Source organism: Mycobacterium sp. MAC_080597_8934 (genome assembly GCF_000523975.1).
In the GTDB taxonomy this organism is placed as follows: Bacteria; Actinomycetota; Actinomycetes; order Mycobacteriales; family Mycobacteriaceae; genus Mycobacterium; species Mycobacterium avium.
In genome coordinates, this window is the sequence record NZ_JAOS01000042.1 from 1 (window position 1) to 57,671 (window position 57,671).

Annotated in this window: 36 protein-coding genes and 6 pseudogenes (1 of these 42 running past the window's edge); 23 read left to right on the top strand and 19 right to left on the bottom strand. The window is 68.4% G+C overall.

Features of this window, described 5'->3' with window-relative positions:
* From NF20_RS20120 to NF20_RS20135, 5 genes and pseudogenes are all read left to right on the top strand, one after another.
* Positions 1–613 (top strand): annotated as a pseudogene (locus NF20_RS20120) (IS256-like element IS1245 family transposase); the annotation flags it as partial.
* Between the two features lie 69 nt (positions 614–682).
* Complete coding sequence (locus tag NF20_RS28435; RefSeq protein WP_255343484.1) at positions 683–1,015, top strand: hypothetical protein; 333 nt, start codon at positions 683–685, stop codon at positions 1,013–1,015.
* Positions 1,016–1,435: 420 nt separating this feature from the next.
* On the top strand, positions 1,436–1,759 hold the full coding sequence (locus tag NF20_RS28440; protein WP_255343485.1) for a site-specific integrase: 324 nt from the start codon (positions 1,436–1,438) through the stop codon (positions 1,757–1,759).
* Positions 1,756–3,699, top strand: a complete 1,944-nt coding sequence (locus NF20_RS20130) for a tyrosine-type recombinase/integrase (RefSeq protein ID WP_007172497.1) — start codon at positions 1,756–1,758, stop codon at positions 3,697–3,699. Before NF20_RS28440 ends, NF20_RS20130 begins: the two co-directional genes overlap by 4 nt.
* Positions 3,700–3,742: 43 nt before the next feature.
* Positions 3,743–3,964, top strand: a pseudogene (locus NF20_RS20135) (transposase); the annotation flags it as partial.
* A 147-nt stretch (positions 3,965–4,111) separates the two neighbouring features.
* Here the strand turns inward: NF20_RS20135 and NF20_RS20140 are convergent.
* Positions 4,112–5,128, bottom strand: a complete 1,017-nt coding sequence (locus tag NF20_RS20140) for an acyl-ACP desaturase (RefSeq protein ID WP_011724336.1) — start codon at positions 5,126–5,128, stop codon at positions 4,112–4,114.
* Between the two features lie 160 nt (positions 5,129–5,288).
* Complete coding sequence (locus tag NF20_RS20145; protein ID WP_011724335.1) at positions 5,289–6,641, bottom strand: salicylate synthase; 1,353 nt, start codon at positions 6,639–6,641, stop codon at positions 5,289–5,291.
* Positions 6,642–7,131: 490 nt separating this feature from the next.
* On the opposite strand from NF20_RS20145, the gene NF20_RS20150 reads away from it, so the two are divergent.
* Positions 7,132–8,373, top strand: a complete 1,242-nt coding sequence (locus NF20_RS20150; RefSeq protein WP_009976063.1) for a sodium-dependent bicarbonate transport family permease — start codon at positions 7,132–7,134, stop codon at positions 8,371–8,373.
* A gap of 6 nt (positions 8,374–8,379) precedes the next feature.
* On the opposite strand, the gene hemW is transcribed toward NF20_RS20150, so the two are convergent.
* Complete coding sequence (gene hemW, locus NF20_RS20155) at positions 8,380–9,552, bottom strand: radical SAM family heme chaperone HemW (protein WP_009976062.1); 1,173 nt, start codon at positions 9,550–9,552, stop codon at positions 8,380–8,382.
* A 339-nt stretch (positions 9,553–9,891) separates the two neighbouring features.
* Here hemW and NF20_RS20160 point away from each other — a divergent pair.
* Positions 9,892–11,558, top strand: a pseudogene (locus tag NF20_RS20160) (nitrite/sulfite reductase).
* Positions 11,555–12,298, top strand: coding sequence for a phosphoadenylyl-sulfate reductase (locus NF20_RS20165; RefSeq protein WP_003875922.1), 744 nt, complete (start codon positions 11,555–11,557; stop codon positions 12,296–12,298). The pseudogene NF20_RS20160 and the gene NF20_RS20165 overlap by 4 nt, the downstream one beginning before the upstream one ends.
* 46 nt (positions 12,299–12,344) lie before the next feature.
* Here the strand turns inward: NF20_RS20165 and NF20_RS20170 are convergent, their stop codons facing one another.
* From NF20_RS20170 to NF20_RS20190, 5 genes are all read right to left on the bottom strand, one after another.
* Positions 12,345–13,433 carry a sulfate/molybdate ABC transporter ATP-binding protein gene (locus tag NF20_RS20170; protein WP_009976059.1) on the bottom strand — a complete coding sequence of 363 codons (1,089 nt, stop codon included), beginning with the start codon at positions 13,431–13,433 and terminating at the stop codon, positions 12,345–12,347.
* Between the two features lie 14 nt (positions 13,434–13,447).
* A complete protein-coding gene (cysW, locus tag NF20_RS20175; protein ID WP_003875920.1) occupies positions 13,448–14,266 on the bottom strand; it encodes a sulfate ABC transporter permease subunit CysW in 819 nt (272 codons plus the stop codon).
* Positions 14,263–15,135, bottom strand: a complete 873-nt coding sequence (cysT, locus tag NF20_RS20180; RefSeq protein WP_019732319.1) for a sulfate ABC transporter permease subunit CysT — start codon at positions 15,133–15,135, stop codon at positions 14,263–14,265. The genes cysW and cysT overlap by 4 nt, the downstream gene beginning before the upstream one ends.
* Positions 15,132–16,163, bottom strand: a complete 1,032-nt coding sequence (locus NF20_RS20185; RefSeq protein ID WP_003875918.1) for a sulfate ABC transporter substrate-binding protein — start codon at positions 16,161–16,163, stop codon at positions 15,132–15,134. The genes cysT and NF20_RS20185 overlap by 4 nt, the downstream gene beginning before the upstream one ends.
* A 350-nt stretch (positions 16,164–16,513) precedes the next feature.
* Positions 16,514–16,708, bottom strand: coding sequence for a hypothetical protein (locus tag NF20_RS20190; protein WP_003875916.1), 195 nt, complete (start codon positions 16,706–16,708; stop codon positions 16,514–16,516).
* Positions 16,709–16,944: 236 nt separating this feature from the next.
* On the opposite strand from NF20_RS20190, the gene NF20_RS20195 reads away from it, so the two are divergent.
* Positions 16,945–18,909, top strand: a complete 1,965-nt coding sequence (locus NF20_RS20195) for a glycoside hydrolase family 15 protein (protein WP_255304140.1) — start codon at positions 16,945–16,947, stop codon at positions 18,907–18,909.
* 12 nt (positions 18,910–18,921) lie between these two features.
* Here the strand turns inward: NF20_RS20195 and NF20_RS20200 are convergent, their stop codons facing one another.
* Both NF20_RS20200 and lepA read right to left on the bottom strand, forming a co-directional pair.
* Positions 18,922–19,680: a sensor domain-containing protein gene (locus tag NF20_RS20200; RefSeq protein WP_019732321.1), complete on the bottom strand. Its 759-nt coding sequence runs from the start codon at positions 19,678–19,680 to the stop codon at positions 18,922–18,924.
* Between the two features lie 14 nt (positions 19,681–19,694).
* Positions 19,695–21,629: a translation elongation factor 4 gene (lepA, locus tag NF20_RS20205; RefSeq protein WP_009976046.1), complete on the bottom strand. Its 1,935-nt coding sequence runs from the start codon at positions 21,627–21,629 to the stop codon at positions 19,695–19,697.
* Between the two features lie 24 nt (positions 21,630–21,653).
* Between lepA and NF20_RS20210 the strand changes: the two genes are divergently transcribed.
* Positions 21,654–22,256 carry a type II toxin-antitoxin system PemK/MazF family toxin gene (locus NF20_RS20210; RefSeq protein WP_009976045.1) on the top strand — a complete coding sequence of 201 codons (603 nt, stop codon included), beginning with the start codon at positions 21,654–21,656 and terminating at the stop codon, positions 22,254–22,256.
* Positions 22,257–22,284: 28 nt separating this feature from the next.
* On the opposite strand, the gene NF20_RS20215 is transcribed toward NF20_RS20210, so the two are convergent.
* Positions 22,285–22,713, bottom strand: a complete 429-nt coding sequence (locus tag NF20_RS20215; protein ID WP_033711345.1) for a CBS domain-containing protein — start codon at positions 22,711–22,713, stop codon at positions 22,285–22,287.
* Between the two features lie 127 nt (positions 22,714–22,840).
* On the opposite strand from NF20_RS20215, the gene NF20_RS20220 reads away from it, so the two are divergent.
* Positions 22,841–23,683 carry a ribonuclease Z gene (locus tag NF20_RS20220; RefSeq protein ID WP_033711346.1) on the top strand — a complete coding sequence of 281 codons (843 nt, stop codon included), beginning with the start codon at positions 22,841–22,843 and terminating at the stop codon, positions 23,681–23,683.
* A 15-nt stretch (positions 23,684–23,698) separates the two neighbouring features.
* On the opposite strand, the gene NF20_RS20225 is transcribed toward NF20_RS20220, so the two are convergent.
* The 4 genes from NF20_RS20225 to NF20_RS20240 are packed head-to-tail and all read right to left on the bottom strand — an operon-like array spanning position 23,699 to position 27,886.
* Positions 23,699–24,358 carry a hypothetical protein gene (locus tag NF20_RS20225; protein WP_225345411.1) on the bottom strand — a complete coding sequence of 220 codons (660 nt, stop codon included), beginning with the start codon at positions 24,356–24,358 and terminating at the stop codon, positions 23,699–23,701.
* Between the two features lie 35 nt (positions 24,359–24,393).
* A complete protein-coding gene (locus NF20_RS20230; protein WP_031345064.1) occupies positions 24,394–25,233 on the bottom strand; it encodes a transglutaminase family protein in 840 nt (279 codons plus the stop codon).
* Positions 25,233–26,210 carry an alpha-E domain-containing protein gene (locus NF20_RS20235; RefSeq protein ID WP_003875907.1) on the bottom strand — a complete coding sequence of 326 codons (978 nt, stop codon included), beginning with the start codon at positions 26,208–26,210 and terminating at the stop codon, positions 25,233–25,235. The genes NF20_RS20230 and NF20_RS20235 overlap by 1 nt, the downstream gene beginning before the upstream one ends.
* Positions 26,210–27,886 carry a circularly permuted type 2 ATP-grasp protein gene (locus NF20_RS20240; protein WP_003878386.1) on the bottom strand — a complete coding sequence of 559 codons (1,677 nt, stop codon included), beginning with the start codon at positions 27,884–27,886 and terminating at the stop codon, positions 26,210–26,212. Before NF20_RS20240 ends, NF20_RS20235 begins: the two co-directional genes overlap by 1 nt.
* A 144-nt stretch (positions 27,887–28,030) precedes the next feature.
* Here NF20_RS20240 and rpsT point away from each other — a divergent pair, with 144 nt between their 5' ends.
* Positions 28,031–28,291 carry a 30S ribosomal protein S20 gene (gene rpsT / locus NF20_RS20245; protein ID WP_033711347.1) on the top strand — a complete coding sequence of 87 codons (261 nt, stop codon included), beginning with the start codon at positions 28,031–28,033 and terminating at the stop codon, positions 28,289–28,291.
* Between the two features lie 10 nt (positions 28,292–28,301).
* Here rpsT and holA read toward each other — a convergent pair whose 3' ends face one another.
* From holA to NF20_RS20260, 3 genes and pseudogenes are all read right to left on the bottom strand, one after another.
* Positions 28,302–29,279, bottom strand: a complete 978-nt coding sequence (gene holA / locus NF20_RS20250; protein ID WP_019732324.1) for a DNA polymerase III subunit delta — start codon at positions 29,277–29,279, stop codon at positions 28,302–28,304.
* A 59-nt stretch (positions 29,280–29,338) separates the two neighbouring features.
* A pseudogene (locus tag NF20_RS20255) lies at positions 29,339–30,840 on the bottom strand (ComEC/Rec2 family competence protein).
* Between the two features lie 44 nt (positions 30,841–30,884).
* Positions 30,885–31,745, bottom strand: coding sequence for a ComEA family DNA-binding protein (locus NF20_RS20260; protein WP_033711351.1), 861 nt, complete (start codon positions 31,743–31,745; stop codon positions 30,885–30,887).
* A gap of 179 nt (positions 31,746–31,924) precedes the next feature.
* Between NF20_RS20260 and NF20_RS20265 the strand changes: the two genes are divergently transcribed.
* From NF20_RS20265 to NF20_RS20275, 3 genes are read left to right on the top strand one after another with little or no spacing between them, the layout of a single operon-like run.
* Positions 31,925–33,085: an acyl-CoA dehydrogenase family protein gene (locus NF20_RS20265; RefSeq protein WP_023863625.1), complete on the top strand. Its 1,161-nt coding sequence runs from the start codon at positions 31,925–31,927 to the stop codon at positions 33,083–33,085.
* 7 nt (positions 33,086–33,092) lie between these two features.
* Positions 33,093–34,199 carry an acyl-CoA dehydrogenase family protein gene (locus NF20_RS20270; RefSeq protein ID WP_033711352.1) on the top strand — a complete coding sequence of 369 codons (1,107 nt, stop codon included), beginning with the start codon at positions 33,093–33,095 and terminating at the stop codon, positions 34,197–34,199.
* Between the two features lie 4 nt (positions 34,200–34,203).
* Entirely contained in the window at positions 34,204–34,626 is a 423-nt protein-coding gene (locus tag NF20_RS20275) for a PPOX class F420-dependent oxidoreductase (RefSeq protein ID WP_003875899.1), read from the top strand.
* A gap of 13 nt (positions 34,627–34,639) precedes the next feature.
* Here the strand turns inward: NF20_RS20275 and NF20_RS20280 are convergent, their stop codons facing one another.
* Entirely contained in the window at positions 34,640–45,679 is an 11,040-nt protein-coding gene (locus NF20_RS20280; RefSeq protein WP_033711353.1) for a type I polyketide synthase, read from the bottom strand.
* 905 nt (positions 45,680–46,584) lie between these two features.
* Here NF20_RS20280 and NF20_RS20285 point away from each other — a divergent pair.
* The 8 genes and pseudogenes from NF20_RS20285 to NF20_RS20320 form a co-directional block, all read left to right on the top strand.
* Positions 46,585–48,006, top strand: coding sequence for a condensation domain-containing protein (locus NF20_RS20285; RefSeq protein WP_009976019.1), 1,422 nt, complete (start codon positions 46,585–46,587; stop codon positions 48,004–48,006).
* Positions 48,007–48,124: 118 nt separating this feature from the next.
* On the top strand, positions 48,125–51,133 hold the full coding sequence (locus tag NF20_RS20290) for an RND family transporter (protein WP_080691840.1): 3,009 nt from the start codon (positions 48,125–48,127) through the stop codon (positions 51,131–51,133).
* 40 nt (positions 51,134–51,173) lie between these two features.
* The gene (gene pe, locus NF20_RS20295; RefSeq protein ID WP_011724324.1) at positions 51,174–52,304 is read left to right on the top strand and encodes an acyltransferase PE; all 1,131 of its coding nucleotides are present in this window, start codon (positions 51,174–51,176) and stop codon (positions 52,302–52,304) included.
* A gap of 48 nt (positions 52,305–52,352) precedes the next feature.
* Positions 52,353–54,089, top strand: coding sequence for an AMP-binding protein (locus tag NF20_RS20300; protein WP_081759549.1), 1,737 nt, complete (start codon positions 52,353–52,355; stop codon positions 54,087–54,089).
* A 112-nt stretch (positions 54,090–54,201) separates the two neighbouring features.
* Positions 54,202–54,779 (top strand): annotated as a pseudogene (locus NF20_RS20305) (GAP family protein).
* A 66-nt stretch (positions 54,780–54,845) separates the two neighbouring features.
* Positions 54,846–55,901 (top strand): dihydrodipicolinate reductase, encoded by a 1,056-nt coding sequence (locus tag NF20_RS20310; RefSeq protein WP_033711358.1) that lies wholly within the window; start codon positions 54,846–54,848, stop codon positions 55,899–55,901.
* 140 nt (positions 55,902–56,041) lie between these two features.
* The gene (locus NF20_RS20315; protein WP_003875890.1) at positions 56,042–56,509 is read left to right on the top strand and encodes an MmpS family transport accessory protein; all 468 of its coding nucleotides are present in this window, start codon (positions 56,042–56,044) and stop codon (positions 56,507–56,509) included.
* Positions 56,506–57,671 (top strand): annotated as a pseudogene (locus NF20_RS20320) (RND family transporter); it runs 1,740 nt beyond the window's last position. Before NF20_RS20315 ends, NF20_RS20320 begins: the two are co-directional and overlap by 4 nt.

The following is a 57,671-nucleotide window of genomic DNA, read 5'->3' on the forward strand; positions in this document are numbered from 1 at the left end:
GCGAGGTCAGCCGGATCTGCAAAGACCTCGACACCGAGGTCGCGGCCTTCCGGGACCGGCCGTTGGGTGATCAGCGCTTTCCGTATGTCTTCCTCGACGCCACCTACTGCAAGGCCCGGGTGAATCATCGGGTGGTGTCGCAGGCGGTGGTCATCGCCACCGGGGTGGCCGCTGACGGGCGCCGCGAGGTACTGGGCTTTGAGGTCGGAGACTCCGAGGACGGGGCGTTCTGGACCGCGTTTTTGCGGTCGTTGAAATCCCGCGGTCTGGCCGGAGTCCAACTGGTCATCTCCGATGCCCATGCCGGACTGCGCAGTGCCATTGACGCCGTGCTGATCGGGGCCGCCTGGCAGCGGTGTCGAGTGCACTTCCTGCGCAACGTGCTCGCCCAAGTGCCCAAGGGCTCCGCAGAGATGGTCGCCGCCGCGATCCGCACCGTCTTCGCCCAGCCAGACGCCGAGCACGTGCGCGAACAACTCGACACCATCGCCGGCATGCTCGGCCGCCAGTTCCCCAAGGTCGAAACCATGTTGCGCGAGGGCGCCGCCGACATCACCGCCTTCGCCGACTTCCCGGTGGCCCACTGGAAAAGATCTGGTCAACCAACCCACTATCCGTTAACCGCTCTCCGGGACACGGTTCGGGCTGCAGCGTGAGGTTCACGCACAAGCGCTGAGCACGGATGGATGCTGTCTGCATCTCGGTGGGGGAAGGCGGAGCGGCGATGCGGGTACTCAAGAGCGACAGCGGATATGTCCTGGAGGGCGACTGGGACGGGCAGGACGCGGTGAACGCGTTTCTCAACCATTTGGCGGGACGGGGTTCAGCGCGGCCACGGTGCGGCCTACGCATTCGACGTCGCCAATTTGAGCGGTTCCTCGTCCAGCAAGCGGTCGGGCTCGCCGCGGTCGATGCGCCGTTGGTGTTCGACTGGATCGACTGGCAAGGCGTCCGCCGAACGGACCAGCCACACGGCGGTCACCGCTCGTCGACCCGCCGGCAGCTTCGACGGTGAACCGCCGGGTCGCGGCAGTGCGCGCGTTATTCGAGTATCTGGTGATGACCGGTGTCTGCACCGACAATCCGGTGCCGTCGCCGCGGCGGGACAGGGCTGCGCCAGTCGCAGCGGGGTTGCTCGGTCATCTGGGTCCCGGCGTGCACGCAGTGGCGGTAGGTTGGTGCGTCAGCCGCAGCGTCTTCCGGAATCGTTGTCCACCAACGATGTCGACGCGTTCCTGGCGACACTGGCAACGCACGGACACCGGCGATGGTGCTGGTGATGCTACTCGGAGGCTGCGTTCGGCCGAGGCGCGTGGCCTGCTGCTCGCCGACGTCGATATGGCCCGGCGCCGGCTTCGGGTGATCGGCAAGGCGGCAAGGAACGTCATGTCCCGGTCGATGCGGCGTTCTTCACCGAGCTCGCCGCCTACCTGCGATGGAGCGGCCGCCGTTGGCGACGCCGCAGTGCTTCGTAGTGCTGCGCGGCCCGACGACCGGTGCACCGGTCAGCGAGGCCGGGCTGCGCAGCCTGTTCCGTCGGCACCGGGAGACCTCTGGCGCCACAAGAGTCCGCCCGCACCGTTTACGGCATACCTACGGCACCGAATTGTCGGCGGCCGGAATCGATCTGCTGGCGTTGCGGGCGTTGATGGGGCATGTCTCGCCGGAGACCACGGCCCGCTACGTGCATTTGTCGATCGAGCAGCTCGCCGCCGAATACGGTGCTGCTCGTGCGACGTTGGCCGGAGCCCGGCAGTGACCACGGTGTTGGTCGGCCAACCCGTAGGCGCCGACGAGGTGGTGGCGGATTATCTCGACCACGTCGCCACCCTGGGTTTGAGCGGGCGGGCGGTACGCGACCGGATTCGGATCGCTCGCGACTTCACCGCACGCCACCGCGACCTGCACGCCTGGATGACGCTGCCGGCAGCCGAGCGGATCGCCGAGATACGGGACACCGGGGCGTGGCCGCTGATCTGTCACACGATCGGCACCGGCCGGTTACGGCTGGACGTCGAGCTGGCCGCGGTCAAACAGTTGACCGGGCTGGGCCGCGCAGTGGAGGACCGGGATCCGAGCGGATTCGCCGCGTTGCGGAATGCGGGAATTCGGTTGGGCTGGAGGAGTTCCTGGGTCGAGACGGTCCTCGGCGAATGTCTGGCGGTAGTGCTGGCACACCACGGCGGAATGGTCGCCGACCTGACCGGCGACGCGCTCGACGACTTCGACGCCGCGCTGTCACGTACCGTGGTGCCGCCATCGTCGCGGCGGGCATACAGGGGGCGGCTGGCCAGCCTGCGGCAGCTGTTGTTCGAGACCGCGGTCATCGACACCGCGCCGAAACGCCGGCGGTGGGCCCGTAGCCTCGAGCAGCGCTTCACCGAGGTGGAGATGCCCGACCCGATCCGTCAGACGTTGCTGCGCTACATCGGCGTGCGCGCGGCGGTGCTGCGGCCCAAATCGGTCGAGTCGCTGATCAACGACCTGCTGCCCTTCGCCGAATACCTCACCGCTCACCATCCCGACGTCATCAGCCTGCGTGAACTCGACCGGAGCTGCATCGAGGGCTACCTGAAATGGAATCGCACCCGGGGCTGGCGTGGTCAGCGCGCCGCCGCGGGCGCCGGGCGCACCGTCTCGGCCGCGGTGGCCCAGTCGGCAGTGCTCAGTCTGCGCAACCTGCTCGACGACATCACCGCCTGGGGCTGGGCGCAGGCCCCACCACGGCGGTTGGTATTCGCCGCCGACGTCCCCAAACTCGACCAGCCGTTGCCACGCGCGCTAGCACCCGATGTGGACGCGGCAGTGATGAACGCCGTTGCCCACCTGCAGGATCCGTTCGCCCGCATCGGCCTGACCGTGCTGCGTGGTGCCGGCCTGCGGGCGGGGGAACTGCTCGACCTCGAACTGGGCAGCATCATCGACTACGGACCGGCCGGAACCTGGCTGAAGGTGCCACTGGGCAAGCTCGCCACCGAACGCATGGTCCCGCTCTCCGCCGCGACCCTCGCCGCGCTCGACGAGTGGGTCGCCCTCCGCGGCACGCACCGGCCGCTGCCGCACCCACGCACCGGCGTGCTCACCGACTTTCTGTTCACCCGGCACGGACGCCGCCTGGGCTACACCCGGCTGCGCAACGGGCTGCTCACCGCCGCTGAATCCGCCGGGTTGCACCGTCCCGACGGCGGCGTCCTGATGGTCACTCCACATCAGTTGCGCCACACCTGGGCCACCGAACTCGCCAACGCCGGGATGAGTCTGCAGGCCTTGATGTCCTTACTCGGGCACGTCACTCCACAAATGACGATCCGCTACGCCACCCTGGCCTCGCCCACCCTGCGCGCGGCCTACGACGAAGCGATGGGCAAGATGCGCCGCCAGTTCACCCTCACCCCGGTCGGCAAACCGATCCTGCCCGACAAGGTCGGCTGGCTGCACAGTGAAATGCTGAAAACCCGCGTTGCACACGGATACTGCGCTCGCCACGAATCCGCGGGCGCGTGCCCTTATGCCAACATCTGCGAAACCTGCGACAACTACGTCACCGCCCCCGAATTCCGCGACACGCTCACCGACCAACTCGCCGACGTCCAGGCCCTCAGAACCGACGCCGAGTGCCGCGGCTGGACCGACGAAGCCGCCCGCCACGACCGCGTCGCCCACGCCCTTACCGACCACCTCCAGCGCCTCGATCGATGAACATCCCACCCCGACGGGTTGACCCGCCCCCGAGGGCCGGATAATGGAGCGATTGAACAAGGAAATCAAACGCCGCACCGACGTCGTCGGCGTGTTCCCCAACCCCGCCGCGCTGTTACGGCTGGCCGGCTCGGTACTCGTTGAGGCCCACGACGAATGGCAGGTCGCCGACAAGCGCTACCTCTCCGAGACCAGCCTCGCTCTGCTCGACGTCAGTGACCAAAGTGCCGAAACCATTGCCCCCACAGCCGCTCTCACGGCATAGTGGCTACCACAGAGCCACACGCGGACACGCGACCGCTCTTACACCACTCCACGGGACGTGACCGATTTTCGCGGCAAACCCGCAGCAGGCGTGCAGGGTTGCGCGTGACATCGGCCCGGCGGCGACAATCATCGGCGAACACTCGGCTCAATGCCGGCTCAGCGTCAGCGTTCCTTTCGTTTGCAACACTTTGCTGGCGGTGATTTTCTCGGTCCTGCGTGCCTCACGTTCGAGGTAGCGCTGCTTGGATTCCTCGAATTTCTCCGACGCATCCTGCAGCTCCTTGACCAGCAGGCCGAGATCGTCGCGCATTCGGGCGGCCTCGCCGGTAAAGTCTTCGCGTTCGAAGATGCGCCATTTCTTGAGCACCGGCATGACCACCTCGTCGAGATGGATCCGTGGGTCATACACACCGCCGACGGCGATGATCACCGCCTTGCGCCGAAACTCCGGCACCGTGAATCCGGGCATCTTGAAATTGCGCAGAATCCGGTGCACCGACTTCATCGCTTGATTCGGTGCGATATCCAGGCCCGCGGCGCTGACGTCCCGGTAGAAGATCATGTGCAGGTTTTCGTCGTGCGACACCCTGGCCATCAACTGCTCGGCGATCGCGTCGTTGCACACTTTGCCGGTGTTGCGGTGCGAGACGCGGGTGGCCAATTCCTGGAATGAGACATACATGACCGAGTCGAACAGGCTCTCGGCGAACATGTCGCCCTGCTGATTCTGGCCGGGGCTGAAGCCCCGGGTCATTTGCTCGAGCCGCAGCAACTCCAATTCCACCGGGTCCACCGATCGAGTGACCACGAGGTAATCGCGCAGCGCGGTGCTGTGCCTGGCCTCCTCCGCGGTCCAGCGGTTCACCCACTGGCCCCACGGGCCGTCCATGCCGAAATTCATGGCGATTTCGCGGTGATACGACGGCAGATTGTCTTCGGTCAGCAGGTTTTGGACGATGGCCACCTGCGCGACGTCGGGCAGCCGGGTCTGGCCGGGCTCCCAATCCTGCCCGCCGCGGGTGTGGAAATTCTTGCCGTCCGACCAGGGCACGTAGTCGTGCGGGTTCCACTCCTTGAACTTCGCCAGGTGCCGGTTGAGCAGCCCCTCCACCACCGGCTCGAGTTCATGCAGCAGCTGCAGGTTAGTCAGGTCCTTGGGCACGGAACCCTCCCGGTTGTCCATCGCGGTCGGCAGCCCGCATGTATCTGTGTCATGCGGTTACATGAAGATGACACGCGGCGGAGGCGACCACCTAGGGCCGAAAGTCCCTTAGCGCCGAACCGTGACCCGGCACACGCCAGGCAGCGGCAGCCCCGGGAAGCTATTGGCGCGCAATGAGATACGGCGCGAGGGTGGACAGCTTCTCGCAGGTCTCCTCGAATTCGCGCTCGGGCGTCGACTCTTCGATGATGCCGGCGCCGGCCCGCAGCCAGGTCTTGCCGTCATGCTCGTAGGCCGCGCGCAACGTCAACGCCGCGTCCAGCGCGCCGTCGGCCGAAACCATCACCACCGCACCCGAATACAGCCCGCGTGGTCCCTCGTCGAGACGCAGGATCGCCTCCACTCCGCCCGCTTTCGGGATGCCCGAGGCGGTGACGGCGGGGAACAGCGCTTCCAGCGCGTCCATCCGGTCGTTGGACGTGCCCAGCCGCCCGCTGACCGTGGAGCCGAGATGCTGGACGCTGCCCCGTTCCCGGACCGTCATGAAGTCGGTGACCACGGCGGTGCCGGGCTCGGCGATCTCGGCCATCTCCTGCAGCGAGCTTCGCACCGAAATCGCGTGCTCGACAATCTCTTTGGAGTTCGACTCCAGGTCGTCACGGGCCTGGCGGTCGTGCAGGGCGCCGCGGCCGAACGCGCGGGTGCCCGCCAGCGGTTCGGTCACCACGACGCCGTCGTGACGCACGGCCGCAACCAGTTCCGGGCTGTAGCCCACCGCGCGAATCCCGCCAAGCCGCAGCAGAAACGACCGCACCGGGGTGTTGTGCCGACGGGCCAGCCGGTAGGTGGAGGGGAAGTCCAGCGCGAAAGGCACTTGGAGACAACGGGAAAGAATCACCTTGTGATAGCGGCCGGCAGCGATCTCCGCGACGGCCGAGGCCACCCGATCGCGATAGTTCGACGGGTCGGTGACGACGTCGACCGCCGAGGCGTCGCGCAGCCCCGGCACCCCGTCGCCGAGCACGCCCAGCACGTCGTCGCGCCGGCCGGTCGACGTCCCGAACAGCTGGATCGCCTCGCGGGTCACCACGACGCGTCCGTTCGGCCAGAACACCCGGGCCAGCGCGGTGCCCGGCGCCAGTCGCTGCTGCAGCCCGTAGCGATAGACGCCGAACTCGAAGGCGATCCAGCCGAAAAGCTGGTCGGTCTCCAGCAGCAGCCGATCGATGGCCTCACCGAGCACCGGCCCCGGCCGGCCCGACCAGTGTTGGCGCTGGGTCACGCCGTCGCGGATCACCCGCAGCTCGTCGCTGTCCAGCTCGATCATGGCGCGCACCCCGGTGGCCAGCACCCATTCACCGCCGCGCTCGTAGAGCAAATACTCTTCCCCGGCACGCTCGGAGAGCACCACGGCCAGCTCGGCGGCCAGGTCCGCCGGGTCGATGTGCACCGGAAGGGGAATCGACGGCGACTCAGAGCCGGCGGAAGTTGTCTCGACGCTGACCTCGGTCACGGTTAGTAAATGTAGCCTAACCTATGTAGCTTTGCGCAACCGATCTCGTCAGCCCGATTCCCGGAAGGGCGGTGATCGTCGTCGCAACGTTTTCCCGCCGTTTACGTGGCGGCCACACACGGTGCGCATCCGGCGGCCACACTCATCCCGGGGTGGTCACCGCCCGTCGGTTCGGAGCAGCCACCGGCCGTGGCCTACAGTCCGGACCTGGCTTCTATTGACTGCACAGTAAATCCACAGCACCTTCACACCAAATGCACGGCGGCGGCGAACCGGCCAATCCGCCCCGATTCCGCCCGGAAATCCGGCCCTGAGCAGCGCTTATGCCGCCCGAAAGGATTCCGTTAAATCTTCCTCACCCGCCGTGTCGTCGAGTGGCGAGGCCAGGGCGGCGGGGATAGGTTCGTCACGGTCGTCGGGACGTTTCGTGGCTGCTCGGCTCGCGGACGGTGCTTCCCCACGATCACGGCTCTGATCAACGGAGGCATCGATGCTGCAAGAGTTCTGGCACAACTTCACCCACAACCTCTTCAAGCCGCTACTGCTGTTCTTCTACTTCGGTTTCCTGATCCCGATTCTCAAGGTGCGGTTCGAATTCCCCTACGTGATCTATCAGGGGTTGACGATGTATCTGCTGCTGGCCATCGGCTGGCACGGCGGCGAGGAACTCGCCCAGGTCAGCGCGTCGAGCGTCGGGGCGATCGTGGGCTTCATGGTGCTCGGGTTCGTGCTGAACTGCGCCATCGGCGGGCTGGCCTACCTGGGGCTGAGCCGGCTGAAATCGCTGCGCAAGGTGGACCGCGCCACCATCGCCGGCTACTACGGGTCGGACTCGGCGGGCACCTTCGCCACCTGCGTGGCGGTCCTGGCGGCGGTGAACATCGCCTTCAACGCCTACATGCCGGTGATGCTGGCCGTGATGGAGATTCCCGGCTGCCTGGTGGCGCTGTACTTCGTGGCGCGACTGCGCCACCGGGGCATGGACTCCGCCGGGTACATGCCCGACGAGGCGGGCTACACGCCGCCGGTCCGGGTCGGGGTCGGTCCCGGCACCGCCGCGCGTCCGCCGCACGGCCAGAGCCTGCAGACCCAGGAGGAGGCGGCCATCGAGCAGGAGCTGGAACTGTCGCTGGAAAAGCTGGAGCATCCGGAGTGGCAGACCGACCCGGGCCCGCTGCGCGGCAAGGGCACAAGGGCGCCGATCTTCTCCCGGGAGCTGTTCCAGGAGGTCTTCCTCAACCCCGGCCTGGTCCTGCTGATGGGCGGCATCATCATCGGCCTGGTCAGCGGGCTGCAAGGCCAGAAGGTCGTCGCCGACGACGACAAGTTCTTCGTGATCGCCTTCCAGGGCGTGCTGTGTCTGTTCCTGCTCGAGATGGGGATGACGGCGTCGCGCAAGTTGAAGGACCTTCGCTCCGCCGGCTGGGGTTTCATCGTCTTCGGCCTGGTGGCCCCGAATGTCTTTGCGACACTGGGCATTTTCGTCGCCTGCAGCTACGCCTCGCTGACCCACACCGACTTCAAGACCGGGACCTACGTGCTGTTCGCGGTGCTTTGCGGTGCGGCGTCCTACATCGCCGTGCCCGCGGTGCAACGCCTGGCGATCCCCGAGGCGAGCCCGACGCTGCCGCTGGCCGCCTCGCTGGGCCTGACGTTCTCCTACAACGTCACGGTGGGGATCCCGCTCTACATCGAGATCGCCCGCCTCGTCGAGCGCTGGTACGGGGTCTGACCGGCGTCACCCCAACAGCGTGCGCACCACGCCGTCGGCCAGCAGCCGCCCGCGCGGCGTGAGCACCAGCCGGTCGCCGTCGCGCACCAACAACCCGTCGGCCACCACGCCCTGGACGCGTTCGCGTTCCGCGGGATTCAACAGATCCACCGGAAGCCCTTGGCGCAGGCGGATTTTCAGTAGCACGTCTTCGGTGTGCAAGGCCTCGGAGCCGAGCTGCTCGAATCCGGCCACCGGCAGCGCCGCGGCGTTGAGCCGTTCGGCATAGGCGTTGGGGTGCTTGACATTCCACCAGCGCGTCGTGCCGACGTAGCCGTGGGCACCGGGACCCGCGCCCCACCACTGACCGCCGTCCCAGTAGCCGAGGTTGTGCCGGCACTGCCCGCCCGGGCGCGACCAGTTGGAGACTTCGTACCAGGACAGACCCGCCTGCGACAGCCGCGCGTCGACCAATTCGTAACGGTGCGCCAGCACGTCGTCGTCGGGCGCCGCCAGCTCACCGCGGCGCACCCTCCGGGCCAGCGCCGTGCCTTCCTCGACCACCAGCGCATAGGCGGACACGTGGTCCACACCGGTTTCGATCGCGGTGTCGAGCGACCACAGCAGGTCCTCGTCGGACTCCCCCGGCGTCCCGTAGATGAGATCGAGGCTGACGTGCTCGAACCCGGCGGCCAGCGCCTCGCGGGCGGCGTCCGCCGACCGGTTCGGCGTGTGAATGCGGTCCAGCACACCCAGCACCCGCGGCGCCACCGACTGCATCCCCAGCGACACCCGGGTGTAACCGGCCGCCCGGATGGCGTCGAAGAACTCCGGCCACGTCGACTCGGGGTTGGCCTCGGTGGTGATCTCCGCGTCGGGCGCCAGGGCGAAGTGCTCGCGCACCATGTCCAGCAGCAGCGCCAGCCGCGCGCCCCCCAGCAGCGAGGGCGTCCCGCCCCCGACGAACACGGTGTTCACCGGTGGTGGCCGCAGCCGCGCGGCGGCCAGTTCCAGTTCCGTGCGCAGCGCCCCCAGCCACGCGTCGGGATTGACCCCGCCCAGCTCGGCGGGTGTGTAGGTGTTGAAATCGCAGTAGCCGCAACGGGTTACGCAAAACGGCACGTGCACATAGAGGCCGAACGGGCGCCCGTCGACCACCCGCACGTCGGGCAGCTCGACCGTTTGCTCGCGAATGGCCATGCCACATGATCCCACGGCGAACGGGCGGCCCGGGCGGTACGGCGAGCCCGCTGCGGCCCGGGTTTTAAATCACCGTGAGCCAAGATTTGACCTGCTCGCACGGCCCGTCGGCGTCCGTGGCACAATGGTTGGCGTGACTGTCGCCCAACCCAGCCCGCACGTGGTGCTCGTGGCGCGACGGCACATCGATCTCAAGCGCGTCTGCAGCTGTATCTGTCTGCCTTGACGTGGTAGACCCAGCCCCCCGCGTCTCCAGCCGGCTGACGGTTCCATGCCGCCCAACAGTGTCGGTGAACTGTGCTGGCCGCGCTGGCGATCTTTTTCCGAGGAGAACGTCCGATGACCACCGCCCGACCCGCGAAGGCCCGTAACGAGGGCCAGTGGGCACTGGGGAATCGTGAGCCGCTGAACCCGAACGAGGAAATGAAACAGGCCGGCGCGCCGCTGGCAGTTCGGGAGCGGATCGAGACCATCTACGCCAAAAACGGCTTCGACAGCATCGACAAGAGCGACCTGCGCGGCCGTTTCCGCTGGTGGGGCCTGTACACCCAGCGCGAGCAGGGCTACGACGGCAGCTGGACCGGCGACGAGAACATCGAAAAGCTCGAGGCCAGGTACTTCATGATGCGGGTGCGCTGCGACGGCGGCGCCATCTCCGCGGCCGCGCTGCGCACGCTGGGCCAGATTTCGGTGGACTTCGCCCGCGACACCGCCGACATCACCGACCGCGAGAACATCCAGTACCACTGGATCGAGGTGGAAAACGTCCCGAGATCTGGCGTCGGCTTGACGCGGTGGGGTTGCGCACCACCGAGGCCTGCGGCGACTGCCCGCGGGTGATCCTGGGGTCGCCGCTGGCGGGTGAGTCGCTCGAGGAGGTCATCGACCCGAGCTGGGCGATCGCCGAGATCGCCCGCCGCTACATCGGTCAGCCCGAATTCGCCGACCTGCCCCGCAAGTACAAGACCGCGATCTCGGGGTTGCAGGACGTCGCCCACGAGGTCAACGACGTCGCGTTCATCGGCGTCAACCATCCCGAGCACGGTCCCGGCCTGGACCTGTGGGTCGGCGGCGGGCTGTCGACCAACCCGATGCTGGCCCAACGGGTCGGCGCCTGGGTTCCGCTGCACGAGGTGCCCGAGGTGTGGGCGGCGGTCACCTCGGTGTTCCGCGACTACGGGTACCGCCGGCTGCGCTCCAAGGCGCGGCTGAAGTTCCTGGTCAAGGACTGGGGCATCGAGAAGTTCCGCGAAGTTCTCGAAACCGAATATCTCAAGCGTCCGCTGATCGACGGTCCGGCCCCCGAGCCGGTCGCGCATCCGATCGATCACGTGGGGGTGCAACGGCTCAAGAACGGGCTCAACGCGGTGGGAGTCGCCCCGATCGCCGGGCGGGTGTCGGGCACCATCCTGCTGGCGGTGGCCGACCTGGCGCAGCAAGCGGGTTGCGACCGGATCCGGTTCACTCCCTATCAGAAGCTGGTGCTGCTCGACATCCCCGACGACAAGCTCGACGAGGTGGTGGCCGGGCTGGAAGCCCTCGGCCTGCAATCGCAACCGTCGCATTGGCGTCGTAACCTGATGGCCTGCAGCGGAATTGAGTTCTGCAAGCTGTCTTTCGCCGAAACACGGGTGCGGGCACAGGGTTTGGTGCCCGAGCTGGAGCGCCGCCTCGCCGATGTCAACCGGCAGCTCGACGTGCCGATCACCATCAACCTCAACGGCTGCCCCAACTCGTGTGCCCGCATCCAGGTCGCCGACATCGGCCTCAAAGGCCAGATGGTCGACGACGGAGAGGGCGGCTCGGTCGAGGGATTCCAGGTGCACCTGGGCGGCAGCTTGGGCCAGGACAGCGGCTTCGGCCGAAAACTGCGCCAGCACAAGGTCACCAGCGACGAGCTCGGCGACTACATCGAGCGGGTGGCACGCAACTTCTTGAAATATCGCGGCGAAGGTGAACGTTTCGCCCAGTGGGCCATGAGGGCAGACGAGGACGATTTGCGATGACCGAACGAACGACCAAACTTCCAGAGGCCGAACTGCGTGAACTAGCCGCCCGCGGCGCCGCCGAGCTCGAAGGCGCCAGCGCCAGCGACGTGTTGCGTTGGACCGACGAAACATTCGGCGGCGTCAACGGGCCACGCGGATGGGCCACCTGCAACTACGTGGTGGCCTCGAGCATGCAGGAAGCGGTGTTGATCGACCTGGCCGCCAAGGTCCGCCCCGGTGTGCCGGTGGTCTTCCTGGACACCGGCTACCACTTCGCCGAGACCATCGGGACCCGGGATGCGATCGAATCCGTCTACGACATCCGGGTGCTCAACGTCACTCCCGAGCACAGCGTCGCCGAGCAGGACAAACTGCTGGGCAAGGACCTGTTCGCGCGCGACCCCGGCGAATGCTGCCGGCTGCGCAAGGTCGCCCCGCTGGGCAAGACGCTGCGCGGATACTCGGCCTGGGTGACCGGCCTGCGCCGCTCGGAGGCCGCGACACGGGCCAACGCGCCGGTGATCGGCTTCGACGAGGGCTTCAAGCTGGTCAAGGTCAACCCCATGGCCACCTGGACCGACGAGGACGTGCAGAACTACATCGACGAGCACAACGTGCTGGTCAATCCGCTTATCTACGAAGGCTATTCGTCGATCGGCTGCGCCCCCTGCACGGCCAAGCCGCTGGCCGGCGCCGACCCGCGCAGCGGGCGCTGGCAGGGCCTGGCCAAGACGGAATGCGGGCTGCACGCCTCGTAAAGCCTTCGGCGCCAACCTGTTTGGCTGTCGCGCTGAAGAGCGTTCCTTACGCCGACGTCAGGGTGGCCTCGTCGGCGCCGTCGCGGGAGACCGCGGGCACCGTCGTCGCACCGGCAGTGATCGGCGGAACCCGGGTGGCCCGCACGTAGACGGTGTCGCCCTCGCGCAGGGCCAGCGCCTCGGCGTCACCGCGGGTGATCTGCGCCGTGAAGGGCCCGCCGGTGGCCGCGCTGGTCAACTCGACCCGCACCTCGAAACCCAGCTTGACCACCCGGTCGACGATGGCCCGGGCCACACCCGTCGACTCGGCTGTGCCGTCCTCGGCCGCCACCGCCATCTCGGGAGTGCGGCCCACCCGGATGTCGTGCGGTCGCACCAAAGTGCCGTTGAGCGTGGACACCGCACCCAGAAACGACATCACGAACGCGTTCGTCGGCGCGTCGTACACCTCGGTCGGGGATCCGATCTGCTCGATGCGGCCCTGGTTGAGCACCGCGATCCGATCGGCGACATCCAGCGCCTCGGCCTGGTCGTGGGTGACCAGCACCGTGGTCACGTGCACCTCGTCGTGCAACCGGCGCAGCCAGGCGCGCAGGTCCTCGCGCACCTTGGCGTCCAGCGCGCCGAACGGCTCGTCGAGCAGCAGCACCTGCGGGTCGACGGCCAGCGCCCGCGCCAGCGCCATCCGCTGCCGTTGCCCACCGGACAACTGGTTGGGGTAGCGGCCCTGAAAACCGCTCAGCCCCACCACTTCCAGCAGATTGTCCACCTTGGCCTTGATCTCGGCCTTGGGCCGCTTGCGCACCTTGAGGCCGTAGGCCACGTTGTCGCGGACCGTCAGGTGCTTGAACGCCGCGTAATGCTGGAACACGAAGCCGATGCCGCGGCGCTGCGGCGGCACCCGGGTCACGTCCCGGCCGTAGATGGTCACCGTCCCGGTGTCGGGCTGGTCCAGGCCGGCGATGGTGCGCAGCAGCGTCGATTTGCCCGATCCGCTGGGACCCAACAAGGCCGTCAGCGAACCGGTCGGCACCACGAAGTCCACGTGGTCCAGTGCGACGAAGTCGCCGTAGCGTTTGTAGGCGTCGCGCACAGTGATGGCGATGTCGCCGCGGTCGGTACCGGCGTCGGTCACGTCATGCCTCCTCGTCAGGCCTGCCGGGCCGCGCGGCCGCGGCGGGCATCGAGAACCACCTGGAAAACCAGCACCAGCACGGCAACCCCCATCAGCAGCGTCGACAACGCGTAGGCGCCGTACTCGGCGCCCCGGTTGTAGCGGTCGGAGACCAGCAGGGTCAGCGTCTGCGACTTCCCCGGCAGGTTCGACGACACCATCAGCACCGCGCCGTATTCCCCCAGGGTACGTGCGATGGTCAACACGATGCCGTAGGTCAGGCCCCACCGGATGGACGGCAGCGTGATCCGCCAAAACGTCTGCCACCAGCCCGAACCCAGGGTGGCCGCCGCCTCCTCCTGGTCGGTCCCCAGCTCGTGCAGCACCGGTTCCACCTCGCGCACCACGAACGGCAGGGTGACGAAGATGCTGGCGAGCACGATGCCGGGCAGACCGAAGATGATCTTGAAGCCGAGGTCCTTTTCGACGAACCCGAGCGCACCGGCCGAACCCCAGAGCACGATCAGCGCCACGCCCACGATGACGGGCGACACCGCGAACGGCAGGTCGATGATCGCCTGCAGCACGCCCTTGCCCCGAAACCTGTTGCGCGCCAGCACCAGTGCGGTGGGGATGCCGAAGAAGACGTTGAGCGGCACCACGATGGCCACCACCAGCAGCGTCAGGTTCAGTGCCGAGATCGCCGCGGGGGTGCTGACCCAGGCATAGAACTGGCCGAACCCGGGCCGGAACGTCCGCCACAGGATCAGGCTCACCGGAATGACGAGCAGCACGAAAATGTAGGCCAGCGCCACGAATCGCAGGCCATAGCGGACCCCGGGCGACGACGTCATGCGGCCAGCTCCTCACGCTTGGCCGCGCGCCCACCGACCACCCGCAGGATCAGCAGCACCACAAAGGAAATCGCCAACAGCACAATCGATATCGCGGCGGCACCGGTCCGGTCGTCGTTCTCGATCAGGGTCCGGATCCACTGCGAGGACACTTCGGTCTTGCCCGGCACCGCACCCCCGATCAGCACCACCGAGCCGAACTCGCCGATCGCGCGTGAAAACGCCAGGCCCGCACCGGACAACACCGCGGGCAGCAACGCGGGCAGCACCACGGAGGTGAAGATCTTCGGGCCGCTGGCGCCCAGCGACGCCGCCGCCTCCTCGGTTTCGCGATCCAGCTCCAGCAGCACCGGCTGGACCGCACGCACCACGAACGGCAGCGTGACGAAGGCCAACGCCACCGCCACACCCGCCGCGGTGTGCTGCAGGTGAAGACCCACCGGGCTGTTGTTGCCGTACAGCGCCAACATCACCAGGCTGGCCACGATGGTGGGCAGCGCGAACGGCAGGTCGATGATCGCGTCGACCAGCCGCTTGCCGGGGAACTCGTCGCGCACCAGCACCCAGGCGATCACCAGGCCGAAGACCAGGTTGAGCACGGTCACCCCGGCCGAGATCGTCAGCGTCACCCGGAACGATTCCAGCGCGGCGTTCGACGTAACCGCCAGCCAGAACACGTGCCATCCGCCGCCGGCGGACTGCCAGGCGATGGCGGCCAGCGGCAACAGCACGATCACCGACAGCCACACCGTGGCCACCCCCACCCGCAGCGCGGTGGTGCCGCGGCCGCGTCCGGGCACCGGCTGGTGTCCGGGGTCGCCGCCGAGTTCGGGCCGGATGGCCAGCGGGTCGGGCGTGATGGCCGTCATCCGGTGGCCTGCGTGTAGATCTTGGTGATGCTGCCGGTGTTCTTGTCGAACAGCTGCGGGTCCGCGGCGCTCCAGCCGCCCAGATCGGCGATGGTCCACAGCTTCGCCGGCACCGGATACTGGTCGCGGAAGTCGGCGGCGACGGCCGGGTCGACCGGCCGGAAACCGGCTTGCGCCCACACCTTTTGGGCCGCCGCGGTGTACTGGAAGTTCTTGAACGCGACGGCGGCCTGCAGGTGCGGGCTGGTGTTGACCACCGCGACCGGGTTGTCGATCTTGAAGGTCTGCGCCAGATTGAGGTGCTCGACCGGCTTTCCCGCCCGCTCGGTGGCGATGGCCTCGTTCTCGTAGCTGATCAACACGTCACCGCTGCCCTGCACGAAGACGTCGGTGGCCTCGCGCCCCGATCCCGGACGCAACTTGACGTGTTCGGTCACCAACTTCCGGATGAAGTCCACGCCGGCGTCGCCGTGCGCGCCGCCCTCGCTCTTGACGGCGTACGGCGCCAGCAGATTCCACTTGGCCGACCCGGAACTGAGCGGGCTGGGCGTGATCACCTCGACGCCGGGCCGCAACAGGTCGTCCCAATCCTTGATGTGCTTCGGATTGCCCTTGCGCACCACCAGCGTGACCACCGAGCCGAACGGGATCCCCTTGGTGGCGTCGGTGTTCCAGTCCTTGGCGACCTTGCCCGCCTTGACCAGGCGAGCGATGTCGGGTTCGACGGAGAAGTTCACCACGTCGGCGGGTTTGCCGTCCACCACACCGCGGGACTGGTCACCGGAGGCCCCGTAGGAGGTGACCACCTGGATGCCCTTGCCCTCGTCGGAGGCGTTGAACGCCGGAATTATCTTGCTCCATCCGGGTTCTGGGACCGAGTAGGCGACCAGCGTGATGCTGGTGCGCGCGTCGGCCGGCCCGGTGCCGCCGACGGCATCGCTGGCGCCGCCGTGGCATCCGGCCACCACACCGGCGGTGAGAACAAGGGCGAGAACAGGCCGCCAGCGCGCTGCGGTCCTGATGTCCATCGATGGCCTTCCGGTGGGAGAACTTAGCGGATCTCGGTGTCCCGTCTCGGCGGAAAGGCAACTAGAACGTCAGGAGAATTCGAGAACTCCGGAACCAGACCGCACACGGGCTTGGGAGTCAGCGACAACAGTGCATGAAGGCATAGCACCCCGGAATGCCGAACGCCGCACGCATGGCCGGAAGCCTAACAGGAATTGACGGGGCCGCCACCGGACCGCCGCACGGCTGGCCGTTGCGGGGATCGCGTCGGCGCCCTACCGGTGCATCAGATGGGTGACCAGCCAGGTGATGATCACCAGCGCCACCAGGATGGCGAGCACCAGCGTCACGTGCGAGCGAGGCATCCGGGTTATCCGGAGGTCCCGCCGGCCTGGCGGGCGCGGCGCATCAGGGCGATGCCCTTGCCGAGCAGGCCGTCCAGCAACGCCGCCGTCACGTAGGCCACCGCCAGCACGATCGGCATCACCACCATGGCCTGAAGCACGAAGGCCAGCCCGGAAAGCCACAGCTCGTTGCCGTCCCACCAGTTGAGGAACGCGTTCACGGAGCTCACCCTATTGCGCCCGGCGGCCGAAGACCAATGTGTGAAGACGGGCGTGCCGGCCCGCTCCGGCGTCAAAGTCACGGTGAGGGAAAAAGCACGCCGACTTTGCCGCGCGGCCGAAACGTTGGACGAAGGGCCGCCGCGCAGTCGATGATGTCCAGATGGTTCTGCACGCTCAACCCGACGACCAACCGGCCGACACCATGCCCGAGGAACCCTTCCGCGCAGCCCCCGCGATGTCGATGGAGTCGTCGATCGACCTGCGCACACCCGGGCCGCTTGCTCCCAACGCAGCCCTGCGGAACCCGTTTCCCCCGATCGCCGACTACGCATTCCTGTCCGACTGGGAAACCACCTGCCTGATCTCTCCGGCCGGGTCGGTGGAATGGATGTGTGTGCCCCGACCGGACTCCCCGAGCGTGTTCGGGGCGATCCTGGACCGCAGCGCCGGCCATTTCCGGCTGGGACCCTACGGCGTGTCCGTCCCGTCGGCCCGCCGATACCTGCCCGGCAGCCTGATCATGGAAACCACCTGGCAGACCCACACGGGATGGCTGATCGTACGGGACGCGCTGGTCATGGGCCCCTGGCACGACCTGGAGCGACGCTCGCGCACCCACCGCCGCACCCCGATGGACTGGGACGCCGAGCACATCCTGCTGCGCACGGTGCGCTGCGTCAGCGGCACCGTCGAGCTGATGATGAGCTGCGAGCCGGCGTTCGACTACCACCGCGTCGGCGCCACCTGGGAGTACTCCGCCAACGCCTACGGCGAGGCCATCGCCCGCGCCACCAAGCAGCCCGACGCCCACCCGACGCTGCGGCTCACCACCAACCTGCGCATCGGGCTGGAAGGCCGGGAAGCCCGGGCCCGCACCCGGATGAAAGAGGGCGACGACGTGTTCGTCGCGCTGAGCTGGACCAAGCATCCGCCGCCGCAGACCTACCAGGAAGCCGCCGACAAGATGTGGCAGACCACCGAGTGCTGGCGGCAGTGGATCAACATCGGCAACTTCCCCGACCACCCGTGGCGGGCATACCTGCAGCGCAGCGCGCTCACCCTGAAGGGGTTGACCTACTCCCCCACCGGGGCGCTGCTGGCCGCCAGTACCACCTCGCTACCGGAAACCCCTCAGGGCGAACGCAATTGGGACTACCGCTACGCCTGGGTGCGCGACTCGACCTTCGCGTTGTGGGGCCTGTACACGCTGGGGCTGGACCGCGAGGCCGACGACTTCTTCGCCTTCATCGCCGACGTCTCCGGCGCCAACAACAACGAGCGGCATCCGCTGCAGGTCATGTACGGGGTGGGCGGCGAGCGCAGCCTGGTCGAAGAGGAGCTGCACCACCTGTCCGGCTACGACCACGCCCGGCCGGTGCGCATCGGCAACGGCGCCTACGACCAGGTCCAGCACGACATCTGGGGCTCCATCCTGGACTCGTTCTACCTGCACGCCAAGTCGCGCGAACAGGTTCCCGAGACGTTGTGGCCGGTGCTGAAGAAGCAGGTGGAAGAGGCGATCAAGCACTGGCGGGAGCCGGACCGCGGCATCTGGGAGGTGCGCGGGGAACCGCAGCACTTCACCTCGTCGAAGGTGATGTGCTGGGTGGCGCTGGACCGCGGCGCCAAGCTGGCCGAGCGGCAGGGCGAGAAGAGCTACGCCCAGCAGTGGCGCAACATCGCCGAGGAGATCAAGGCCGACATTTTGGCGCACGGCGTGGACTCCCGCGGAGTGTTCACCCAGCGCTACGGCAGCGACGCGCTGGACGCCTCGCTGCTGTTGGTGGTGCTGACCCGGTTCCTGCCGCCCGACGACCCGCGGGTGCGCAACACCGTGCTGGCGATCGCCGACGAACTCACCCAGGAGGGCCTGGTGCTGCGCTACCGGGTCGAGGAGACCGACGACGGGCTGTCCGGCGAGGAGGGCACCTTTACCATCTGTTCGTTCTGGCTGGTCTCGGCGCTGGTCGAGATCGGTGAGGTGCGGCGCGCCAAGCGGCTGTGTGAGCGGCTGTTGTCCTACGCCAGCCCGCTGCACCTCTACGCCGAGGAGATCGAACCGCGGACCGGTCGCCAGTTGGGCAACTTCCCGCAGGCATTCACCCACCTGGCGCTGATCAACGCGGTGGTGCACGTGATCCGCGCCGAGGAGGAAGCGGACGGCTCCGGGATGTTCCAGCCGGCCAACGCGCCCATGTGAGCCGCACCGGGGTCAGCCCAGCGCGCTGACCCGGTCCATCATCGCGTGCGCGATGTCGAGCGCGCTGGTGTTGAGGTCGGCCGAGCCGGGGTCGGAGGACCGTCGCCCGCCGAAGAACACCACCTCGACCTCGACCAGGCAGTTCGATCGGACACCGAGGGCACGCCCCTGAGGGGTGGGCCGCAGGGCCGGCATGTTGGGCAGCACCGCGGTGGCGGTCTTGGTCGCCGCGACGGTGGTGTCGGTGGCCCGCACGTCGCTGATGACGTTGGTGGTGCTGATCGGGCCGCTCTGTTCGGAGGTCGTCATGCCGTTGCACTGCTGCCATTGCCGGGAGAACTGCGCGAACAGCGCCTGGGCCTGCGCGGCCGACGGCAACGTCACCACGCCCTCCATCACGGTGATCACCTGCGCGGGTTCGCCGTTGTTCCACCAGGATTCGGCCGCGACGTCGCGGACGTCGGCGGCGGGGTAGACGCTCTTCTGCAGCATCGCCGTCACGCCCAGGCAGCCGGTCTGCGACGCCGACCGGCTGCCCCGGTAGAGCTTTTCCGGGCCGCCGACCTGGGCCGGATCCCGGGCGACGAAGGGCTGGTTGAGCATTCGCGACAGGGTCGGGCCGTCGAGCAGCACCTGCTGGACGGTGGCGCCGCTGAGCGGTCGCGGTTTGAGGTTGGGCGCGGGTTTGGCCGTGCCCGACACCACCCCGCCGCAGCCCGCCGCCAGCGCGGCGACCGCCGTGAGCAGCGTCGCCGCCGTGAAAATCCGCATCGCTATTCGTTGCCTTACTTCTTGGATTTGTCGCCCGCGGCGTCGGCGGACAGCGCCGCGACGAACGCCTCCTGCGGCACGTCGACCCGGCCGATGGTCTTCATCCGCTTCTTGCCCTCCTTCTGCTTTTCCAGAAGTTTGCGCTTACGGGTGATGTCACCGCCGTAACACTTGGACAGCACGTCCTTGCGGATGGCCCGAATGTTCTCGCGGGCAATGATTTTCGAGCCGATCGCGGCCTGGACGGGCACCTCGAACTGCTGGCGCGGGATCAGCTCCTTGAGCTTGGTGGTCATCTTGTTGCCGTACGCGAACGCCGCATCCTTGTGCACGATCGCGCTGAACGCGTCGACGGCCTCCCCCTGCAACAGGATGTCCACCTTGACCAGCTGGGCCTCCTGCTCGCCGGCCTCCTCGTAGTCCAGGCTGGCGTAGCCGCGGGTCCGCGACTTCAGCGAGTCGAAGAAGTCGAAGATGATCTCGCCCAACGGCATGGTGTAGCGCAGCTCGACCCGTTCCGGCGACAGGTAATCCATGCCGCCCAGCTCGCCGCGGCGGGACTGGCACAGCTCCATGATGGTGCCGATGAATTCGCTAGGCGCGATGATGGTGGTCTTGACCACCGGCTCGTACACCGTGCGCACCTTGCCCTCGGGCCAGTCCGACGGGTTGGTCACCACGATCTCGGTGCCGTCCTCTTTGATCACCCGGTACACCACGTTGGGCGACGTCGAGATCAGGTCGAGGTCGAACTCGCGCTCCAGGCGCTCGCGGGTGATCTCCATGTGCAGCAAACCCAAAAAGCCGCAGCGGAATCCGAAGCCCAGCGCCACCGACGTCTCCGGTTCGTAGGTGAGCGCGGCGTCGTTGAGCCGCAGCCGGTCCAGCGCGTCGCGCAGATCCGGATAGTCCGAGCCGTCCACCGGATACAGACCCGAATAGACCATCGGCTTGGGTTCGCGGTATCCGGTCAGCGCCTCTTGCGCGCCGTGGCGCGCGCTGGTGACGGTGTCGCCCACTTTGGACTGGCGGACGTCCTTCACCCCGGTGATCAGGTAGCCCACCTCGCCGACGCCCAGGCCGTCGCTGGCCTTCGGCTCGGGTGAGACGATGCCGACTTCGAGCAGTTCGTGGGTGGCGCCGGTGGACATCATCGCAATGCGTTCGCGCGGGGTGATCTTGCCGTCGACCACCCGCACGTAGGTCACCACGCCGCGGTAGATGTCGTAGACCGAGTCGAAGATCATCGCGCGCAGCGGCGCATCGGCCTGCCCCTGCGGCGGCGGCACCTGGCGCACCACCTCGTCGAGCAGCCGCGCCACGCCCTCCCCGGTTTTGCCGGACACCCGCAGCACGTCGTCGGGTTCGCACCCGATGATGTGGGCGAGCTCGCCGGCGTAGCGGTCCGGGTCGGCGGCCGGCAGGTCGATCTTGTTGAGGACCGGGATGATGGTCAGATCGCGGTCCAGCGCCAGGTAGAGGTTGGCCAGCGTCTGGGCTTCGATGCCCTGCGCGGCGTCGACCAGGAGCACGGCACCTTCGCAGGCCTCCAGTGCGCGCGACACCTCGTAGGTGAAGTCGACGTGGCCCGGGGTGTCGATCAGGTGCAGGACAAATTCTTTGCCGGCATCCTCGCCGCCGGAGACCTGCCAGGGCAGCCGCACGTTCTGCGCCTTGATGGTGATGCCGCGCTCCCGCTCGATGTCCATCCGGTCCAGGTACTGGGCGCGCATCGACCGCTCGTCGACGACACCGGTGAGCTGCAGCATCCGGTCGGCCAGCGTCGACTTGCCGTGATCGATGTGGGCGATGATGCAGAAGTTGCGAATCTGCGCCGGCGCGGTGAAGGTCTTGTCGGCGAAACTGCTGATGGGTATCTCCTGGTCCGGGCCTGCTAGACGGCGGTTCGCAAGTGTGTCCAGCGTATCGGCGCGGCCGGACTGCGGCACAATCGGCGCGTCTATGCTGCGAATATGGCGTCCGCCCGGAAGTCGCAGTGGAAGGCGTTTCAGCGGTTCGCGGAGAACCTGGTTTTCGATCGCGCGCCGCGGCTGGTGCGGCATGTGCAGAACTCGCAGACCGTTCTGCGCGAGCTGCAGCAGGCCGTGAAGATCACCGCGAACGTCATCGCCGCCGCCGCACCCCCGCCGCCGGACACCGCCGTGTTGGGCCGGCCGGTGACCCGCAGCAGCCTGCCCACCGCGCAGCGGGCCCGCAAGCTGGTGTACGCGCCCAAACTGGACGGCCGGGCCGATCCCGGCGAGATCGTGTGGACCTGGGTGGTTTACGAGGACGATCCCAGCCGCGGCAAGGACCGGCCCGTCCTGGTGGTGGGACGCGACCGCAGCACCCTGCTGGGGTTGATGGTGTCCAGCCAGGAGCGTCATGCCGCCGATCCGGAATGGGTCGGAATCGGTTCCGGCAGTTGGGATTACGAGGGCAGGCCGAGCTGGGTCCGGCTGGACCGGGTGCTGGTGGTGCCCGAAGAGGGCATCCGCCGCGAGGGGGCCATCCTGGATCGGGAGGTCTTCGACGTGGTGGCCGCGCGGCTGCGCGCGCAGTACGCCTGGAGCTAGGTCTGCACGCTCGGCGAACCGGGGGCGATCAGCCCTGCGTGATGTAGGACTGCAGCTGCTGCTGTTCGGCCTCGAGTTCTTCCATCCGGGTCTTGACCACGTCGCCGATGCTGACGATGCCGATCAGCTTCTTGCCGTCCAGCACTGGCACGTGCCGCACCCGGTTGCGCGTCATCAGCACGCTGATCTCGTCGACGGTGTCGGTCTTGGTGCAGGTGGCCAGCGTGGTGGTCATGATCTTGGACACCGGGCGGGACAGCACGCTGGCGCCGTGAACGTGTAACTGGCGCACGACGTCGCGCTCCGACACAATGCCCAGCACACCCTCGGCGCCGCCCACCACCATGGCGCCGATGTTCTGTTCGGTCAGGCCGGCGATCAGCTCACGAACCGTGGCGTCGGGATTGATGGTGACCACCGCCGCGCCCTTGTTCCGCAACACGTCCGCAATCCGCATCGAGGCCTCCAGCCGGGTTTGTGAGCCGCTTCACACCAGGCTACGGCGAACTCGCGCGGCGCAAAAGCCACCAGGAGAACCTGCAAACAGATCGTGTCCAAGCTCCAGGCCCTGCAAGATAGGCGCCATGATCGAGGTCACCCTGCTGGGCACCGGAAGCCCGATCCCCGACCCCAACCGCGCCGGGCCGTCGACCCTGGTGCGCGCCGGCGGGCAGGTGTTCCTGGTCGACTGCGGACGCGGGGTGCTGCAGCGCGCCGCGGCGGTGGGGGTGGGCGCGGCCGGATTGTCGGCGCTGCTGCTCACCCACCTGCACAGCGACCACGTCGGCGACCTGGGCGACGTCCTGATCACGCGGTGGGTCAGCACCTTCACCCCCGACCCGGTGCCGCTGCCCATCATCGGGCCGCCCGGCACGGCCGAGCTGGTGGCGGCGACGCTGAACGCGCTGCGGCACGACATCGGTTACCGGATCGCCCATCACGCTGATCTCAACGCGCCCCCGGCGGTGGACGTGCGCGAGCACACCGACGGCCCGGTGTGGGACCGCGACGGCGTGTCGATCCGGGTGGCCCCCACCGACCACCGGCCGGTGGCCCCGACCATCGGGTTCCGCGTCGACTACCAGGGCGCGTCGGTGGTGCTGGCCGGCGACACCGTGCCGTGCGCCGGGCTCGACGAGCTGGCGGCCGGCGCCGGCGCGCTGGTGCACACCGTGATCCGCAAGGACATCGTGGCCACCATCCCGCAGCAGCGGCTGCAGGACATCTGCGACTACCACTCCTCGGTCGAGGAGGCCGCGGCGACCGCGGCCCGCGCCGGGGTGGGCACCCTCGTCATGACGCACTACGTGCCCGCGCTGGTGGCGGGCCAGGAAGAACAGTGGCGGGCGCTGGCGGCCCGCGAGTTCGCCGGACGCGTCGAACTCGGCGACGACCTGCACCGGGTTCAGGTCGACGCGCCCTCCTGAGCTCGACCGCCCCGGTCACCATAACCCTTGTCCTGCAAAGCAATTCCCGCGGCCAGCAGCCAGGCCAGCGCCGCCACCCGCGCGACCGGCAAGATCACGCCCAGCGCGGGCCAGATCAGCACCGCGGTCGCCGACCCGGCGAGTGCGGCCGTGGCCAGACCGGCCCGCGCGACGGGCCGGGGCAGCACCCCCCCGGGTCAGGCCGGGCACCGCCATCGCGGCGACCAACACGCCCAGCGCCACGATGTGCCCCGGCCCGCCGGTGAGAAACACCAGCAGGTACAGCGCCGCCACCACCGCCGTGTCCGCGGTGACCGCCGGCCGGGACAGCGTCCAGCCGAGCAATCCGGCCAGGGCGAGCAATCCGGCCGCCAGGGTTCCGCCGGTGAGCGTGATCGCGGCGGTCGTCGGGCCGGCCCCGAGGCGGCGCAACCGGGCGGCGGCCGTCGCCGCGTAGAGCGCCAGCGGGACCGACGACGCGAACGTCGCGACGGCGATCACCCGCACGGCATCCGGCTGGGCGCGAACATAGGCCGCCACCGCGGCCACCGGGCCGTACGGCAGCGGCATGACGCCGCCCATCCCGACCCCGAGGGCGAGCCCGCCGGCCAGCAGGCCGACGCAGAGCAGGGACAGCAGCGGCAACCCGGAGGCGCGGCGCGCGGTGTCGTCCATGCGTTTCTCCTGATCGCCGCCGGCTCCTCCGTTGGTCAGGCGAGCCGGGTCACCTCGACGATCACGTCGAGGTCGGTGGCGCCCTCCCCCGAATAGATGCCCTTGAGCGGGGAGACATCGGCGTAGTCGCGGCCCGCGCCCACCCCGACGTACTGCTCGGTGATCTCGGCGTCGTTGGTGGGGTCGTAGCTCCACCACGCGCCCGTCCACGCCTCGATCCAGGCGTGACTGCGCCCGTCCACGGTGTCGCCGACCACGGCGTCGCGTTTGGGATGCAAGTAACCCGACACGTAGTGCGACGGAATTCCCATGCTGCGCAACAACATCAACGACAGGTGCACGAAGTCCTGGCAGACTCCCCTGCCCTCCTTCAGCGCGTCCAGCCCGGACGAGTGCACGCTGGTGGTGCCGGGCAGGTATTCGAGCTCGCCGCGCACCCAATTACCCACGGCGACAACGGCTTCGGCCGGGTCATGCGCTTTGGCGATCTTCTTGGCGACCGACGCTACCCGCTTGCTGGCGGGGACGTGCCCGGTGGGGCGCAGCAGCTCGTCAAAGCGGTCGATCACCGCCTCCGAGTGCAGATCACCCCAGCCCAGCTCGGTCGCCGGCCGTTCGGCCCGCTCGGTCTCGACGACCGACGAGGACATCACCGTGAGGTCGGTGTGCGGCGCGTGCAGGTCGAACGCGGTGACCGCGGTCCCCCAGTAGTCGATGTAGCGGTAGGACCGGGTCGCCGGGATGGTCTCGACGCGGTTGAGGATGACGTTCTGCCGATTGTTCGACCGCGGGGTCAGCCGGGCTTCGTTGTAAGACGCCGTCACCGGCGACTGGTAGGCGTACCCCGTGGTGTGCACCACCCGCAGCCGCCACATCAGCCGTCCCCTTTGCGGCTGACCAGCCGGGCGCGCTGGCTGGCGTCCGACCAGGCCACCCACGGGGTGACGTGAAAGTACTGCAGCGCCAACGCGTCTGAAACGTCGCGGCAGGTTCGCTGCAGTCCCGCCAACCGGGACTCCAGCGACTCCAGCAGCACACCGGGCTGGACGAACTCCAGTTCGCTGCGGGCCTGCCCGAGCAACCGTTGCGCCTCGGCCGTGGCCCCGACCCGGCTCTGCCGGTTGTGCATCAGTTCGTCGAGGTTGTGTTCGGCCAGCCGCAGCGAGTAGAACACCGAGCGGGGAAACAGCCTGTCCAGCAACATGAATTCGACCACCCGGCCGGCGTCGAGCACGCCGCGGTAGGTGCGCAGGTAGGTGTCGTGCGCGCCGGCCGAGCGCAGCAGCGTCACCCACGCCGGCGACGAGGCGCTGTCGCCGACCCGGGACAGCAGCAGCCGCACCGTCATATCGACCCGCTCGATCGCCCGGCCCAGCACCATGAACCGGTACCCGTCGTCGCGGGACAACGTCGAGTCGGCCAACCCGGCGAACATCGCCGCCCGTCGTTCGATGAACGACAGAAAATCATGCGGCCCAAGGCGTTTGGCGGCTCGTTCCCGTTCCGGCAGGGCGTGGTAGGTGGTGTTGAGGCACTCCCAGATCTCGCTGGACGTCACCTCCCGCGCCGATTTGGCGTTCTCCCGCGCGGCGGTGACGGCGTCCACGATCGAGCAGCCGCCCTGGGCGCCGGTGCTGTAGGCCACCAGGTCGGTCAGCGACCACACGTCCAGGTCGTGGTCCGGCGGGTCGATGCCGAGCACCCGCAGCAGCACCCGGGACGCCTGGTCCGGGTCGACGCTGGAGTCTTCCAGCAGTTGGTGCAGGGCGACGTCCAGGATCCGCGCGGTGTCGTCGGCGCGCTCGACGTAGCGGCCGATCCAGTAGAGCGCCTCGGCGTTGCGTGCCAGCATCAGCGCCCCGCCCGTTGCTGCTGCTGTTGCTCGAGCTGCTCGCGCTGGGGCGGCCCGGTGGGTTGCGGCTGCTGGGCCATCGACCGCGGCGCATCGTCCACCAGCGGGTCGGGCATCGCCGTCGGCAACGAGCGCACCACCTCGGCGGCACCGAGTTCATGGTCGCCGGACGACGCGCGCGAGGCCAGCACCCAGGTGTCCTTGGAGCCGCCGCCCTGGCTGGAGTTGACCACCCGCGAACCCTCGACCAGGGCCACCCGGGTCAGCCCGCCCGGCAACACCCACACGTCCTCGCCGTCGTTGACCGCGAACGGCCGCAGGTCGACGTAGCGGGGCGCCAGCGAGCTGCCGACCTGCGTCGGCACCGTGGAGAGCTCCATCATCGGCTGCGCGATCCAGCTGCGCGGGTCGTCGCGGATCTTCTTGGCGACGGCGGCCAGCTCCTTGTCGGAGGCTTCCGGGCCGAACACGATGCCGTAGCCGCCCGACCCCTCGACCGGCTTGAGCACCAGCTCGTCGATGCGGTCGAGCACCTCCTCGCGCTCGTCGTCGAGCCAGCACCGCAGCGTCTCCACGTTGGCCAGCAGCGGCTTCTCGCCCAGGTAGTACTCGATCATGGTGGGCACGTAGGTGTAGACGAGTTTGTCGTCGCCCACCCCGTTGCCGATCGCGCTGGAGATGACGACGTTGCCGGCGCGGGCGGCGTTGACCAGGCCGGCCACCCCGAGCACCGAGTCGGCGCGGAACTGCAGCGGATCCAGGAACGCGTCGTCGATGCGCCGGTAGATGACGTCGACCTGGCGCTCACCCTCGGTGGTGCGCATGTACACCTGGTTGTCGCGGCAGAACAGGTCGCGGCCCTCGACCAGCTCGACGCCCATCTGGCGGGCCAGCAGCGAATGCTCGAAGTACGCCGAGTTGTAGACGCCCGGGGTGAGCACCACCACGGTGGGGTCGGCCTCGTTGGTGGCCGCCGAGTTGCGCAGCGCCCGCAGCAGATGCGCGGCGTAGTCGTCGACCGCCCGCACCCGGTGGGTGGCGAACAGGTTCGGGAACACCCGCGCCATGGTGCGGCGGTTCTCCATCACGTAGGACACGCCCGACGGCGAACGCAGGTTGTCCTCGAGGACCCGGAAATTGCCCTTCTCGTCGCGGATCAAATCGATGCCGGCGACGTGGATCCGCACCCCGTTGGGCGGGACGATGCCCACCGCCTGGCGGTGGAAGTGCTCGCAGGAGGTGACCAACCGGCGCGGGATCACCCCGTCGTTGAGGATTTCCTGGTCGCCGTAGATGTCGTCGAGGTACATCTCAAGGGCCTTGACCCGCTGGGTGATCCCGCGTTCCAGCCGGGCCCACTCGGCGGCCGAGATGACCCGCGGCACCAGGTCCAGCGGGAAGGGCCGCTCCTGCCCGGACAGCGAGAAGGTGATGCCTTGATCCAGGAAGGCGCGGGACAGCGCTTCGGCGCGAGCCTTCAGCTCCGAGGCGTCCGACGGCGCCAGCTCGGCGTAAATGCCCTTGTAGGGGCCGCGCACGGCGCCCGCGGCGTCGAACATTTCGTCGAAGGCCATGTCGTAGGCGTCCGACGCCACGTTGTAGCCGCCGAATATGCGCTCCGAACGCGCAGCGCGAAAACCCCGCCCGGTGTCCTCAAGCTGGTTCGAAAGACTCACTGTTTAGATGCTGCCTCAAATCGACGTCCCGGCAGCCCACGTCTTCCCGTTTTGGGAGAAAACGTAACTCACTGATAACCTGGGCAGTCGCTGTGGAGATATCCGGCGCCCAAGCAAACGTCTGATCGAAAAGGGAACTCGAGCGTGGCCAACATCAAGTCGCAGCAGAAGCGCAACAAGACCAACGAGCGCGCCCGGCTGCGCAACAAGTCGGTGAAGTCCTCGCTGCGCACCGCCGTCCGCGCGTTCCGCGAGGCCGCCCACGCCGGCGACAAGGAAAAGGCCGCCGAGTTGCTGGTGTCGACCAACCGCAAGCTGGACAAGGCGGCCCGCAAGGGCGTGATCCACAAGAACCAGGCCGCCAACAAGAAGTCGGCGCTGGCCCAGGCGCTCAACAAGCTCTGAGGACCGCCGCTCAGCGATTGCGGCCGCCGGCCAGCTCCGCCACCCTGCGCACCGCGGATTCCAGCGCGTAGTCGGCGTCGGCCACCGCGCCTTTGACGTTCGCGTTGAGCGTCGCCACCACCTTCATCGCCGCCGCCACCGAGTCGCGCGACCAGTACCGGGCCTGCTTCTGCGCCTTCTGCACCCGCCACGGCGGCATCCCCAGCTGGGCCGCCAGCCGGTACGGATCGCCGGACAGCGGGCCGACCCGGCCGATGGTGTGGATCGCTTCGGCCAGCGCGTCGGCCAGCACCACCAACGGCTCGCCGCGCATCATCGCCCAGCGCAGCGCCTCGGCGGCCCCTTCGATGTCGCCGGCGACGGCCTTGTCGGCGATGTCGAAGCCCTTCACCTCGGCCTTGCCGCTGTGATAGCGGCGTACCGCGGCGGCGTCGACCGCCCCGCCGGTGTCGGCGACCAATTGCGAGCAGGCCGAGGCCAACTCCCGCAGATCGGAGCCGACCGCGTCCAGCATCGCGGTCACGGTCTCTTCGTCGGCCTTGACCCGCAGCCGCCGGAACTCCTTGCGGACGAAATCGATGCGTTCGCTCAGTTTGGTGATCCGCGCGCACGGGTGCACCACGGCGCCCAGGGCCTGCAGCTCGGTGGCCAGCGCCTTGGCCCGGCCACCGCCGGAGTGCACCACCACCAACACCACCCCGGCCGGCATCTCGGCGGCCGCCGAAAGGATCACGGCCGCAGCGTCTTTCCCGGCTTCGCCGGCGGCCTCCAGCACGACGATGCGCTCGTCGGCGAACAGCGACGGGCTGAGCAGCTCGGCGAGTTCGTAGGTGCTCACGTCGCCGGCCCGCATCCGGTTGACCGGAACGTCGGCGTCACCGGAGGCGCCGGCGCGTTTGCGTGCCTCGGCCAGCACCTCGGCCACCGCCCGCTCGACCAGCAGTTCCTCGTCCCCGAGGACCAGGTGTAACGGCGAAACCTCGCTCACTCCACGATGGTGTCACGACCGACCGACGACCTCGCGCGGGGATCGGCGCTCGCCGGGTACTACGCCAGCCCGGACAGCACCCAGGCCAGGCCGATCAGCAGCGCCGCGGCGGCCGCGGCGCGGAACCGGCGCCACCGCCACGCCACCACCGCCAGCAGCGTTACGCCGCCGACGATCAGCGTGCCCGCCGTCCCGTCCGGGACGGGCACGGTGGCGCCGGGCAGGCCCGCGGCCCGGTGGGCCACCCCGCCCACCCACCACAACTCGGGGCCGGTGAAACGGATCAGCAGCCGCGCGCCGGCCGGCCAGATCGGGCACAGCGCCGCCGCCGCGGTGCCCAGCACCGTGATCGGTGCGATCACGGCCGCCACCAGCAGATTTGCGGCGGCGGCGACCACGCTGAACCGGCCGGAGATGGCCGCGACCAAAGGCGCGGTCACCAGCTGCGCGGCCCAGGCGACGGCGACCGCATCGGCCAACGGCTTGGCCAGCCCCGGTCCGCCAACCGCCGCGACCAGGCCGGCGCGAGAACGACCAGCGCGGCCGTGGCGAGCACCGACAGCGCGAACCCGACGTCCACCGACAGCTGCGGCGCGACGGCCAACAACACCAGCACCGTGGCGGCCAGGGCCGGAATCGCTTGCCGCCGACGCGAAGTCAGCATGCCCGCCAACGCGATGGCGCCCATCACGGCCGCCCGCAACACGCTTGCCGTCGGCTGCACCACGACGACGAAAGCCACCAGCGCCAGCGCCGCCAGCAGGACCGCCGCCCGCGGGCCGATCAGCCGTGCCGAAAACAGCACGGCCGCACACACGATCGTCACGTTGGCGCCCGACACGGCCATCAGGTGCGTCATGCCGGCCGCCCGGAAGTCCCGGCCAGTTGGGGTGGGCACCGCCGAGGTGTCCCCGAGCACCAGCGCGGGCAGCAGCGCGGCCTGGTCGGCGGGCAGCGTGTCACGCACCGCGGCGGCGAAGCGGCGGCGCACCTCGTGCGCGGCCCGCTGCACGGCACTCGCGCTGCCCAGGGTTGGCCGGCCCGACGCGGTGAGCACCGCGACCGTCAGGTCGCGCCGGGTGGGCCGGCCGATCCGGGCGGTGAACCGCACCGGCTGGCCCACCATCAGCCCGCCGAAATCCGGGCCGCGCGCGAAAACAACGACCCGCCCGGACATTTGGTCGGAACGCAGCTGTTGCAGGGTGGCCCGAAACATCAGCCGGCCCTGGGTCCCGGAGCCCAACGACACCGGGCTCTCGGAGGGGGTGACGGTGACCGGGGCGCTGGCGCCGAAGTCCGCGGCGATCGGGTGGTGATCGACCGCGTCGGCGCGCAGCGCCACGGCGAACCCGAACCCCGCCCCCACCACACCGATCGCCGCCAGCCCGGCGCTGACCGACGACAGCCGCGGCCGGCCGTGCCGGCGCGCCGCACGCCACCGCAGGGCGCCGGCGATCGCGAGCAACCCGACGCAGCACCAGGCGAGCTCCCGGCCGATCGGCCACCAGATTCCGCCGGCCGTCACCGCCCAGCAGGTCAGCGCGGACGGCACCAGCCGCACATCGACGCGGCCCTCGGGCGACGGCCCGCCGGGATGCACAGCGCTCAGACACGGACCAGAGCGCGCAGCTTCTCCAGCCGCGCGGGGCCGATGCCCTCCACGTCGGCGAGCTGCTCGACGCTGGTGAACCTGCCGTTGGTCTGCCGCCACGCCACGATCGCGGCGGCGGTGACCGGCCCGACGCCGGGCAGGGCGTCGAGCTCCTGCACCGTCGCGGTGTTCAGGTCGACCGCGTCGCCGGTCTTCGGCTTGGCCTTGGCCGCCCCGGGACCCGGCGGCGGTTTCGGGGCCGGTGTCGACCCCGCGGCCACCGAACTGCCCAGCACCGGCGGCTGTCCCGGCACCGGGGCCAAGCCCACCACGATCTGCTCGCCGTCGTCCAGCGGCCGGGCCATGTTCAACCCGGCGGTGTCGGCGCCGTTCACCGCGCCGCCGGCCGCCTGCACCGCATCGGCGATCCGCGCCCCCGGCGCCAGCGTGACCAGGCCGGGCGTGTGCACCAGGCCGACCACGCTGACCACCACAGGGCGGTCCGGGCCGCCGCTCGGGCTTGCCGACGAGCGTGGGCTCGCGGTCGACACCTTCTCCACCGGCGGCAGCTTGGCCGACATCACCGGCGCCGGCCGGTCGCGGATCAGCGTGAAAACCGTGACCAGCACGGCCAGCGCCGCCACGATGGCCAACCCGATGGCGCCGGCACGTCCCGGGTCGGCACGAATCCGGGCCACCCAACCCCGGTGCTCCGGCGCGCCGGGAAGCCACCGCGGCAGCAGCGAATTCTGATCGTCATCCGGAAAGTCCTCGCCCGCGATTGGCCCGGGCTCCTCGGGCTGCACCGCGGCATCGGCATCCGGTTCGGCGCGCAGCCGCCGTTGCAGGCGCTCGGCCGGAAGTTCTGTTCGCATGGCCCGACCGTAGGTCCGCCCACCGGCGCGACCGCCCCGCTCCGCGGCGCCGCCGGGCCGAACTGTGGACTAACCCGAGGCTGTGCACAGGGCCCGCACCCGATGGGTCAAGATGGAAGCCGAGCGAACGACCAGGGCGATGGGTCGCCACGTTCACCCCGAATCGACAGGAGGCTGCCATGCAACTGGCGCTCACACCGGAGGAAGCCGCGTTCCGCGACGAGCTTCGCACCATCTACACGACCAAGATTCCCGAGGAGCTGCGCGAGCGGGTGCGCCGGGGATCGGCGGAAGTGAACCGGGACGACATCGTCACCAGCCACAAGATCCTGCACGAGCACGGCCTTGCGGTACCGAACTGGCCGGTGGAGTGGGGCGGCAAGGACTGGACGCCCACCCAGCACCAGATCTGGGCCGACGAGATGCAGCTGGCCTGCGTCCCGGAGCCGTTGAACTTCAACACCAAGATGGTGGGCCCGGTGATCGCCGAATTCGGTTCGGAGGAGGTCAAACAACGCTTCCTGCCCCCGACCGCCAGCCTCGACATCTGGTGGTGCCAGGGATTCTCCGAGCCGGACGCCGGTTCGGACCTGGCGTCGCTGCGCACCACCGCGGTGCGCGACGGCGACCACTACATCGTCAACGGCCAGAAGACCTGGACCACGCTGGGCCAGTACGCCGACTGGATATTCTGCCTGGTGCGCACCGACCCGCAGGCGCCCAAGCGCCAGGCCGGCATCTCGTTCCTGCTCTTCGACATGAGAAGCCCGGGCATCACGCTGCGGCCCATCAAGACGATCGACGGCGGCCACGAGATCAACGAGGTCTTCTTCGAGGACGTCCGGGTGCCCGCCGATCAGCTTGTCGGAGAAGAGAATCAGGGCTGGACATACGCGAAGTTCCTGCTGGGCAACGAACGCACCGGCATCGCCGGAGTGGGCCGCACCAAGGTGCGCCTGGCCGAGGTGAAGAAGCACGCCGCGGCCACCGGGGTGCTCGACGATCCGCTGTTCGCCGCCCGGCTCGCCGAGGCCGAAAACGAGCTGCTGGCACTGGAACTCACGCAGTCGCGGGTGACCACCGACTCGGCAAACGGGCAGCCCAACCCGGCGTCGTCGGTGCTCAAGCTGCGAGGCAGCCAACTGCAGCAGGTGGCCACCGAACTGCTCGTCGAGGTGGCCGGCCCGGATGCGTTGCCGGCCAAGGCCGATGACATCGCCTCCCCGTCCTGGGCGCAATCCAGCGCGCCGCACTACCTGAACTATCGCAAGACGTCGATCTACGGCGGCAGCAGCGAAGTACAGCGCAACATCATCGCGTCCACCATTCTGGGATTGTGAGGCAGCCATGGACTTTCAGTTGAGCGACGAGCAGGCCCTGCTGCGCGACACCACCCGCGATCTGCTGTCGCGCAGTTACGACCCGGAGAGCCGCAACAAGGTCATCGGTTCCGAGCTGGGCTGGAGCCGCGAGGTGTGGAGCCAGCTCGCCGACACCGGGATCCTGGGCCTGGGCTCCGATCCCGACGAGTCGGGCCAGATCGAGATCATGGTGGTGCTCACCGAGATCGGGCGCCGGCTGGCCCCCGAGCCGGTGCTGCACGCCGCGCTGGGACCCGGCGCGCTGATCGCCGCGCTGGGCAGCGCGGCCCAGAAGGAACTGCTGGACGAGGTCGCGGCCGGCCAGCGGCTGCTGGCGTTCGCCCACCTGGAGCCGGGGCAGCGCAAACCGACCGCCGAGGTGGGCACCAAGGCTGCGCGGCAAGGTGATTCGTGGACGCTGAGCGGTCAGAAGAACCCGGTGCTGGCCGGCGACTGCGCCGACACCCTGGTGGTCAGCGCCGCGTTGCCGGACGGCGGCACCGGGCTGTTCCTGGTCGACGCGGGCGCCGTCACCCGGCACCCGTACCGCACCTTCGACGGGCAGCGGGGCGCCCAAATCGATCTGGACGCCACCCCGGCCGAACCGCTGGGCGAGGCGACCGACGCATCGGGCGGCATCGAGGCGGCCATCATCCGCATCCAGTCCGCGTTGTGCTCCGAAGCGCTTGGGGCGATGGAGGAATCGCTGCGCCTGACCACCGACTACCTCAAGACCCGCAAGCAGTTCGGGGTCACCCTGAACAAATTCCAGGCGCTCACCCAGCGCGCCGCCGACATGTACGTCTCGCTGGAATTGGCCCGCAGCATGAGCCTGTATGCGGCGATGTCGATCGCCGACGGCAACATCGACCCGGTCATCGCCTCGCGGGCCAAGCTGCAGATCGGCCGCTCCGGCCGGCACATCGCGCAGGAGTCCATCCAGATGCACGGCGGGATCGGGGTGACCGCGGAGTACCCGATCAGCCACTACGCCGCCCGGCTCACCGCGATCGAGCACACCCTGGGCACCTCGGGTGAGCATCTGCACAACCTGATCGACCACCTCGGCGACTACGACCTGGTCCGCCTCTAACCCCATGGCCGCGCTGTCCGCCGAGGTCGTCGAGTTCCTGTCCGCCGGCACCCGCACCGGGATGCTCGGCTATGTCGCCGCCGACGGCCGGCCGCTGGTCGCGCCGATCTGGTTCGTGGTCGACGACGGCGAGCTGGCCTTCAACACCGGCCGTGGCACAGCGAAAGCCCGTGCGATAGCGCGTGATTCGCGGGTGGTCATCTGCGTCGACGATCCGCATCCGCCCTATTCGTTCGTCCAGGTGCAGGGCGTGGCCGCGGTGAGCGAGGACCCCGCCGAGGTGTTGGACATCGCCACCCGGACCGGCGCGCGGTACATGGGCGCCGACCGGGCCGACGAGTTCGGCCGGCGTAACGCCGTCCCCGGCGAGTTGGTGGTGCGGATTCGGCCGACGAAGGTGAACTCCGCCTTCGACGTCGCCGACTGAACCCCGGCCCGGATCAGCTCGGCTCGGGCGCCGCCTCACGTTCCGGTTCGGCCTCACCGGTGCCGGTTTCCGAGCCCGGATTCGGGTTGGCGGCCACCGCCGCACCGGGCTCCGATTCCGCGTCGGGCAGTTGGCCTGCCAGATACTCGGCCAGCCCACCGATCGTCGGATAGTCGAAGACCGCGGTCGCGTTGATCGTGAACGCGCCACCGAATTGGCTGTGCAACCGGTTGCGGAGTTCGACCGCCATCAGGGAATCCGTGCCCAGGTCCAGGAATCGGCTCGTCGCGGCGGGTGGCTGCGCGAGCCGCAGGAAACCCTGCACCTCGCGCTGCAGGAATTCGGTGATGAAGGCGGCGCGCTGCGCCACCGGGATCTCCTGCAACTGCTTGAGTAATTCGCTGTCCCCACTCGCCTCCCCGACGGCGCTCGGCAGCACGAGATCGAGAATCGGTGGGCGAGCACCGCCCAGCAGCTTCGCCGCCCGCTGCCAGTTGGCCTTGATGACGGTCGCCTGCCCGGTTCCGTTGGCGACGACCTCGGCGAGCGCGGCCAGCGCGGCCGTCGGTTCCAGCGGAATGAGTCCCTGCGCACCGATGTTGGCGCGCGCGGCCTCCGACGACGCCATCCCCCCTTGGGCCCAGGGCCCGAGGTTGACCCCGGTCGCCGGCAAGCCGCGCGCCTGTCGCGCTGCGACCAGCCCGTCGAGCCACGCGTTGGCGGTCGAATAGTTGGCCTGGCCGGGTGAACCGAGCAGGCTGGACACCGAGGACGACACGATGAAGAAGTCGAGATCGTCGGTCTTCGTCGCATGGTCCAGGTAGCTGGCTCCGAATGCCTTGGGCGCCAACGCCACCCGGAAACGCTCCGGGCTCTGCTGGGACAGCAGCGCGTCGTCGAGCACGCCCGCCAGATGCGCCACTCCCGCCAGCGGGGGCAGTTCGGCGCGGATCCGGGCCAGCAGCTGCTCGACCTGCGCGGCGTCACCGACGTCGGCGGCGAAGGTGTGGACGCGGCACCGGTAGCGCTCGGTGATGTCGTCGATGGCCCGCCGCGCCGCGGCGTCGGGTGCACGCCGGCTGGTCAGCACGATCTCGCCGGCGCCGAGCTGGGCCAGATAGGCCGCCAGGTGCAGGCCGATCGCGCCGAGCCCACCGGTGATCAGATAGCTGCGATCACCGCGCGGTTGCAGCGGTTTCGGCATCTGCAGCACGATCTTGCCGATGTGCCTCGCTTGCTGCATGCGGCGAAACGCCGTCCTCGCCTCGGCCAGCGGATAGATCTCGGCGGGCAACGGCCTCCACTCGCCGCTGGCCAGCCCGTCAGACACCTCGGTCAGCAGGGCATGAATGTGCTCCGGCTGTTCCACGCAGGCCCAGTCCAACGCGACGATCTCGTAGGCGATATCGGGGCGGGCCGCCGCCATCTGCTCGCGGGTCCAGATGTCTCGCTTGGCGATCTCGACGAAACGGCCGTGTTGGGCGGTGGCCCGCACGGTCGCCTCGATGAATCCCTCATTGGTCAGGCTGTTGAGCACCACGTCGACGCCGGCGCCGTCGGTGTCGACGAGAATCTGGTCGGCGAAATCGGTGCTGCGCGAATCGTAGACGTATTCCACACCCAGCTTGCGCAGCGTCGCGCGTTTGTAGGTGCTCGCGGTGGCGAACACGGTCGCACCGTGTCGCTGCGCCAGCTGGATGGCGGCCAATCCGACGCCACCGCTTGCCGCATGAATGAGCACGCGGTCACCGGGTTTCAGCTGGGCCCAGTCGAACGCGAGCCGGGCGGTGAGCGCCGCGGCGGGAATGGTCGCGGCATCCACCGCGCTCACGCCGTCGGGAATCGGCGCCAGCAACTGGACCGGCACATTGAACCGGCTGGCGAACGCGCCCTGCATGAAACCGTAGACGCGCGTGCCGACCTCGAGTCCGGTGACGCCGCTGCCCAATTGGGTGACGGTGCCGGCGAAGTCGCCGCCGAGCGGCCCCGGGTCGCCCGGGTAGAGGCCCAGCACGTTGAGCACCTCCCGGAAGTTCAAACCGCCGGCCTCGACACGCACCTGCACACAGCCCTCGGCCGGGGGCGGCGCCTCCTGCTCGATCAGCCGCAGGTTGTCGATCGCGCCGCGTTCGGTGGGGGCAAGGACGTAGTCGGTGCCGCGAGGTACCGCGAGATGACCGCTGCGCGCCCACGGCAGTAACCGGGATGCCAGGAGTTTCCCCTGCCGCACCGCCAGTTCCGGTTCGTCCAGCGGCGCGCCGAGCAGACCGGCCAGCGACCGCACGGCCTGCTCCGACCCGTCGGAATCGACCAGCCTGCACCGCAGCGCCGGTTCCTCGTTGACGATGGTGCGCCCAAGTCCCCACAGCGCCGCCTGCACCGGGTCGACCGGTTCGCCGGACTCGGTCGCCACGCCCCGTTCGGTGACGATCCACAGGCCACCGGGAAGCTTGACCGCCGAGCCATCCGCGTTCTGCAAGGCGTGCACGGCGGTGAGGAGCCCGGCGATCTCGGTTTCCAGCCGCGCCACGGATTCGGCGCTCGACTCCTGTCCACCGGATTGCGTTGCGCGCCAGACGATGCCGGTGACCGGGCCGCCGCGGTCCTCGGCGCACGCCAACAGCTGCCCGAAGGACTCCGGATCGGTGTTGCGGTCGAATGGGATGCAGCCCGGCAGTTGAGCCGCCAGTTCGTCGAAGCCGGCGATCAGCCATGTCCCGCTTGGATTTGCGACACCATCGTTCGACGGCTGGGGTGGAACCTCATGCCAGCCAAGGGTGTACAGCAGCCGGGTGGCATCGCCGCCCAGTCCCCGCAACAACGCCTCGCGGGGCGCGCGCTTGACCGTGAACTCGCGTATCCCACCCAGGTGGCGACCGTCCCGATCGATGAAATCGATGTCGAAGACTTGGGTTTCGCTGTCCAGCGCGCTGGGCCGCCATTTCCCGCGGCAATAGAACCGCCGCGGCATCTTCTCCCGCAGGGACACCTGCCCGTACCGCAACGGCAGCAACAGATCATTGAAGCCCTGCTCGGCGGCGAGAAGGGCGGGAAACGCCGGGAAGACGACTCCGGTGCACAGGTCGAGCAGCACCGGATGCATGGGCTCCGTCCCGAGGTGCTCGGCGAGTTCGTCACCCACGGTGACGTCGCCGACCGCCTCACCGTCGCCCATCCACAGCGACTTCAGCGAGGTGGACCACGTGGTCCCCCACTCCAGTTCGCTTTCGGCGAAGCTGTCGAACAGCAGTTGCGGGCGACTGCGGTCCAACCTCTCGATCACGGCGTCGATGTGGTCCGCCGGGTCGGCCGCCGGCTCGTCCTCGATGCCGGCGACGACGGTGCCATCGGCGTTCAACGACCATTCGGCATCGGGGACGCCGTACGGGCGGCTGTCCACCCGGAAGCTCCAGCCGCCCTCCTGCAGCGGATGCAGACTCAGCTGCACTTCACGAGAAGCCTTGTCGGGCAGGATGATCGGCTCATAGAAGTAGACGTTTTGCACACGTGCCGGCGGCCCGACGGCGGCCAGGGCCATCGCCGCATATGTCGCGCCCGGGACGACAACGGTGCCGTAGATCACGTGATCGGCAAGCCAGGGCTGCGACTTCACCGACAACCTACTGGTGTAGACACAGTCGCCGGAGGCGAGCTCCTTCGCGCTGCCCAGCAGCCCGGATGCCGCGGCGCCCTGTCCATCGATGCCGGCGATGCCGGAAGCCTTGGGCCAGAAGCGCCGCCGCTGGAACGGGTAGGTGGGCAGTTCGAGTTTGCGGCGCGGTCGACGATGCAGCGCGGCGAACTCGGGACGATGACCGCTGACGTATGCCGCGGCCAGCCCTTCGGCGATCTGTCGCCGATCGCCGACGCCCTTGCGCAGGGAAACGATCGCGCGTGGCGCGGCCAGGTGTTCCGGCCAGACCTGCACCGCGGCCCCCGTCAGCACCGGTTGCGGACCGATCTCCATCAACACCGTGCAGCCCAGCGCCGCGACGGTGCGCACGCTTTCGGCGAACTGCACCGGCTGGCGGGAATGCCGCCGCCAATAGCGCGCGTCGAGCGGGGTTTCGGTGGTGAGCACCGTGCCGGTGCGGTTGCAGACCAGCGGCAGCGTGGGTACGGCGAAGTCCAGATGCGCCGCGTACGACTCGAATTCATCGAGCACCGGGTCCAGCAGCTCCGAGTGGAAGGCGTGGCTGGTTTCCAGCCAGCTGCACCGGATCCCGTCACTGGCACCGCGGGCCACAATCTGTTCCAGATCCGCGCCGGGACCCGAGAGCACCGTGTTGGGACCGTTGTAGGCGGCCACCGACACCCGGGGGCAGTCGTTGGCGAGCTCCTCGACGTATTGGGCGTCGGCGAACACCGCCACCATCCGGCCGCCGTCGGGCAGGCCGCCGAACAGCCGGCCGCGCTCGGCCATCAGCCGCGCCCCGTCCTCGAGGCTGAAAACGCCTGCGACACAAGCTGCCGCGTATTGGCCCACGCTGTGCCCCAGCACCACGTCGGGCTCGACACCCCAGGATTGCCAAAGCCTGGCCAGGCCCATCTCGACGGCGAACAACGCGGGCTGCGCAAAAGCGGTATTCCGCAGGGTTTTTCCGGCCTCACCACCGGTGTCCTTGTCGGTCGCGAAGATCACCTCGGTCAACGGACGCGGCAGCAGCCCGTCGACGGCGTCCGCGCAGCGCGTCACCGTTTCGGCGAAAACCGGCTCGGCGTCGAACAACTCGCGCGCCATCCCCGGGTATTGGCTGCCCTGTCCGGTGAACAACCACGCCGTCGTCGGCGGGTCGGTGCACTCGCCGCGCGCCACTCCCGGCCGGGTCCGGTTGTCGGCGAGGTCGGCCAGCGCCTCGCGTGCGCTGCGCACCGAATCCACCACCAGCGCGGCCCGGTGCTCGAAATGCGCACGCCCGGCCCCGACGGTGAAGCACAGATCGCCGATGTCCGCGTCGGGATGAGCGTGCAACCATTCCCCGTACCGCTGCGCCAGCGCCAGCAGCGCCTCCGGTGACCGCGCGGACAGCGGCAGCACGTCGACCGGGCGTGCGTCGGATTCGGCTGCCGGGGTGGCGTCTTGCGTCGTTACCGGTTGCGGCGCCTCCTCGATCAACACGTGTGCGTTGGTGCCGGTGAACCCGAACGAGCTCACCCCGGCTCGCCGCGGCCGGCCGTTGGTCTGCCAGGGAACCGCCTTGTCCACCACCCGCAGTGGCAGCGAGTCCCACGGGATATGCGGCGACGGTGTCTCGAAATGCAGGCTCTGCGGGAGCATTTCGTGCTGCAGCGACAACACGACCTTGATCAGGCCGGCAACCCCGGAGGCCGCCTCGAGGTGGCCGATGTTGGTCTTCACCGATCCGATCAGCAGCGGCCGGTCGGTGTCCCGGGTGGCGCCGTAGACGGCCCCGGCCGCCTGCACTTCGATCGGATCCCCCAGCGCGGTGCCCGTCCCGTGCGCCTCGAGGTAGTCGACGTCGTCGCCGGAGAGGCCGGCGCGGCTCAGTGCCGTGGCGATAAGCCGTTGCTGTGCACCACCATTGGGCACCGTGAGACCGCTGGACGCACCGTCTTGGTTGACCGCGCTGGCCGGGATAACCGCGCACACCCGGTCTCCGTCGCGCACGGCGTCGCTCATCCGCTTGAGCACCAGGATCCCGCAGCCTTCACTGCGCACATAACCGTCGGCGGTGGCATCGAAGGTCTTGCATCGCCCGACGGGTGAAAGCATCCGGGCGCGCGACGCGGCGATGTTGGACACCGGACTCAGCAACACGTTGACACCGCCGGCCAACGCCAAATCGCAGTCACCGGAATGCAATGCCTGGCAGGCCTGATGCACGGCCACCAGCGACGAGCTGCATGCGGTGTCAACGGCCACCGCGGGTCCTTCCAGACCCAGCGCGAAGGCGACCCGGCCGGAGATGGCGTTGAGCGCGTTGCCGGTGATGAAGTGCGGCTCGATCTTGTCCACCGACTCGGCGGACAGCAGATGCGAATACTCGTTGGCGCCGACCCCCACGAAGATGCCGCTTCGGCTGCCGCGCAGCGCGGCCGGGGAATACCCGGCACGCTCCAAGCCCTCCCACACGGTTTCCAGCACCAGCCGCTGCTGCGGGTCGATCCACACCGCTTCGCGCGGCGAGATACCGAAGAACTCCGGATCGAATTCGTCGATTTGGTCCAGGTATCCGCCGAATCGGCTGTACATCTTGCCGGGGGTTTCCGGATCGGGGTCGTAGAACTCGTCGATGTCGAATCGGTCTTCCGGGACTTCCCGGATGGCGTCGACACCGCCGGACAGCAACTCCCAGAAGGCTTCCGGATCAGCGGCGCCGGGGAAACGGCATGCCATCGCGACGATCGCGATCGGCTCGTCCGTGCGGCCGGCCGGCGCCGGGGTGCCCGCCGGCGGTGCGGGTTTGGCGTCCGGCTGCCCGCGCAGGTCGAGCACGTCGCCGAGCAGGTACTCGGCGACATCGGACAGCCGCGGGTAATCCATCGCCAGGGTTGCGGGTATCTGCTTGCCCACGCCTTGCTCGATGTGGCGGCGCAGTTCGATGGCCATCAGCGAATCCATGCCGAGGTCGAAGAATCCGGCGTCCTCGCGGATCTCCGCGGCATCGACGCGCGTCACCTCGGCGACCGCGTTGCGCAGAAATTCCGTCATGAGTTTCCTGCGCTGCTGTACCGGAGCGCCGGCGAGCCGCTCGACCAGCCCCGTCTTCCCGGAAGGCGTTGGTGCCGGGGCGAAATCGGGCACCTCACGGGCCAATTCCGCCAGCAACGACCGCTGCCCCGCTTGCTGGTAGAGCGGCAGGAAGCGGGTCCAGTCGATCCGGGCCACCACCCCCTGCGCGGCGGCGGTCGCCATGACATCGGTCAGACCCGCCAGCGCGTCGGCGGGCGAGAGTGTCTTGATGCCGCGCTGAGCCAGTCGCGCCCGGGCGTTCTCGTCGGCCATGCCCGCCGACCAGGGACCGAAGTTGACGCTGATCCCGTTGACGCCCTGCTCACGCAGCCGCCACGCCAGCCCGTCGAGGAAGGCGTTGGCCGCGCCGTACGCCGTCTGACCCAGACCACCCCATACCGAGGCGATCGAGGACGTGCTGATGAAGAAGTCCAACCGCAGGTCGGCGGCGGCTTCGCTCAAATGCCAAGCGCCCCAGACCTTCCCGGCGAAAACCCGGTCTATTTCGGCGTCTTCGAGGTCGCTCAGCGGGGTGGTGCCGATCTCGCCCGCGGCATGGACTATGCCGGCCACCGGCGGCAGTTCGGCCCGCATGGCGCCGAGCAGCCGCGCAACGTGGTGGGCGTCGGCGACATCGGCCGCGATCACCCGGACTTCGCATCCGTGCTGTTGGCTGAGGGCGTCGATGCGCCGCTGTGCGGCTTCGCCCGGCGCGCGGCGGCCGGTCAGCACCAGGTGCCGGGCGCCCTGCGCAGCCAGGTGGCCGGCGATCTCCAGTCCGATCGAACCCAGCCCGCCGGTCACCAGATACGTTGCGTCGGCACGCAATGTCAGCGCAGCCGCGGCCGGCTGCCCGCTTCGTCGCGTCAGCCGGGGAACGTAGATGTCCGAGCCGCGCAGCGCGATCTGGTCCTCCCCGACGGCCGGGTCGCGCGGTGCCGACGCGACCCTGACCAACCGGGACCATTCCTCGGCGCTGTCCTGCGCCAGGTCGGCCAGCCCGCCCCACAATTGCGGATATTCCAGGGACGCCGCCCGGCCGAATCCCCACAGGCAGCTTTGATCCGGGAACACGGTGTCGGCGTCGGTGACTCGTTGCGCGCCGCGGGTGACCAACCAAATCGGTTGGCGCAGTTCAGCGGCGGCCGCGGCGCGGAAGAGCCGCCGTGTTCCGGCCAGTACCCGGTGCTGCATCCGCAGCAGCGACCGCATCGATGGTGCGGTGCCGGAATCCAGCGCCGCCACCAGCGCGATGCGTAGCGGCGCTTCCTCCGCCGCCGCGGCGCGCAATACGATCTCGAGTCGTTCCTCGTCCGCGTCGGAGGCGGGCAACACGAGAATCCGGTGCTGGTGCCCGCGCGCGGTGATCGCGTCGACCAGCGGCGCGACGGCGTCGTCGTCATCGCCGACGACGAGCCAGGTGGCTTCGGCTTCGGGGCCAGGGACCGTGGACTTCTCCCAGCGGATCTCGTAGCGGTCCTCGGCGATGGACTGACTCTTGCGCTGTTGATTGTGTTGTGCGGCAAGCTTCGTCAGCACATCGAGGGTGTGCTGATCGGCGCTCGCGCCGTCGAGCAACTTCGCGAGTTCGGCGATCCGGCCGTCCTCGAGAAGCCGGACGGCCGTGGTCTGGGTCGAGGTTTGTTGGCTGCCGGGCGGGACCCGCTGCTCGCTGAACCAGTACTGGCGATGCTGGAACGGATAGGTGGGCAGGTCAAGCTTTCGCGCCGGACCGACGGCGGCACTGAAGTCCGGGAGGTGGCCGACAATGTAGGCCTCGGCAAGCGCTTCGCTGATCTGGCGGTGGTCGGCGGTGTTGCGGCGCAATGATGCGATCGCCCGGGGCGCGGTCGCCGGGTCGGGCCAGGCCCGCAGGGCCGCGGCGGTGAGCACGGGTTGGGGGCCGATCTCCAGCAACACCTTGCAGCCCAGGTCGGCGAGGGTGTGAACGCTCTTGGCGAACTCGACCGGTTGGCGGGCATGGCGACGCCAATAGGCCCCATCGAGTTTCACGCTCCTGCCCAGGGCGGAGCCGGTTCGGTTGCAGATCAAGATCCGTTGGGGCGGACCGAAATCGAACTGGTTCGCATACGACTCGAACTCGTCGAGAATCGGATCCAGCAGCGCCGAGTGGAACGCGTGGCTGGTGTCGAGCCAGTCGCACCGGACTTTCTCGGCGGTCAACCGGGCCACCGCCTGCTCCAGCTCCTGCCCCGGTCCCGACAACACGGTGTTGGCACCGTTGTACGCGGCGACCGACAAGCTCGGGAACTCGTCGGTGAGGCTCTCGACGCGGGCCGCGGCGGCGAACGCCGCCACCATCCGACCGCCCGCGGGCAAACTGCCGAACAGCCGGCCGCGCTCGGCGATCAGCCGCGCCCCATCCTCGAGGCGCAGCACGCCGGCAACGCAGGCCGCCGAATACTGGCCGACGCTGTGGCCCAGCACCACGTCGGGTTCGAAGCCCCACGACTGCCAGAGCCGGGCCAGACCCATCTCCACGGCGAACAAGGCGGGCTGGGCGTAGCTGGTCTGCCGCAACGTCGCTTCGTTGGCCGGGTCATCCGTATCGAAAATTACGTCCAGCAACGGCTTTTCGAGAACATCGGCGAGCACCGTGGCGCAGCGGGTCAGCGTCTCGGCGAACACCGGCTCGGTGTCGAACAACTCCCTGGCCATGCCGGCGTACTGGCTGCCCTGACCGGTGAACAGCCACGCCGTTTTCGGCGCGTCCTCGCAAACCCCGCGCAGCAGTCCCGGGGCCGGCCGGTCGTCGGCCAGCGCCGCGAGCAACTCACCGGCGGACCCCGTCGAATCCACCACCAGCGCGGCCCGGTGCTCGAAGTGTGCCCGGCCCGCCCCGGCGGTCAAGCACAGGTCGGCCAGGGCGGTGTCGGGATGCGCGCTCAACCAGTCGCGGTACTCGCCGGCGATCTGCACCAACGCGGCGGGCGTTCGCGCCGACAGCGGAAGTACGTGGAACCGGCGCTGACCGGGCGGCCGGACGGCGGCCGGTGGTACCGCGGCCCGACCCGTCCCGTCGGGTGCTTCCTCGAGGATGACGTGCGCGTTGGTTCCGGCGAACCCGAATGAGCTGACGCCCGCCACGCGGGGCCGGCCGTTGCGTTGCCACGCGGTCGCCTCCTTGACGACCTGCACCGCAAGCCGATCCCAGGGAATGTGCGGCGACGGATCGCGAAAGTGCAGATGTTGCGGCAGCATCCCGTGCTCGAGCGCCAGGATCACCTTGATCACGCCCGCGATGCCGGCGGCCGCTTCCAGGTGCCCGATGTTGGTTTTGACCGAGCCGATCAGCAGCGGTCTGCTGGCCTCGCGCCCCGCGCCGAGCACCGCACCTGCGGCCTGGACCTCGATCGGATCGCCCAGCGAGGTGCCGGTGCCGTGCGCCTCCAGGTAGTCGACGTCGCCGGGTGCGATGCCGGCGCGCTGCAGCGCCTCGGCGATAACTCGTTGCTGGGCAACGCCGTTCGGCACGGTCAAACCGCCCGATGCGCCGTCCTGGTTGATGGCGCTGCCCCGGATCACCGCCCGGATCCGGTCGCCGTCGCGGATCGCGTCCTCGAGCCGCTTCACAACGAGGACGCCACATCCCTCACCACGGACGTAGCCGTCGGCGGCCGCGTCGAAGGTCTTGCATCGCCCGTCGGGCGCGAGCATGTGTGCCTGGGAAAAGGTGATCATGGTCGCCGGGGTGAGCAGGACGTTCGCGCCGCCGGCCAGCGCGAGGTCGCACTCCCCCAGACGCAGCGCTTGGCACGCCTGATGGATCGCCACCAACGACGAGCTGCACGCGGTGTCCACCGCGACCGCCGGGCCCTGCAGTCCCAACCGATAGCTGATCCGTCCCGCGGCGGCGGCAGACGATGTCCCGATCGCCGTGTAAGCCTCGATCTGGTCGTAGGTCAGCTCGTCGGAGGCCATCCCCAGGTAGTCGTGGGTGGATATTCCGATGAACACACCGGTGTTGGTGTTCGCCAAATCCGTTGGCGCGGTGCCGGAATGTTCCACCGCCCGCCACGCCGTCTCGAGCAGCAGCCGATGCTGCGGATCCAGCAGCCTGGCCTCGCGCGCCGACATGCCGAAAAACGGCGCGTCGAACCCGGTTACGTCGTCGACGAAACCGGCCCGGCGGGTGACAACTTTGCCGGGCGCGTCGGGATCCGGGTCGAAGAACTCGTCGGCGTCCCACCGGTCCTTGGGCACCTCCGATACCGCGTCCCGGCCTTCGGCCAGCACCCGCCAGAATTCATCGGCGTCCGCGGCGCCGGGAAAGCGCGCCGCATAGCCAACGATCGCGAAACTGGACGCCGGGTCCCTCAGACCCTCGACGGTCGACATGCGGTTGTCCTCTCTCCCTCAGCCAGCGAAGGACCCATGGTCGCGGGCCGGCCTTTCAGCACCACCGCCGTGGTGTTCCGTACCAGGTCCTGCCTCCGGCAACCGTCGTGCTCCTGGCCGCACACTCACCGGCCCCTGCTCGGAGTGCCAACACCCCGAGACGCCGTCGATATCCTCAAGCACCGCATCCAAATTCGCGCTTTCCGCCAATCGAATGGACTGCAGGAAGGCTTTCGGTATAGGCGGCGATGATACAACACGAGCGCAGGACCGGACCGGCGGGCGGATGCCGCCGCCGGGCCGCAGACAGCCGCCTGCCCGAGGGGCCCTTGTCCATCCCACCGCAGACAACCAACCGAGCGCGACGTCTCCCGCCCGTCCGCTCGGCAACCACAGGGTCGCCTCATCGGATCCGATCGATTTCGACCGTCACGCGGAATGCCTTGTCCCGCAACGCAATGCATGCGTCCGGACGCGTTCAGAGGTGCGATGATCAGCCCGCTCCCACACAGCGTTCGTCCGACATCTCGACACTCCCAGCAAGCTCAAGGGTCTTTACCGCGGCCCAGCCGCTGCTGGATCACCGACGCAAACCTGTGGCAGCGAACGAACAAGTCGTACAGCGAATGTACGCATGCCGTTCCGGTTGCGCATCTGCAAGGTCAACGAGTACGGGTCTTCTCCGCGGAGCGTTGCATCAGTATCGTCGGGTAATCGCGCGGGTATCGTCAAGTGTCCGCGCCGGCCTGTGTCCGGCGCGGGGCCGGATCCGTCCCGCCAACACCGCCGTGCCGGTCGGCCGTTGCACGCATATCCGCGCTTCGCGGCGACGGCCATTGCCGCCGGGGTTATGTTGGTGCCGCCAGCGGGGCCGAACCGCGGCCGTCCGGACCGAGGAGAACAGATTGCGCATCGGGAAAATCACGATCGGCTCGCTCGGTGATTGGACACCGACCCCCGGACCGGTCACCTCCTGGCACCCGACCGCCGCGGCGGCCGAGAAGGTGCGCCAAGCGCCGGCCAGTCCCGTTCCGGTCAGCTACATGCAGGGCCAGCATTTGCGCAATTATCACGAGCGGACCGCCGCGGGACTCGATTTTTCCCGTCAAATCATCGCCACCTGTGACGTGCCGGGCCGTTGCGATATCTCGGCGATGAATTACGCCGTCAACGCCTACTTGCGGCGCCATGACACATTCCGCAGCTGGTTCCACCACAGCGGCGATGGGGAGTTCGTCAGGCACACCGTCAGCAACCCCGCTGACATCGAATTCGCCCCGATCCACCACGGCGAAATGACGGCGGAGGAAATACGCGCTCATGTCGTGGCGATACCCAATCCGCTGGAGTGGGGCTGCTTCACGTTCGGGGTCGTGCAAAACGAGGAATATTTCACTTTCTTCGCCGCCATGGATCACGTGCACGGGGACGCGACGCTGATCGGCACGACGATGCTCGAGGCCAACGGCATGTATGCGGCGGCGAGCGCGGGCAGCGAACCCCTCGAGCTGCCCGATGCCGGCAGCTTCGACGACTTTTGCGCCCGCGAGCGGGAGTACACGTCGGCGTTGACCGTGGATTCGCCCGAAGTCCGCGCGTGGATCGACTTCGCCGAGAACAACAATGGCAGCTTTCCGGAATTTCCGCTGCCGCTGGGCAACCCGTCCGAGGCGACCGCCAGCGCCATGGTCTCCGAGCTGGTGATGGACGCCGAACAGACGGAGCGATTCGAATCGGCCTGCACCGCCGTCGGCGTGCGGTTCATCGGCGGCTTGTTCGCCTGCATCGCCCTGGTGGAGCACGAGCTCACCGGCGCCCTCACGTATTACGGCCTCACCCCCCGGGACACCCGCCGAACCACGGACAATTTCATGACGCAGGGCTGGTTCACCGGCCTGGTCCCGATCACCGTGCCCATCGCGGCGGCCTCGTTCGCCGATGCCGCGTGGACGGCACAGACCTCGTTCGATTCGGGCCAGCAATTGGCGAAGGTGCCCTATTACCGGGTATTGGAATTGGCGCCCTGGCTGAAGTGGCCGCAACCCAACTTTCCGGTCTCGAATTTCTTCCACGCCGGCGCCGCTCCCCTCAATGCCGTGCTCGCCGCGGCCGACCTCGGCTATGCCAACAACATCGGGATCTACTCCGACGGCCGGTATTCCTATCAGCTCACCATTTACGTGTTCCGGTACGGCGAGGGCACGGCCATGGCCATGATGTACCCGGACAATCCGGTCGCTCACAAGTCGGTTGCCCGCTACACGGAGACGATGAGGTCCGTATGCGGGCGGGTCGCCGACACCGGGCATTGGGGGCGCGTTGCGTAGCGTGGGTTAGTTCGATGGCTCCTGAAAGATCGCGTGGAGAATCGCGCGGCTCGGCAGCGGCGTCGGCAGGTGCCGCCGCCGGATGTCCCCGACCGCGCCGGCCGGGGACGAGGTCGAGATGCGCCGGATAGCCGATTTCGTGGTGCGCTGGCCCTGGCTGGTGATCGGGTTCTGGGCGGCATTGGCGGTCGCCCTGCCGCTGGCCTTCCCGTCCCTGGCCGAGATGGCCCAGAAGCATCCGCTGGCGATCTTGCCCGGCAACGCACCGTCCAATGTCGCCGCCCGCCAGATGACCGAGGCGTTCCACGAATCGGGCTCGGATGACCTGCTGTTGGTGGCGTTGACCGACGAGAAGGGTCTGGGCCCCGCCGACGAAGCCGTCTACCGCAGGCTGGTGGACGCGCTGCGCCGGGACACCCGTGACGTGGTGATGGTGCAGGACTTCATCAGCGCGCCGCCGCTGCGTTCGGCCGTGACCAGCAAGGACCGCAAAGCCTGGGTACTGCCCGTCGGCATCGCGGGCGAGTTGGGCACCCCGCAGTCATACGCGGCGTTCAACCGGATCGCCGGCATCGTCAAACAGACCCTGGAAAAACATGAAAACGGTCCGGCCGCAACGTCTTTGACGGTGAGCCTCACCGGCCCCGCGGCGACCGTCGCCGACCTCACCGTCGCGGGCGAGCGGGATCGACTGCCGATCGAGCTGGCGATCGCCGTTCTGGTGCTCGTCGTCCTGCTGGTCGTTTACCGCAGTGCGGTCACGATGCTGCTGCCGTTGGTGACGATCCTGTTGTCGCTGGTGATCGCGCAGGCGGCCGTGGCGGGCTACTCGCAATTGACGGGCTCGGGCGTATCCAACCAGTCCATCGTGTTCCTGAGCGCGATCATGGCCGGCGCCGGGACGGATTACGCCGTCTTTCTCATCAGCCGCTATCACGACTTTCTGCGCCGGGGGGACGATTTCGATCAGGCGGTCAGGAAGGCCCTGATCTCGATCGGCAAGGTGATCACCGCGTCGGCCAGTACGGTCGGGATCACGTTTCTGCTGATCGGCTTCGCCCGGATGGGCGTGTTCAAGACGGTCGGGATCTCGTCGGCGATCGGGATCGGCGTGGCCTTTCTCGCCGCCGTGACGTTGCTGCCGGCCATCATGGTGCTCGCCGGGCCGCGGGGTTGGATCAGGCCGCGGCGCGAACTGACCACCGGGCTGTGGCGGCGTTCGGGCATCCGCATTGTGCGCCGGCCGCGGGCCCACCTGGTGGCCAGCGTGCTGGTGCTGATCATCCTGGCCAGCTGCGCGGGCCTGGTGCGCTACAACTACGACGATCGCAAGGCGTTGCGGCCGTCGGCCCCGAGTTCGGTCGGCTACGCCGCGCTGGAGCGCCACTTCCCGGTGAATCAGTCCATCCCGGAGTACATCCTCATCCGGTCACCGCACGACCTTCGTACCCCGCAGGCCCTCGCCGACCTGGAACAGCTGGCCGATCGAGTCAGCCAACTGCCGAACGTCAGCGTGGTCAGCGGCATCACCCGCCCCACCGGGAACGTGCCGGAGCAATTCCGGGCCACGTATCAGGCCGGCGCGATCGGCAGCATGCTGGCCGGCGGGTCCACCATGATCAACGACCAGACCGACGACCTCAACCGCCTGGCCCGGGGGGCCGGCACCCTGGCCGACAACCTCGGCGACGTCCGCGGCCAGGTCAACCAGCTCGCCGCCAGCGTGCGCGAACTGGAGAATGCCTTCTCGTCGACGAAAAACCAGTACAGCGGCGACGCGCTGGTCAACCAGGTCGACATCGCGGCCCGGCTGGTCGACCACGTCAACTCGCTCAGCAACGCCATGGGGTGGAACTTCACCGCCGCCAAGAACATGTTCGCCTGGATCGGCCCGGTGCTGGCGGCGCTGCAGGGCAACCCGGTCTGCGACGCCGACTCGTCGTGCAGCGCCACCCGCGCGACGTTCGAGCAATTGGTGGGTCCGCGCGGTCAGGCCGACCTCGACGCGATCGATGACCTGTCCCACCAACTGCAGGCCTATCCCGACAAACGGGCCCTGAAAGCATCCACCGACCGGCTGCGCAACGCCTTCGCCAAACTCAACGACGTGCTGCGGGCGATGGGAATGGATCGGCCCGGCGGCCTGCAGTCCAACCTGACCACCCTGCAAAACGGCGCCGACCAATTCGCCGGCGGCAGCCGGCAGGTGGCCGACGCGGTGGCCCAACTCGTCGACAAGGTCAAGCAGCTGGGCGCGGGGCTCAGCGAGTCGGCGGCGTTTTTGTTGTCGTTGAAGCACGACGCGGCCCACCCGGCGATGGCCGGGTTCAACATCCCGGCGCAGCTGCTGCGTCTGCCGCAGTTCCAGGAGGCCGCCAAGGTGTTCATCTCACCCGACGGCCACTCGGTGCGGTACCTGGTGCAAAGCAAACTGAGCCCGTTCAGCACCCAAGCCATGGATCAGGTCGACGCGATCACGGCCACGGCCCGGGGCGCCCAGCCCAATACCGCCTTGGCCGATGCCGAGGTGTCGATGGCCGGATACACCGTCGGCCTCAAAGACACCCGGGACTACTACCAGCACGACATCAAATTCATCATCGCGGTCACCCTGCTGGTGGTGCTCCTGACGTTGATGGCGCTGCTGCGCGCGATCGTCGCGCCGCTGTATCTGGTTGCCACCGTGGTCATTTCGTATTTGTCGGCGGTAGGGGTCGGCGTGTTGGTCTTCCAATTTTTGCTCGGCCAGCAATTGCATTGGAGCGTGCCGCCACTGGCGTTCGTGGTGCTGGTCGCGGTGGGTGCCGACTACAACATGCTGCTGGTCTCCCGGATGCGTGACGAGTCGCCGCACAGCATGCGCTACGGCATCATCCGCACCCTGAGTTCCACGGGTGGAGTGATCACCGCCGCGGGTCTGATCTTCGCGGCCTCGATGTCCGGTCTGCTGTTCTCCAGCATCGGCACCGTGGTCCAGGGCGGTGTGGTGATCGGGGTGGGGATTCTGCTGGACACCTTCCTGGTGCGCACCGTCACCGTTCCCGCCATCGCGGCGCTGGCCGGGCGGGCCAACTGGTGGCCGTCACGCATGGCCGTCCGGCGGAACCCGGTTAGCGGGCAGCCATGACGTATGTGAGACTAGAGAAGCCGACGGGTCAGGAGTAGGGATGAAGCAACTACTCGCAGGAGTGACGGCGCTGTTAAGTGTCAGTACCGCAGGGTATTTCGGCATCGGTACGGCAGCGGCCGACGGCGGGCCCATCGGCGGACCGCCCACCCCGGGCGCGCCGGGCGACCAGACCGCCTACGCTCTTGGCGGCGCGCACGTGTTGGGCATCCCCTACGACCAATACATCCGTATGGAGGGCGCGGACTGGTTTCCCGGCCAGCAGCGCCAAATCGTTCGCTACCCGGCCGGGCAGGTGCAGGGACACGTGCTCGAGCGACTCTTCCCGGGCATCGGCAAGCTCGACGAATCCTTCCCCGGCCTGGGCATGGACGGCCCGAGCGTGGGCGAATCGGTCGCCGAGGGGATCGACAATCTCGATGCGGCGATTCGCACCACCGGGCGCCCCGGCACCGCGATCGGCCTGTCGGAGGGCGCGTTCGTGGTCGACGGCGAGCAGGCCCGATTGGCGAACGACCCCACCGCTCCCCCGCCGAACACGCTGAACTTCGCCACGTTCGGCGACCCGATCGGGCGGCACGCCTTCGGTCAGAGCTTTCTGACCGCCATGTTCGGAGTCGGCAGCGTCGTTCCCGCACTGGACTACACCATGCCGCCGCCGTATGAGAGCCAGTACGACACCAACAGGTTCGTCGCCGCATACGACTCGATCGCGGACTTTCCCGATCGGCCGGACAACATGTTCGCGCTCGCCAACACGCTGATGGGGCTGGCGACGGGTCACACCGCGGTGGCCTTCACCAATCCGAGCATGGTGCCGCCGCAGAACATCAGAACCACGATCAACTCCCGCGGCGCCAAAGACACCACGATCATGATCCCGGAAAAGCACCTTCCGCTGGTGATGCCGCTGAAATACATCGGGATCGACGAAAATACGCTGAACAAGCTCGATGCGATCCTGACCCCCCGGGTGAACGCGGGCTATTCACGCAACGACGACCCGGCGACCGCCCCGGTGCAGGTGGACCCGGTGCACGGCTTCGACCCGGCCGAGGTCACCGCGCCGGCCAACCAGGCGACGTTCGGCGGCGGCGCCGACCCGCTGTCGCAGATCATGGCCGGGGCCATGTCCGTGTTGTCGCACGGCGCGGGCGAAGCCGACCACTGACGCCGAGCACGAAAAACCGACTATCAGTACGGACGTGATGTGATGCCTATGTCCCAGTCATCTATTCTGTCGATGCTGCACGCACGGGCCAGCCTGCGTCCCGCTGACATCGCGTTCACCTTCACCGATTACGAGCGCGACTGGGCGGGTGTTCGGGAGAGCCTCACCTGGTCTCAGTTGTCGCGCAGAACCATCAACGTGGCGCGCGAGCTTCACCTTCATGGTTCGGTGGGAGACCGGGCGGTAATCCTTGCCCCCCAAAGCCTCGACTACATCGCGGCGTTCCTCGGCTCGATGCAGGCCGGGCTCGTCGCGGTTCCACTCCCGTTGCCGCACCGCGGCTCGAGTCATGAGCGGGTCAGCGCGGTGCTTGCCGACACCTCGCCGTCCGTCGTCCTGACGACGTCCGCGGTCGCCGAAGACATCACCGAATACGTGGACAAGGCCTGCCTGGACGCAGTTCCGAAGATCGTCGAGATCGATTCGCTGAACCTCGACGTCGACGGCGGACCACACGTGCGGGCGGCCGACCTGCCCAGCGTCGCCTATCTGCAGTACAGCTCGGGTTCGACGCGGCAGCCCACCGGGGTGATGATCTCGCACCGCAACCTCAAGGTGAATTTCGAACAGCTGATGCGCGGCTTTTTCGCCGACGCCCACGTCAAGGCCCCCTCGGATCTGACCATCGTGTCCTGGCTGCCCTTCTACCACGACATGGGTTTGGTGCTCGGGGTCTGCGCCCCGGTCCTGGGTGGCTACCGGGGCGAATTGAGCAGTCCGCTTTCGTTTTTGGAGCGGCCGGCCCGATGGGTGCAGGCCCTGGCCAGCAGCCCGCACGCGTGGTCGGCGGCACCTAACTTCGCCTTCGACTTAGCGGCCCGCAAGACAACCGACGGCGACCTGGCCGGCCTGGACCTGGGTGGGGTGCTGGGCATCATCAGCGGCGCCGAACGGGTGGAGCCGGCCACCTTGCAACGCTTCGTTGATCGGTTCGCGCACTTCAATTTTCGCGACGAAATGGTGCGTCCGTCGTACGGCTTGGCGGAGGCGACCGTCTTCGCGGCGGCCGGCACCTGGAATGAATCGTCGGGAGCGGTCCGCTTCGATACCGACGAACTGTCCGCCGGACGCGCCCGGCGGTGCCCGGCCGGGTCCGGCACCGCGTTGGTCAAATACCAAGTGCCGCAGTCACCGACGCTGCGCATCGTCGACGGCGACACCCAGCGGGAGTGTCCGTCCGGCGTGGTCGGCGAGATCTGGGTGCATGGCGAAAACGTGGCCGACGGCTACTGGCGCAAGCTGCCGCACGAACAGTCCTGCTTCGGCGCCACGCTGCGGGATCCCTCGCCCGGCACGCCCGGCGGGCACTGGCTGAAAACCGGCGATCAGGGTTTCCTTTTCGACGGCGCGCTTTTCATCGTCGGCCGCATCAAGGACCTGCTGATCATCAACGGCCGCAATCACTATCCCGAGGACATCGAGGCGACCGTGCACGAGATCACCCGCGGCCGGGTCGCGGCGATATCGGTCCCGGCCAACGGCACCGAAAAGCTGGTCACCATCATCGAATTCAAAGAGCGCAGCGATTCGGCGGACACGTCGCACCGAATCGCGAGCGTCAAAAGCGATGTCACGGCGGCGATATCCAACGCGCACGGCCTGAACGTCGACGACGTCGTGCTGGTATCGCCCGGATCCATTCCCACCACGACGAGCGGCAAGATCCGCCGCGCCGGCTGTATCGAGCAGTACCGTCAGCGGCAATTCACCCGGTTGGACAGCTGAGGGAGGCGCTCGCCGATCGGGCCGCCTCACAGGCATATCGATGTTGATCACCGTGCTGGTCATGGCCGCGGCCGTCAGCGTCGAACCGTTCCGCATCGGCATGGCCGTGCTGATGATGACGCGGCCCAGACCGGTGCTGCAGTTGCTCGCGTTCCTGGCCGGCGGTTTCGCCATGGGCATGACGGTGGGCCTGGTGGTGCTGTTCCTGCTGCGGCGGGTGCTGCTGGGGTCCAGCTACTTCACCGTGCCGAAGGTTCAGCTACTGATCGGTGTGCTGGCGCTGCTGGTCTCGGCGGCGCTGGCGGTGGACGTCCCCGCCGGTTGGGTTCGCGGCCCGCCGCGATGGCGCGGCCGGCCCAACGATTGCTGAACGGCGACTCGTTGTCGGTCGCGGGCCTCGCCGGCCTCGGCATCGCGTTGCCCTCGGTCGACTATCTCGCCGCGCTCGCCGTCATCGTGGCCTCGGGCGCGGCGGCCGCGACGCAGGTCGGCGCGCTGCTGCTGTTCAACGTCGTGGCCTTCGCCCTCGTCGAGATTCCGCTGCTGGCCTATCTGGTGGCGCCCGCCAGAACCGCCGCGTCGATGACGGCGTTGCACAACTGGATTCGATCGCGCCGCAGACCTCAGGTCGCCGTCCTGCTGGCCGCGGCCGGCTGTGTGTTCCTCACGGTCGGCGTGACCGGACTTTGAGGCCCGGCGCGCGGGCGCGGAGCCGGGATGAACATAATGAGGCAATCGCACGGCAAAGGAGCCCCGATGAGCAAGCCAAGCACCACCCGTCCGCTGCGGGTGATCCAGTGGACCACCGGCAACATCGGGCGGCGTTCGCTGCATGCCATCATCGGCCGGCCCGACATGGAACTGGTCGGGGTCTATGCGCACGGCGCCGAGAAGGTCGGCGTCGACGCCGCCGAGCTGGCGGGCTGGCCGGAGCCGACCGGGGTGGCGGCCACCAACGACATCGACGCGCTGCTGTCCCTGGGCGCCGACGCGTGTTGCTATAACCCGTTGTGGCCCAACGTCGATGAGCTGGTGCGGCTGCTGGAGTCGGGCGTCAACGTGTGCACCAGCGCGGCCTGGATCACCGGCGGCAAGCAGACGCCCGAAGACCGTCGGCGCATCGAAGAGGCCTGCCGGAAGGGCAATTCGACGATCTTCGGCAGCGGCGCACATCCGGGCATGACCAACATGGTCGGCATGGTGCTGTCCGCGTCCTGCGAGCGGGTCGACGAGATCCGGATCACCGAGTCGGTGGACTGCTCCACCTACGAATCGGCGGAAACCCAGACGGCCATGGGGTTTTCGCAAGACCCGGACACCCCGGGCCTGGCGGAAAGCGTGCGGCGGGAAAGCGAGGTGTTCGCCGAGTCGGCGGCGATGATGGCCGACGCGATCGGGGCGAAGCTGGACAAGATGACCTTCGACGTCACCTTCACCGCGGCCACCGGCGACTCCGACCTGGGCTTCATGAAGATTCCGGCCGGCACGGTCGGCAGCGTCTACGGCTATCACCGCGGCTGGGTCGGCGACCGCAACGTCGTCAGCGTCGGGTTCAACTGGACCATGGGCGATCACGTGGTGCCGCCCAAACCGCTCGAGCACGGCCACGTCATCCAGGTGTTCGGGCTGCCCAACATGCGCACCGTGCTGCACTGCCTGCCGCCCAAGGACTGGACCGAACCCGGATTCATGGGGCTCGGCATGATCTACACCGCGATGCCGGTCACCAACGCGGTGCCGGCGGTGGTGGCGGCCAGACCGGGGATCGTGACGCTGGCGGATCTACCGCCGGTCACCGGCCGGCTGGGCTGATGCCTATGCCGTTCGCCACACCGGACGGCCCCCGGGAGGAACGCTTGCGTGCACTAAGGTTAGGATGCCTAGCTGAGCAAATGTTCCGTTGACATCGGTGTCATCGGCGACGGTTGGTGAGCTTTGCGGAAGGCGGTCAGGTGGTGGCTGGTCCAAACTCAGAGAGCCGCCCAGGCGTCCTGAGCCGCGCGCGCAAACAAGCGTGGATACCGCTGGTGTTGGTGGTCGTGCTGGCCGTCTCGGCGCTGATCGTGTCGCGGTTGCACAAGATCTTCGGGTCGGAGGATCTCAACGCGAACGCGGGCAAGGGGATCGAAATCGTGCAGTTCAACCCGAAGGTCGTCGTCTACGAAATCTCCGGCGCGCCCGGCAGCACGGCCAACATCAACTACTGGGACGAGAACGCCAACACCCATCAGGTCAACAACGCCCCGCTGCCCTGGTCGACCACGATCTCGACCACGCTGCCCTCGGTGAGCGCCAACATCATGGCCCAAAGCGACGGCAGCACCATCAGCTGCAAGATCACCGTGGACGGCGTCGTCCGCGACAACCAGAACTCCGACGGCCATAACGCCCAAACCTTCTGCCTGGTGAAATCCGCATGAGCGACGCGAGCAACAAGACCCAACCCGACCTGAGCGCGGCCGACACCGGTCCGATCAACGTCAAGGGGCTGTCCAAGGCCGAGCGGGGCCACCGGCCCTACCTTCCGCATGCGATCCGCATCTTCGCGGTGCCCATCATCCTGGGCTGGTTGTTCGTCACGGTGCTGGTGAACGTCATCGTGCCGACGCTGGAAAAGGTCGGCGAGGCGCACTCGGCGCCGATGACACCGCTCGATGCGCCGTCGATGAAGGCGATGATGCGGCTGGGCCACAACTTCCACGAGTTCGACTCCAACAGCACCGTGATGATCGTGCTGGAGGGTCAGCAGCCGCTGGGCCCCGACGCCCACAAGTACTACGACAACCTCATTCGCCAGCTGCGCCAGGACCCCAAGCACATCCAGCACATCCAGGACTTCTGGGGCGACCGGCTGACGGCCGCGGGGGCGCAGAGCGCCGACGCCAAGGGCGCCTATGTGCAGGTGAACCTCGCCGGCAACCAGGGCACCACGCTGGCCAACGAATCCGTCGACGCCGTCCGCAAGGTCATCGACGAGAACAAGGCGCCGCCCGGCGTCAAGGCCTACGTCACCGGCCCGGCGGCGCTGTCCGACGACATGCACATCATCGGTAACGCCAGCCTGGCCAAGATCACGCTGTTCACCCTGGGCGCCATCGCGATCATGCTGCTGCTGGTCTACCGGTCCATCGTGACCACGCTGGTGCAGCTGTTCATGACCTTCGTCGCGTTGGCGTGTTCACGGGGTGTGGTCGCGGTTCTGGCGTATCACAACGCATTCGGGCTCACCACCTTCGCCGCCAACATCCTCACCATGCTGGCGATCGCCGCGGGAACCGACTACGGCATCTTCCTGATCGGCCGCTATCAGGAGGCGCTGGCCGCCGGCGAGGACCGGGAATCGGCGTACTACACCACGTTCAAGGGCGTCGCCCCGGTCGTGTTGGGGTCGGGCCTGACGATCGCCGGCGCCACCTACTGCCTGAGTTTTTCGCGGCTGCCGTGGTTCAACACCATGGGTGCGCCGGTGGCGATCGGCATGCTGGTGGTGGTGCTGGCCGGCGTCACGCTGGGCCCCGCGGTGGTCTTCGTCGGCAGCCGGTTCCACTTCTTCGAACGGCAGGCCAAGCGGGGTCGGCTGTG

Excerpts from the sequence above, each read along its gene's own strand:
- NF20_RS20200 (WP_019732321.1), bottom strand. The coding sequence starts at position 19,680 with ATGCGGATTTTCACGGCGGCGACGCTGCTCACGGCGGTCGCCGCGCTG.
- NF20_RS20270 (WP_033711352.1), top strand. The coding sequence starts at position 33,093 with ATGGACTTTCAGTTGAGCGACGAGCAGGCCCTGCTGCGCGACACCACC.
- NF20_RS20290 (WP_080691840.1), top strand. The coding sequence starts at position 48,125 with ATGCGCCGGATAGCCGATTTCGTGGTGCGCTGGCCCTGGCTGGTGATC.
- NF20_RS20300 (WP_081759549.1), top strand. The coding sequence starts at position 52,353 with ATGTCCCAGTCATCTATTCTGTCGATGCTGCACGCACGGGCCAGCCTG.
- NF20_RS20265 (WP_023863625.1), top strand. The coding sequence starts at position 31,925 with ATGCAACTGGCGCTCACACCGGAGGAAGCCGCGTTCCGCGACGAGCTT.
- NF20_RS20275 (WP_003875899.1), top strand. The coding sequence starts at position 34,204 with ATGGCCGCGCTGTCCGCCGAGGTCGTCGAGTTCCTGTCCGCCGGCACC.
- pe (WP_011724324.1), top strand. The coding sequence starts at position 51,174 with ATGAAGCAACTACTCGCAGGAGTGACGGCGCTGTTAAGTGTCAGTACC.
- NF20_RS20280 (WP_033711353.1), bottom strand. The coding sequence starts at position 45,679 with ATGTCGACCGTCGAGGGTCTGAGGGACCCGGCGTCCAGTTTCGCGATC.
- NF20_RS20220 (WP_033711346.1), top strand. The coding sequence starts at position 22,841 with ATGATCGAGGTCACCCTGCTGGGCACCGGAAGCCCGATCCCCGACCCC.
- NF20_RS20235 (WP_003875907.1), bottom strand. The coding sequence starts at position 26,210 with ATGCTGGCACGCAACGCCGAGGCGCTCTACTGGATCGGCCGCTACGTC.
- NF20_RS20195 (WP_255304140.1), top strand. The coding sequence starts at position 16,945 with ATGTCGATGGAGTCGTCGATCGACCTGCGCACACCCGGGCCGCTTGCT.
- NF20_RS20230 (WP_031345064.1), bottom strand. The coding sequence starts at position 25,233 with ATGTGGCGGCTGCGGGTGGTGCACACCACGGGGTACGCCTACCAGTCG.
- cysW (WP_003875920.1), bottom strand. The coding sequence starts at position 14,266 with ATGACGTCGTCGCCCGGGGTCCGCTATGGCCTGCGATTCGTGGCGCTG.
- NF20_RS20225 (WP_225345411.1), bottom strand. The coding sequence starts at position 24,358 with ATGGACGACACCGCGCGCCGCGCCTCCGGGTTGCCGCTGCTGTCCCTG.
- NF20_RS20260 (WP_033711351.1), bottom strand. The coding sequence starts at position 31,745 with ATGCGAACAGAACTTCCGGCCGAGCGCCTGCAACGGCGGCTGCGCGCC.
- NF20_RS20210 (WP_009976045.1), top strand. The coding sequence starts at position 21,654 with ATGGCGTCCGCCCGGAAGTCGCAGTGGAAGGCGTTTCAGCGGTTCGCG.
- NF20_RS20185 (WP_003875918.1), bottom strand. The coding sequence starts at position 16,163 with ATGGACATCAGGACCGCAGCGCGCTGGCGGCCTGTTCTCGCCCTTGTT.
- hemW (WP_009976062.1), bottom strand. The coding sequence starts at position 9,552 with ATGGCCATTCGCGAGCAAACGGTCGAGCTGCCCGACGTGCGGGTGGTC.
- NF20_RS28440 (WP_255343485.1), top strand. The coding sequence starts at position 1,436 with ATGGAGCGGCCGCCGTTGGCGACGCCGCAGTGCTTCGTAGTGCTGCGC.
- NF20_RS20150 (WP_009976063.1), top strand. The coding sequence starts at position 7,132 with ATGCTGCAAGAGTTCTGGCACAACTTCACCCACAACCTCTTCAAGCCG.
- NF20_RS20215 (WP_033711345.1), bottom strand. The coding sequence starts at position 22,713 with ATGCGGATTGCGGACGTGTTGCGGAACAAGGGCGCGGCGGTGGTCACC.
- NF20_RS20310 (WP_033711358.1), top strand. The coding sequence starts at position 54,846 with ATGAGCAAGCCAAGCACCACCCGTCCGCTGCGGGTGATCCAGTGGACC.
- cysT (WP_019732319.1), bottom strand. The coding sequence starts at position 15,135 with ATGACGGCCATCACGCCCGACCCGCTGGCCATCCGGCCCGAACTCGGC.
- NF20_RS28435 (WP_255343484.1), top strand. The coding sequence starts at position 683 with ATGGATGCTGTCTGCATCTCGGTGGGGGAAGGCGGAGCGGCGATGCGG.
- NF20_RS20165 (WP_003875922.1), top strand. The coding sequence starts at position 11,555 with ATGACCGAACGAACGACCAAACTTCCAGAGGCCGAACTGCGTGAACTA.